This window comes from Caulobacter sp. GW821-FHT09B11, from assembly GCF_059418205.1.
The window spans coordinates 1-56,894 of record NZ_JBWKPK010000026.1; the positions used below are offsets into that span (position 1 = coordinate 1).

The following is a 56,894-nucleotide window of genomic DNA, read 5'->3' on the forward strand; positions in this document are numbered from 1 at the left end:
TCCTCCCCCTCTGGGGGAGGTGGCCCGGAGGGCCGGAGGGGGTCTTCGCGGCGCTAGCTATTGGCCCGCGCGATCAGCGCGGTGGTGCTCTGCCCCGCCTTCAGGCCCGCCAGCACCACCCGGCCGCCATTGGCCAGCACCACGTCCGAGCCGACGACAGTCTCGACCGTGTAGTCGGCGCCCTTGACCAGCACGTCGGGCTTGATGGCCTTGATCAGCTCCAGCGGGGTGTCCTCGTCGAACAGGGTGACGAGGTCGACGGCCGACAGCGAAGCCAGCACCGCGGCGCGGGCGTCCTCCTTCTGGACCGGCCGGGTCGGGCCCTTCAGGCGCTGGACCGAGGCGTCGGTGTTGAGGCCCAGCACCAGGCGGTCGCAGGCGGCCTTGGCCTGGGCCAGCAGCGAGACGTGGCCGGGGTGCAGCAGATCAAAGCAGCCGTTGGTGAAGCCCACCTTCAGGCCCCGCGCGCGCCAGCCGGCGACGATCTCCATCACCCGGGCGCGGGCGGCGATCTTCTCCTGGCCGGGATCGCCGTGGGCGCCGGCCAGCACGGCCTTCAGCTCGGCGGCGGTGACGACGTCGGTGCCGAGCTTGGCCACGACCAGGCCGGCGGCGGCGTTGGCCAGGTGGGCGGCGGCGGTCAGGTCCGCCCCGGCGGCCAGCGACAGGGCCAGGGTCGCGGCCACGGTGTCGCCGGCGCCCGAGACGTCGAACACCTCCAGGGCGCTGGCCGGCAGGTGCACGGGCGCGGCGCCGCGCGCCGACAGGGTCATGCCGGCCGCGCCGCGGGTGACGAGGGCGGCGGTCAGGTTGGGGGCGGCGGCCAGGATCGCCTCGCCGGCGGCCTCGGCGGCCTCGTCGTCGGCGCCGGTCACGCCCGTGGCCTCGGCGGCCTCGCGGCGGTTGGGCTTGATCACCGTCGCGCCGTCGTAGCGCGCAAGATCGCGGCTCTTGGGGTCGACGATCACCGGCTTGCCGGCGGCGCGGGCGGCGGCGATGGCGGCCTTCAGGACCTGCGGGGTCAGCACGCCCTTGGCGTAGTCCGACAGCACGACGACGTCGGCGCTCGCCAGGGCCGCCTCGAACGCGGCCAGCACCAGGGCCTGGTCGGCCGGGTGGCGGTCCTCGCGGTCGGCGCGCAGCATCTGGTGCGAGGCGGCGACATAGCGGGTCTTTTCAGTGGTGCGGCGGCTGGGATCGACGGCCAGGGCGCTTTCCAGGCCCGGTTCGCGCTCGACCAGGGCGGCCACCGCCTTGCCGGCGTCGTCGTCGCCGACCAGGCCGGCCAGCACGGCCTTGCCGCCCAGGGCGGCGACGTTGCGGGCGACGTTGCCGGCCCCGCCCAGCATGGTGGTTTCGCGCTCGATGGCGATCACCGCCACCGGGGCCTCGGGCGAAATGCGGTCGACCGATCCGTAGACGAACCGATCGAGCATGACGTCGCCCAGCACCAGCACGGTCTTGCCGGAAAAGGCGTCGGGCAGGCGGGCCAGGGTGTCGTCCATGGAAGCGGGGCTCGTCGGTAGGGAGAAGGCCGCTAATTGGGCGCATCAGGCGACGAGAGCAAGAGGCGGCCAAGATCCTCCCCCTCTGGGGGAGGCGGCCCGAAGGGCCGGAGGGGGGACGTTTTCAGCTTCCGGAGCGTTGGCCTGGTTCGAGCCACTCCCCCCTTCGTCGGCTGCGCCGACACCTCCCCCAGAGGGGGAGGACCTATGCCCTGGGATCCGGATGCAGCAGCACGTCGGCGCTGGGGAAGGCCGCCTTCACCCGGTCCTCGGCGGCGGTCATGATCGCATGGGCCTCCGCCAGGGTCTGGCCGGCGGCCAAGTCCATGTGGCCCTGGACGTGGATGTGCGGGCCGGCGGCGCGGGTGCGCAGCTGGTGCACGCCGCCGATGCGGGGGTCGTCGACCAGCAGGGCCAGGATCGCCTCGCGCTCCTCGACGGGCAGTTCGTGGTCCATCAGCTGATCGGCGGCCTGGCGGAACACCCCGACCGCGCCCCACAGCAGCCAGGCGGCCACCGCCAGGCCGGCGGCGGCGTCCACCCAGGTCCAGCCCAGCAGGGCGACGGCGGCGAGGCCCGCCAGGGTCACGGCGTTGGACGCCAGGTCGGCGGCGTAGTGGGCGTGGTCGCCGGCCACCGCCATCGAGCGGGTCTTGGCCATCACCGCGGCCTGGGCGCGGATCAGGGCCAGGGTCAGGCCGATCGAGACGATCATCACCAGCACGCCCCAGACGCTATGCTCGACCGGCTTGGGGTGCAGCAGGCCGCCGATCGACTCGCGCCCGATCAGAGCCGCCGAGGCGAAGACCAGGCCGCCCTGGATCAGGCTGGAGAAGGCCTCGGCCTTGCCGTGGCCGAAGCGGTGCTCGGCGTCCGGGGGCGCGGCCGCGTAGCGCACGGCGAAGAAGGTGATCAGCGAGGCCACCAGGTCCAGCCCGGAGTCGGCCAGCGAGGCCAGCAGCGCCAGCGAGCCGCTGGCCAGCCAGGCCGCGCCCTTGACCAGGATCAGGATGGCGGCGACGCCTACGGAAAGGGCGGTCACCCGGCGGGTCAGGGCTTCGGCGGAGGCGGGCGACGGGGACGGACTGCTCATGAACCTTCGCGCGGCGGGTCTATCGGGCCTCGACGCCGACCGTCCGCCTCGCGCCCTGGGCCTCGGCGGCCTCCAGCCGCTCGGCCAGCATCGACACGATCGGCTCGATGTGGCTCCACCTTAGCACGTCCGTATAGACTCCGGCTCTCACCCGTTCCTCGCCGTAGAGTTCGTACCACGGCGGCTGGCCGGGGGCGCATATCAGGCTGCGCAGCGGCGCGGGCCGATGCAGGCTCTCCAGGGCGAAGGCCTGGACGCCGACGGCCTGGCTCAGCGAGCGCACGTCCTCGACGATCTCGGGATACTGGTCGGCCAGGGCCATCTTGGCGGCGACCTCGTCGGGAGACAGCGCCAGGCGCAGGTGCTCGGGACCGGCCTCCGCATGGGCCAGCGGACCCATGACCACGGGGTAGTCGAAGACCTGGATCGGATGGCGGGCCAGCACGGCCGCCTCGGCCGCGGCGGCTCGCGCCAGGGCGTGGGTCAGGTCGTGCACCGGATTGTAGTTCTGCCAGGAGTCGGCGACCACGGTGGCCACGCCCTCGCGCACGAACATCGCGCGCAGGTCGTCGGCGATGCGGGCGAACATGCCGACGTCACTGGTCATGATGCTGCGATAGAGGTCGGCGTCATAGGCGATGCCGAACGGGTCGGCGGGGCGGGCGCCCAGTTCGGTCACCAGGGCGCGGCTGGCCTGGATGCGGGCTTCGGAGAGGCCCGAGCGCGATCCCTTGGCGATAATCGAGACGACGGGGCGCGCGCTGGCGACCCAGTTCGCCAAGCGTAGTTCGTGGCCGGGGTGCGCCACGACGAGGGCCGTTTGGGTCGGTATCAAGCGAACTCGATCTCCTTGGACATAGGAACGTGCATCTCCCCGCATCTGGGCGAACGCATGGCCTTGGGTCGGGGATCCGACTCGACGGCCGCGAGCCGCCGCCGACTCCGCATAACCCCGTTATGTGTAATTGACTTTTACGCGCTTCGTATGTCTTTCTCCGGGGCCGCCCCGATTAACTAGACGGTCGGCGAGCGACGTCAAAGAACATCCTATAGTTAAGCTTGAAGTCGCTTAATCTTTTCCCGCGAGTGCGCGCGGGCCCGTAATTTTTTGAATGAACATCGCTGTCCACGAACGTGCTGGCCCTTCGGCCGCCGGGAGGATTGATCGTGAAGACCATCATCAAATGCGGCCTGGTGGCCGCTGCTCTGCTCGTCATGCCGGCCGTCGCGTCGGCTCAGGCCACCCGCACGTGGGTGTCGGGCGTCGGTGACGACGTCAATCCGTGCAGCCGCACGGCTCCTTGCAAAACCTTCGCCGGCGCCATCAGCAAGACGGCCGCGGGCGGCGAGATCAACACGCTGGATCCGGGCGGCTTCGGCACGGTGACGATCACCAAGTCGATCACCATCGGCACCGATCCCAGCATGGGCGGCATCCTGTCGACGAGCACCAACGGCGTGGTCATCAACGCCGCGGCCACCGACGTCATCACGCTGCGCGGCCTGAACATCCAGGGCACGACCAGCGCCAACTCCGGCCTGAACGGCGTGCGGATCCTCAACGCCGGCACGGTCAACATCGTGGACTCGAACATCAGCGGCGTCCGCACCGCCGCCCCGAACGGCAACGGCGTCGTGGTGCTCAACACGGCCAACACCGTCGAGCTGAACCTCGACAACGTCAACATCAGCGAAAGCGGCCTGGTCAATGACGGCGCCGGCGTGCTCGTCATCCCCACCGGCACGGGCTCGGCCAAGGTCTCGATCAGCAACTCGGCGTTCCTCAACAACGTCCGCGGCATCCGGGGCGACAGCAGCGGCACCACCGGCACGATCGACATCGCCGTCAACAACACCCAGGTCGCCAACAGCACCCTGTCGGCCTTCTCGATCGTCTCCGGGGCGTCGTCCGCGGCCACGCTCGTGATTGACGGGTCGTCGGCGACCAGCAACAACTCTGGCATCAATTCCAACGGCGCGGTCGCCATCGTCCGGGTGTCGGGCAGCGTGATCAGCGGCAACACCAGCGGCCTGCTTCCCGTGGCCGGCGGCCAGATCATCTCGTACGGAAACAATGTCTTCGACGGCAACGGCGCATCGAACAACCCGACCTCAACGGTCACCCTGCGCTGACGACGCGGCTTCCGGCGGCTTGGAGCCGGGGTCGAAGCGAGGCTACGTGATCTGCACGGCGCCTCGCTCCGGCAGCAACTATCTGGCCCAGCTGCTGGGTTCGACGGGGGCGCTCGGGCGTCCCCTCGAATACTTCAACGGCCCGGCCCGGCGCCTGCTCGACCACCCTGACTATCCCGACGACCCGGAAGCCCAGCTGCAGGCCATCGTCCAGCTGGGCGCCACCGACAACGGCGTCTACGGCTTCAAGCTGTTCATCACCCAGTTCGAGCAGGTGGCGGCGACGCGTTGGGCGCTGCGGCTGCCGAATCTGTCGTTCGTTCACCTGGAACGACGCGACATCCTGGCCCAGGCGCTGTCCTGGGCCAAAGCCCTGCAGACCGGGCAGTACCGCTCGACCTCGGCCTGCAACGGCGCGCCCTGCTACGACGGCCCGCTGATCGCCAACTGCCTGTCGCTGATCGTCGACGAGCAGGCGCGCTGGCGGGCCTATTTTGCGGTCAACGGCCTGCGGCCGCTGACGCTCGCCTACGAGGACGTGGCGCGATCGCCGCAGGAGGGCGTCGACGCCGTCGCCCGGCTGGTGGGCCTCGAGACCGCGCCCCTCATCGATCCCGACCGCATCGACCTGCGCATCCAGCGCGACGCCGACACCGACGCCTGGGGGCGGCGCTTCGTCGAGGAGTACGGCGACCGGGTCACGCCGGTGACCACGAACCTGCGGGTGCTGACGCCGCGGGCTTGAGCATCCCTCGGTGGGCGCCGGCCGCGAAGGCGCCGTGAAACGACAAAGGGGAACGCTCGGGCCGGAGCGTTCCCCTCGTCGTGCGGCGGGCTGGGAGGCGCGCCGCCCGCCGTCGCCCCGGAAGAAGGCGACGGATCTCTTGGGCGAGCTGGTGGGAGCGGACTTTACGCCCGCTCGTGCATCGCTTCCTCGGCCGCCAGCGGCTGGGGCAGGCGGTTGATCATTTCCTTCGGGCAGACCTGCCAGAAGAGATCGCGGACGCGGTCCCAGTCGCGCAGCAGGCTCTCGGCGAAGGCCGAGTCCGTCTCGCGGGCGTGCTCGGCGATCAGCGAGCGCAGCACGCCTTCCCAATAGGGCGAGGCCAGGCGCTGGACGATGATGCTTTCGGGGTTGATGTTGGCCTGGAAGCGGTCGTGCTGGTCGAACACGAAGGCCATGCCGCCGGTCATGCCGGCCCCGAAGTTGCCGCCCGTCGGGCCCAGGATCACCACCTGGCCGCCGGTCATGTACTCGCAGCCGTTGGTCCCGCAGCCCTCGACCACCGTGGTGGCGCCCGAGTTGCGGACGGCGAAGCGCTCGCCGGCCTGGCCCGCCGCGAACAGCCGGCCCGCGGTGGCGCCGAACAGCACGGTGTTGCCCAGCAGGGTGTTGGTCTCCGGCGCCGCCAGGCCGCGCGGCGGCTTGATGACGATCGTCGCGCCCGACAGGCCCTTGCCGACATAGTCGTTGGCCTCGCCGGTCAGCTCGATGCGCAGGCCCTGCACCGCGAAGGCGCCCAGGCTCTGGCCGGCCGAGCCCTTGAGCTGGACGGTCAGGTGGCCGGCGGGCAGGCCCTTCATGCCGAACTTGCGGACGATGTGGCTCGAGGTGCGGGTGCCGATGGTGCGCGCCGTGCTGCGGACCGTGTAGGTCAGCTGCATCTTCTCGCCGCGCTCCAGCAGGGGGGCGGCGTCGCGGACGATCTGGGCGTCCAGCGTGTCCGGCACCGCGTTGCGGCCGACGACCGTGTTGTACGGCTTGTTGGCGCCCGGGTCGGCGCGAACCAGCAGCGGGTTCAGGTCGAGGTCGTCGAGGTGCTCGCCGCCGCGCGACACCTGCGCGAGGAGGTCGGTGCGGCCGACGATTTCCTGCAGGCTCTTGAAGCCCAGGCCGGCCAGGATCTCGCGCACTTCCTCGGCCACGAAGGTGAAGAGGTTGACGACCTTGTCCGGCGTGCCGGTGAACTTGGCGCGCAGCTTCTCGTCCTGGGTGCACACGCCGACGGGGCAGGTGTTGGAGTGGCACTGGCGCACCATGATGCAGCCCATCGCCACCAGCGAAGCGGTGCCGATGCCGAACTCCTCGGCGCCCATCATGGCGGCGATGACGATGTCGCGGCCCGTACGCATGCCGCCGTCGGCCCGCAGGACGACGGAGTGGCGCAGGTTGTTCAGCGTCAGCACCTGGTTGGCTTCCGACAGGCCCATCTCCCACGGACCGCCGGCGTACTTCACCGAGGTCTGGGGCGAGGCGCCCGTGCCGCCGACGCCGCCGGCGACCAGGATCACGTCGGCCTTGGCCTTGGCGACGCCGGCGGCGATGGCGCCGATGCCGGTGGCCGCGACCAGCTTCACCGTGACCCGGGCGATCGGGTTGATCTGCTTCAGGTCGTAGATGAGCTGGGCCAGGTCCTCGATCGAATAGATGTCGTGGTGCGGCGGCGGGCTGATCAGCATCACGCCCGGCGTCGAGTGACGCAGGCGGGCGATCATCTCGGTCACCTTGAAGCCGGGCAGCTGCCCGCCTTCACCGGGCTTGGCGCCCTGGGCGACCTTGATCTCCAGCTCGACGCACTGGTTCAGGTATTCGGCGGTGACGCCGAACCGGCCCGAGGCGACCTGCTTGATGGCGCTGTTGGGGTTGTCGCCGTTGGGCAGGGGCTTGTAGCGGGCAGAGTCCTCGCCGCCCTCGCCCGAGACCGACTTGGCCCCGATGCGGTTCATGGCGATGTTCAGCGCGCCGTGGGCCTCGGGGCTCAGGGCGCCCAGGCTCATGCCCGGGGTGACGAAGCGCTTGCGGATCTCGTTGACGCTCTCGACGTCGTCGGTCGAGATCGGGTTGCGGTCCGAACGCCAGTCCAGGAGGTCGCGCAGCTGGATCGGCTTCTGCGTGCGCAGGCCCGACGACCAGCGGCGATAGAGCTCGTAGTCGCCGGTGTCGCACGCCGTCTGCAGGGTGTGCATCAGGCGGGCTTCGAAGGCGTGGGCCTCGCCCGAGCGGCGCGACTTGTAGAGGCCGCCGACCGGCAGGGTGACGGCCGCCGCCTCCCAGGCCTTGCGGTGCAGCTCGACGGTCTTGCTCTCGATGCCGGCCAGGCCGATGCCCGAGATGCGCGAGGGCATGCCGGGGAAGAACTCGGCGGCCAGGGCGCGCGACAGGCCGACGGCTTCGAAGTTGTAGCCGCCGCGATACGAGGAGATGACGCTGATGCCCATCTTGGAGATGATCTTCAGCAGGCCGCCCTCGATGGACGTCTTGAAGTTGATGCAGACGTCGCGCAGCGACTTGTCGCCCACGAGGCCGCGCTCCAGGCGGTCCTGGAAGCTTTCCTGGGCCAGGTAGGCGTTGACCGCCGTGGCGCCGACGCCGACCAGCACCGCGAAATAGTGGGTGTCGAGGCACTCGGCCGAGCGGACGATCAGCGACACGTACGACCGCAGGCCCTTGCCGACCAGGTGGGCGTGGACGCCGCCGGTGGCCAGGATCATCGGCAGGCCGACGCGGGTGGCGTCGCTGGCCTCGTCGGTCAGGACGATGGCGCCGCAGCCGCGCAGGACGGCGTCCTCGGCCTCGGCGCGGATGCGGTCGAGGTTGGCGCGCAGGGCGTCGCCCGGGCGGGCCTCCTGCGCCGGCAACGGCATGGTGCAGTCGATGACCGCGACGTTCTTCTCACCCAGCAACTCGTGGATGCGGATGTACATGCCGGTGGTCAGCACCGGGCTTTCCAGCACGTAGACGTCCGCCTGCGCGGCGTCCTGGGCCAGGATGTTGCCCAGGTTCTTGAAGCGGGTCTTCAGGCTCATGACGCCGGTCTCCCGCAGGGGGTCGATCGGCGGGTTGGTCACCTGGCTGAAGTTCTGGCGGAAGTAGTGCGACAGCGGACGGTACTTCTCCGACAGCACCGCCAGCGGGGTGTCGTCGCCCATCGAGCCGACGGCTTCCTTGCCGTCCTCGACCATGGGAGCCAGGATCATCTCCAGGTCTTCCAGGCTGAAGCCGGCGGCGGCCTGGCGACGGGTCAGCTCCTCGCGGCCGAACCGGCGCGGTTCGGGACCGGGCGCGATCTCCTTTTCGAGGTCGACCATGTTGCCCAGCCACTCGGTGTAGGGGTGGCGGCCGGCCAGTTCGTCGACGATCTCGTCCTCGCCGTAGAGCTTGCCCTCGGCCAGGTCGATGGCGATCATCCGGCCCGGCGCGATGGCCAGCTTGCGGGTGATGCGGCTTTCCTCGACGCCGCACATGCCGGCTTCCGAGCCCATGATCACCAGACCATCGTCGGTGTAGGCCACGCGCAGCGGGCGCAGGCCCGAGCGGTCCTTGCCGGCCACGACCCAGCGGCCGTCGGTGGCGCACAGGGCGGCCGGACCGTCCCACGGCTCCATCACGGCGTTGCAGTAGGAATAGAGCGCCTTGTGCTCTTCGCTCTGGTTCGGGTTGCTGGCTTCCGGCACCAGCAGGGCCTTGGCCATCGGCGCGTCGCGGCCGGCGCGGACCAGCACCTCGAAGGTGTTGTCCAGGCTGGCCGAGTCCGAACCGCCCGGCTGGATCACCGGCTTCACGTCGTCCCCGAACTCACCGAAGGCGTCGGCCGCCATCTTGATCTCGTGGGACTTCATCCAGTTGATGTTGCCCTTGATCGTGTTGATCTCGCCGTTGTGGGCGAGCATCCGGAAGGGCTGGGCCAGGCGCCACTGCGGGAAGGTGTTGGTCGAGTAGCGCTGGTGGAAGATCGCCACGGCGGCGGCGAAGCGCTCGTCCTTCAGGTCCGGATAGAACTCGTCGATCGACTCGGCCAGGAACATGCCCTTGTAGATCAGCGAGCGGGCCGAGAACGAGCAGATGTAGAAGTCGGTGATGTTCTGGGCGTGCACGCGCTTTTCGATGCGCTTGCGGCACAGGAACAGGGCGCGCTCCAGGGCTTCGCCCTCGAGGCCGGCCGGCGGGGCCAGCATGATCTGCTCGATTTCCGGACGGGTGGCGTTGGCCTTCTCGCCGATCACCGAGGTGTCGACCGGCACCTGGCGCCAGCCGTAGATGTAGAAGCCGAAACGCAGGGCTTCGGCCTCGACGATCGTGCGGCAGGCTTCCTGGGCGCCGAGATCCGTGCGCGGCAGGAACACCTGGCCCACGCCGATCGGGCCGGGACGCAGGGCGTGGCCGGTGCGGCGCACCTGGTCGATGAAGAAGTCCTGCGGAACGCTGACCAGCACGCCGGCGCCGTCGCCGGTCTTGCCGTCGGCGTCCACGGCCCCGCGGTGCCACAGGGCCTTGAGGGCCTTGATCGCCAGCTCGACGACTTCGCGGCGCGGCTTGCCGTCGATGGCGCAGACCAGGCCGACGCCGCAGGCGTCGCGCTCGGTGGTCGGGTCGTAGGCGTGGCCGTCGATGAGGGCCTGGCGGTTCTTCAGATAGAGGTCGATCTGGCTCATGGTCTGATCTCTTTCCTCTTACTCAGCCGCGATCAGGGTCGCGGCCGCCTTGGCCTTCAGGTAGCGGTGCATGGCGGCGGCGGCGTCGCGGCCGTCCTTGATCGCCCACACCACCAGCGAGGCGCCGCGGACGATGTCGCCGGCGGCGAACACGCCGTCGAGATTGGTCATCTGGTGGCGCACGTCCGCCTTGACCGTGCCCCAGCGGGTGGTCTTCAGGTCGGGAGCGCCCCACAGTTCCGGCAGGTTCTCCGGCTCGAAGCCCAGGGCCTTGACCACCAGCTGGGCCGGACGGTCGAAGTCGCCGCCGGGGATCTCTTCGGGGCTGCGGCGGCCCGAGGAGTCAGGCGCGCCCAGGCGCATGCGGATGGCGCGCACGCCGGTCACCGCGTCGGCGTCGCCCGACAGGGCGCGCGGGGCGGCCAGCCACTCGAAGGTGACGCCTTCTTCTTCCGCATTGGCCACTTCGCGCAGCGAGCCGGGCATGTTGGCCTTGTCGCGGCGATAGAGGCAGGTGACCGAGGTCGCGCCCTGGCGGATGGCCGTGCGCACGCAGTCCATGGCGGTGTCGCCGCCGCCGACCACGACCACGTCCTTGCCCTCGGCGTTCAGCTCGCCGCTGTCATAGGCGGGGACGTCGTCGCCCAGGGTCTTCTTGTTGGATGCGATCAGGTAGTCGAGCGCGGGCACCACGCCCTTGTCGCCGCCGCCGGGTACGGTCAGGTCGCGCGCGGCGTAGACGCCGACGGCGATCAGCACTGCGTCGTGCTCGGCGCGCAGGTCTTCCAGGCTGGCGTCCTTGCCGACCTCGAAGCCGAGCTTGAACACCACGCCGCCGTCGGCCAGGCGCTGGGTGCGGCGCTCGACGACGTCCTTCTCCAGCTTGAAGCCGGGGATGCCGTAGATCAGCAGGCCGCCGGGGCGGTCATGACGGTCATAGACGGTGACGGCGTAGCCTTCCTCGCGCAGCTTCTCGGCGGCCGCCAGGCCCGCAGGGCCGGCGCCGACGATGCCGACCGACTGGCCGCGGTCGGCCTTGGCCGCGAGCGGCTTCACCCAGCCGTTCTCCCAGGCCTTGTCGGTCAGGTAGCGTTCGACCGAGCCGATCGTCACGGTGCCGTGACCCGACTGCTCTATGACGCAGTTGCCTTCGCAGAGGCGGTCCTGCGGGCAGATCCGACCGCAGACCTCGGGCATGGAATTGGTGGCCTGCGACAGGGCGTAGGCTTCCTCCAGCCGGCCCTCGGCGGTCATCCGCAGCCAGTCGGGGATGTTGTTGTGCAGGGGGCAGTGGGTTTGGCAGTAGGGCACGCCGCATTGCGAGCAACGCGAGGCCTGCTCGGTCGCTTTGGCGTCGATGAAGTCGGCGTAGATCTCGTGAAAGTCGCCGTTACGCTCTTCCGCCGCCCGCTTTTCAGGCGTGCGACGCGAGACGGTCGTGAATTTCAACATGCGCTCGGCCATGCGCTTCCCTCGCCCCCGATGCCGGGGAAAAATTTGCTTGCGAGGGCCTCATACGGACTCTCCCGGGCAATAAGAATGCGGTGGTCAAATCTTGGGACAAATATATCCGTGATGACGATGGGGTCATTGCGATCGACTCGCATCTATGCCCTCAAATGGTCCACTTTATGGATAAACCCTTTTTTTACCGTGTCGGGCGCACGCCCGTTTCCGCTCGCAAGAGCTTGTTTCACAAGGGAATGACATGCCGGATTGGCTGATTGCGATCGTGCTGGGCCTGATCGAGGGCCTGACGGAGTTCATTCCCGTCTCTTCGACCGGGCACTTGCTGCTGGCGGCCAAGGCCATGATGCTGCCGGCGACCCCGTGGGACACCTTCGTAGTGCTGATCCAGCTGGGCGCCGTGCTGGCGGTGGTCGCCCTCTACTTCCAGCGCCTGTGGGCGGTCGTCGTCGGCCTGCCGACCAGGCCGGAAGCGCGGCGGTTCGCGCTCAGCGTCATCGTCGGCTGCATCCCGGCCTTCGCCGCGGGCCTGGCCCTGCACGGCGTCATCAAGCACTTCTTCGAGAACCCGTTTCTGCCCCAGGTGATCTGCATCTCGCTGATCATCGGCGGGATCCTGCTGCTGATCGTCGACAAGAAGGCCCCGCCGGCCCGCGAGCACGACGGCATGAAGCTCTCTCTGAAGACGGCGTTCTTCATCGGCCTGTTCCAGTGCCTGTCGCTGCTGCCGGGCGTGTCGCGCTCGGGCTCGACCATCGTCGGCTCGATGCTGCTGGGGGTCGAGCGCAAGGCGGCCGCCGAGTTCTCGTTCTTCATGGCCATCCCGATCATGGTCGGTGCCTTCGGCCTGGACCTGATCAAGAGCTACAAGGACATCGACGTCAGCCAGGCGGGGATCATCGCCATCGGCTTCGTGGTCTCGTTCCTGTCGGGCCTGGTGGTGGTGAAGTACATGATCGACTTCATCGGCAAGCGCGGCTTCGCGCCCTTCGCCTGGTGGCGCATCGCCGCCGGGATCGCCGGCCTGGCGTTCATCTACTTCCCGCGGTGACCAAGTTCCCTCTCCCCTTGCGGGAGAGGGTGGCCTCCGAAGGAGGTCGGGTGAGGGGTTGCACGTACAGAAACGCCGCGACAGCTGATCAGCCGTCGCGGCGTTTTGCGTTTGAGAGACCCCTCATCCGTCGGCTGGCGCCGACACCTTCTCCCGCAAGGGGAGAAGGCTTTGAATTTAGAACGCGCCGGCCGGGGTCGGGGCGTACTGGCCGCCCTTGCGGTAGCGGTAGAGGTAGGACGGAACCACGGCCTCGACGGCGGTCGGGACGACGCCCAGGTCCGACAGGCCCTTGGCGCCCGGCGTGACGACGTTGTCGCCGGCCTTCAGCAGGGCAACCTGGTCGGTGGTGATCGGCGGGGCCAGCGGCAGCAGCGAGGCCTGGATGTCGCCCAGCTTGCCCACCACGCCGGCCAGCGGCCAGGGCAGGGGCGCCAGCACGCGGGCGCGGCCGGTCTCGGTCAGCACGAACGCCAGCAGCTCCTTGAAGCTGTAGACGGTGGGGCCGCCCAGCTCGAAGGTCTGGCCCGCCGCGGCCGGCGTGGCGATGATCTTGGCGATCGCCGCGGCGACGTCGCCGACGAACACCGGCTGGAACCTGGTATGGCCGCCGCCGATCAGCGGCAGGGCGGGCGCCAGCGCGGCCAGCTGGCCGAACTTGTTGAAGAACTTGTCCTCGGGGCCGAACACGACCGACGGGCGCACGATGGTGGCGGTCGGGAAGGCGGCGCGGACGGCGGCTTCGCCCTCGGCCTTGGTGCGGGCGTACTTGCTGCCCGATTCGGCGTTCGCGCCGATGGCCGAGACCTGCACCAGGCGCTTGACGCCCGCTGCGGCGGCCTGCTCGGCCACGATCTTGGCGCCCATGGCGTGCAGCGACTGGAACTGCTGGCGGCCGCTTTCCCAAAGCACGCCCACCAGGTTCACGGCCGCCTCGGCGCCGTCCAGCGCGCGGGCCACCGAGGCCTCGTTGCGCACATTGGCCTGGAAGACCTCGATCTGGCCGACATCGCCCAGCATGCGCATGCGATAGGCCAGATTGGGCTGACGCACGGCCACGCGTACGCGATAGCCCGCCTTGGCGAGGGCGCGCACCACTTGGCTTCCTACGAAGCCCGAGCCGCCGAACACCGTGACCAGACCCTGCATCTTCATTCCTCGTCGCTGCGATGAAGGGGGGATTAGACGAGCCTGGGGATGTTCGCAAGAAAAGTGAGAAATGCGATTGACGCCGTCAGAACCTTTGCATAAACGTCCGGCCCTCGCAGCGGCCCAACGGGTTGCGCCGCGGGCCCAGGTGGCGGAATTGGTAGACGCGCTGGCTTCAGGTGCCAGTGACCGAAAGGTCGTGGAGGTTCGAGTCCTCTCCTGGGCACCACCCCTTACCAACCCTCGCAGAGGCGAGGAGCGGGGTGGTTCCAAGCTTTCCATGCAATAGATATTCGGTTCATCTGGCGTGCATCGCCGGCGTCCCACTATAAGGCGTCGGAGCGGCGCCGGTCGCGACGACGCCGACGCGTGGAGACGAAAGACACTTGGCCAGCTTTGTTCATGAAGGCGACCTGCCCGACGGCGTGTTCGCCGGGGCGACGGCGATCGCCATCGATTCGGAAACCATGGGCCTGCGCCTCGGGCGCGATCCGCTGTGCGTGGTGCAGCTGTCGTCCGGCGACGGCGACGCCCACGTGGTGCGCCTGGACCGCTCGACCTATCACGCCCCGAACCTGAAGGCGCTGCTGACCGATCCGGCCGTGCTGAAGCTCTTCCACTTCGGCCGCTTCGACATCGCCATGTTCCTGCTGCATCTGGGCGTCATGACGGCGCCCGTGTACTGCACCAAGATCGCCTCCAAGCTCGCCCGCACCTATACCGACCGCCACGGCCTCAAGGACGTGACGCGCGAGCTGATGGGCGTGGAGCTGTCCAAGGCCCAGCAGAGCTCGGACTGGGGCGCGGCGTCGCTGACCCCCGAGCAGGTGGCCTACGCCGCCTCGGACGTCCTGCACCTGCATGGCCTGCGCGAGCGTTTGAACATCATGCTGGTGCGCGAGGGCCGCATGGCCCTGGCCCAGGCCGCCTTCGACTATCTGCCCCACCGCGCCGCGCTCGACCTGGCCGGTTGGGAAGACGTCGACATCTTCGCGCACGCTTAAGGGAGGCCCGGACGGTGTCGGACGTGGCGATGAGGAGCGGCTTCAAGCGCGATCTGCGGCGCTGGCGCCGGCGCTCGCGTCTGGTCCGCGCCGCGCGCGGCGCCCTGCCCGTCGTCATCCTGGCCCTGATCGGCTCTGCCGCGGGCCAGGTGATCTGGCTGACCGTGACCGCCGCCGAGCGCGCGCCGGAAAAGCCGCAGGCCCAGATCCGCATGCTCAACCCGCGCTTCTACGGCCAGTCGAGCGACGGGCGCGCCTTCCTGATCACCGCCCGCTCGGCGGTTCGCGACGACGCCGACCTCAAGCGCGTGCTGCTGGACGACCCGACCCTGACCCTGGGCATCGACGAGCCCAAGCCCAGCCGGGTGACGTCCAAGAGCGGCGTCTATCGCGAGGACAACCTCAAGCTCGTGCTGCGCGGCGACGTGCGCATGGACGACGGGGGCGGCTATCGCTTCGCGTCGGACGAGGCTTTCGTGGACACCAAGACCGGCGTGATCACCGGTGAATCCGTCCTGCAGGGCGAAGGTCCCACAGGACAGGTGAAATCCAACGCTTATTCCGTATATGACAAGGGCGACCGCATCGTTTTCCGCGGTGGTGTCCGCACGCGCCTCGATCGCGTCGACGGCGGGAAGTAGAGGACGGTGCGACAGATGAGGGCGAGGTCGATGAAACGAGCAATGGCGGTCGCTGGCGTCGCCGCGAGCCTCCTGGGCGGCCTGATGGCCGGCCCGGCCATGGCGCAGAACAATTCCAGCGCGCCGGTCGACATCTCGGCCGACGAGCAGGAGACGATCTCCAGCCAGTGCAAGACCATCTTCCGCGGCGCCGTCGAGGTGCTGCAGGAGACCTCGCGCCTGCGCGCCGCCAAGATGACCCTCTACAATCAGAAGAAGCCCGGCGGCGGCGGCAACGGCTGCGGCAACGTCGACCGCGTCGAGGCCGAGGGCGAGGTCTTCTACGTCACCCCCAAGCAGGTGGTGCGCGGCGATCGGGCGACCTACGACTATTCCTCCGACACCATCGTGGTGACCGGCAACGTGGTGGCCGTCCAGGGCCAGGACGTGGCGCGCGGCGACCGCATGGTGGTCAACACCAAGACCAACGACGTGCGCATGGAGTCCAGCGTCAAGGGCGCCGGCAAGAAGAACCGCGTGCGCGCCGTGGTCTATCCGAGCACGTCGTCGAGCACCTCGGGCGACTCCAAGAAGCCCGCCGCCAAGCCCTGAGGCCGTAAATGCAGTTTCAATCCCTGGGGGGCGGCCCGACCGAGGAAGGTCTCTATGTCGACGGCGTCGGCAAGACCTTCGGCGACCGGCCGGTGGTCAAGAACGTCTCCCTGCGCCTCAAGCGCGGCGAGGTCGTCGGCCTGCTCGGCCCCAACGGCGCGGGCAAGACCACCACCTTCTACATGGTCACCGGCCTGATCGCCGCCGACTATGGCTCGATCTATCTCGACGGCGAGGACATCACGGCCCAGCCGATGTTCCAGCGCGCCCGCCTCGGCGTAGGCTACCTGCCGCAGGAAGCCTCGATCTTCCGCGGCATGACGGTCGAGCAGAACGTCATGGCCGTGGTCGAGATGCGCGAGAAGAACGCGCGCAAGGCCCGCGAGACGGTGACCGGCATCCTGGAAGAGCTGCGGATCACCCATATCCGCAAGTCGCCGGCCGTCGCCCTGTCGGGCGGTGAGCGCCGTCGCGTGGAAATCGCCCGGGCCCTGGCCAGCGAACCGTCGTTCATGCTGCTCGACGAGCCCTTCGCCGGCATCGACCCCCTGGCCATCTCCGACATCCGCGAGGTCGTGAACTACCTCAAGAACCGCGGTATCGGCATCCTGATCACCGACCACAACGTCCGCGAGACGCTGGACATGGTGGACCGGGCCTCGATCATCGCCGCCGGCGAGGTGCTCTTCGAGGGCTCGCCGAAGGAGATCGTCGACAATCCGGAAGTGCGCCGGGTTTACCTGGGCGACAGCTTCGCCGAGCGCGCTTAAGGCCTCGGACACGATTGAGGCGGCGTCGTCTCGCCGCATGGATCTCGAGAAAGGCCTTGTTCTACAAGGCCTTTTTCTTTTTCCGAGGACGGATGGTCGCAGTGGCCCGATATTTGCTGGCGTTCGCGCCCCGTTAACCAGACTGCCCTTTCAATGGCGATCGTAAGTTTCGTTCGATTTGCCAGGAGGGCGCGTTGGCGCTCAGCCCAAGACTCGACATCCGGCAGGGCCAAGGCCTTGTCATCACGCCGCAGCTGCAGCAGGCCATCAAGCTTCTGCAACTGTCGAACATCGAGCTCGACGCCTTCGTAGAGGCCGAGCTCGAGCGTAATCCGCTGCTGCAACGCGACGACAGCGAGCGCGAGGTCGAGCGCGACGGCGAGCCCGAACGGGCCGTCGAGAACCTGGGCATGGAAAACGTGTCGGACGCCGCGGCCAACCGCGAGCTGGACACGCCCGGCGACGACGTCTCCCCCGGCGAGCGCGCCACGGGCGACGGCGAGAGCGCCGAAGCCGAGCACGCCGGCGGCCAGATCGACTGGTCGCGCGCCGGCGGCGGCGGCAGCTTCGAGGGCGACGACAATTTCGAAGGCGCCCTGAACCGTCCCGAGACCCTTTCCGAGCACCTCAACGGCCAGCTGGTCCTGGCCGGCCTGTCGCCGGGCGACGAGGCCATCGCCGCCATCCTGATCGACGCCGTCGACGCGGCCGGCTACCTGCGCGCCGATCTCTGGGAGATCGCCGAGCGCCTGGGCTGCGCGCTGGACCGCGTGGAGCGCGTGCTGAAGGTCGTCCAGGGCTTCGAGCCCTGCGGCGTGGCCGCCCGCGACGTGCGCGAGTGCCTGGAACTGCAGCTGCGCGACGCCAACCGCTACGACCCGGCCATCGCCGCCCTGCTCGACAATCTCGACCTGCTGGCCCGTCGCGACCTTGTTTCGCTGCGCAAGATCTGCGGCGTCGACGACGAGGACCTGCGCGAGATGATCGCCGAGGTCCGCGGCCTGACGCCCCGCCCGGGCGCGGCCTTCCACAGCGATCCGCCCCAGACCCTGGTGCCCGACGTCCACGTCCGCGAGGGCCTGGGCGGCATGTGGCACGTGGAGCTGAACACCGACACCCTGCCGCGTGTGCTGGTCGATCAGCGCTACCACGCCCGCGTCTCCAAGGGCGCGCGCAGCGACCAGGAAAAGACCTTCGTCTCCGACAGCTTCGCCAGCGCCAACTGGCTGGTCAAAAGCCTCGACCAGCGGGCCAAGACCATCCTCAAGGTGGCCAGCGAGATCGTGCGCCAGCAGGACGGCTTCCTGGCCTACGGCGTCGAGCACCTGCGGCCGCTGAACCTGAAGACCGTCGCCGACGCCATCGGCATGCACGAGAGCACGGTCAGCCGCGTCACCTCCAACAAGTACGTCGCCACCCCGCGCGGGGTGTTCGAGCTGAAGTTCTTCTTCACCTCGGCCATCCAGTCGTCGGAAGGCGGCGAGGCCCACTCGGCCGCCAGTGTCCGCCACAAGATCAAGGGCCTAGTCGAGGCCGAACGGCGCGAGGCCGACGTCCATTCCGACGACCGCATCGTCGAGATCCTGAAGGCCGCCGGCGTCGACATCGCCCGCCGCACCGTGGCTAAGTACCGCGAGGCCATGCGCATCCCCTCGTCGGTCGAGCGCCGCCGGCTGATCAAGGAAGCCTGCTGAGTCCTGCGACGCCCCTGCGACGCGACGTCGCACCCTGTTTCTCTCGTCCCGTGACGCTTTCGGGCAAGCGGTCCGGCCGCTTCCCGCGTTATAGGGAAGGGTGAAACAGGACCGCGCATGAGCCAGGAGAAACTGTCCGACGTGATCGAGGGGTTCGGCGACGACCCCCGACCCGTATTGACCGTCGGCCAGATGCTGGACGCCTTCGACAGCCGGGCCTTCGGGGCGACGCTCCTGGTGTTCGGCCTGCTCAACTGCCTGCCCCTGCCGCCGGGATCGTCCACCCTGCTGTCGCTGCCGATCCTGCTGCTGGCGCCGCAGATCGCCCTGGGCGCCAATGCGCCGTGGCTGCCCGAGGGGCTGTCCGAGAGGCCGCTGAAGCGCGACGACCTCAGGGGCCTGTTCCGCAAGATCACGCCCGTCCTGCGCCGGCTGGAAGTGGTGACGCGGCCAAGGCTGGGCTTCCTGTTCGCGGCCGGCGGCGAGCGGCTGATCGGCGTGGTCTGCACCCTGCTGGCCCTGGTGCTGATCCTGCCCATCCCGCTGGGCAACCTGGCGCCGGGCGCGACCGTGGCCGTTCTTGCGCTGGCCCTGCTGCAGCGCGACGGCCTGCTGGCCCTGCTCGGCTATCTGATGGCGCTGGGCAGCACGGCCCTGCTTTTCGTCAGTGCAGGGGTCGTGACGGCCGCCGTCAAGAAGCTGATCGGGGTCTTTTCGGGACTCTTCTGAGGCCGTTTTGCTCCCGCTTGACACCGCCCCCGGACGGGCGCGTTGATAGGGCATGCAAGTCCAAATCTCCGGCAAGCATGTCGACGTTGGTGAGGCTCTGCGAGCGCGAGTCGCCGACGAAATCACCCTGAGCATCGGTAAGTATTTCGACCGCGGCGGTGACGCCGACGTCGTGATCAGCAAGGAGGGTTACGCCTTCCGCGTCGATTGCTCGGTCAAGCTGGCTTCGGGCCAGCAGCTTCTGAGCCACGGCTCCGGCGGCGACGCCCACATGGCGTTCGATCAGGCCCTGGCCAAGATCGAGACGCGGATAAGGCGGTACAAGCAGCGGCTAAAGAGCCACTCGATCGCCGCCACCGCCAAGCAGGCCGAGAACGCGGCCTTCTACGTACTGCGCGCTCCCGATGGCGAGGAGAGCGGCGACCAGGACGATTGGGCCACGGAGGAAGCCCACCCCGCCGGCGCGCCGTCGGCCATGGTCATCGCCGAAACCCAGGCCGCCCTCAAGACGATGACCGTTTCGATGGCTGTCATGGAACTGGACTTGACCGAGTCCCAGGCAATCGTGTTTAGGAACGCCGCCCATGGCGGATTGTCGGTGGTCTACCGCCGGCCGGACGGAAATATCGGCTGGATCGACCCCGAGCGCACCAAGCCGCTGAACGGAAACGGCTCGACCCTGAGCTAGCTGGAGCCTAAGCGGTCCCGGCGCGTTTCCGGGACCGCGGCGGCCGTGTTTTCGGCGGCCGGCATAGAGCGAGCTAGTTGAAGTCCATGATGATCGGCGATCTTCTTGACCCGGGGGCCGTGACCCTTCGCGTCAGCGCCAAGGACAAGCGCCAGGTGCTCGGCGTCATCGCCGATGTCGCCGGCCGCGTGCTGGGCGTCGATTCCGACCTTGCGCTGGATGGTCTGATCGAGCGCGAGGCCGCCGGCTCCACCGGCGTCGGCCAGGGCGTGGCCCTGCCGCACGCCCGCGTGCCTGGCCTGGACCGCGTCCGCGCCGTGTTCGTCCGCCTGGAAACCCCCGTCGCCTTCGACGCGCTGGACGACAAGCCGGTCGACCTGTTCCTGGCCCTGTTCGCCCCGCCCGAGGCCAACACCCAGCACCTGCGCGCCCTGGCCCGCGTCTCGCGCATGCTGCGCCAGCCCGACCTGCGCGAACAGCTTCGCCAGGCCCGCTCGGCCGACGCCGTGCACGTGTTGCTGGCCCGCGAGACAGCGACCCCGACGGCGGCTTAGCTTCCTTCTCCCCCTGCGGGAGAAGGTGTCGGCGTTAGCCGACGGATGAGGGGTCTCTCAAAAATCCGATACCGCACCTAGCCTGCCCGGCGTCGCGGCTTGGAGGGCTTTCGACCCCTCACCCGACCCTGCTCCGCAGGGCCACCCTCTCCCGCAAGGGGAGAGGGGATCACCTGGCGAAGATGCTCCGCGTCAGGCACGAGAACACCAGCCGGCCGGCCTCGTCGAGCAGGTCCTGCTGGGCGATGATGATGCCCTTGCCCTCGCCGACCGGGTCCTTGCCCATCACCGTCATGCGGCCGCGCAACAGCTCGCCCGCCGGCGGATTGCGCAGCCAGCGCAGGGCGTCGACGCCCACCCGCTTGGTCTGCGGCCAATCGGCGGTGGCCTCGCTGTCGAGCCGGCTCCAGATGGCGAAGACCATGGCGTCGGGCGCGCCCAGCGACAGGTCCCAGCCCGGCTGGAACGCGGCGATGAAGGTCGCCAGGGCCCGCTCGTCCACCACCGTGGTTCCCAGGGTCACGACCTGGCCGATCTCGATGTCGTCGAAGGAAGCGGGCATGAATTCCCCTGGTTCGAAGCGTTCCCCGACCTGACCACGGCGGCTTGACGGTTGTCGAGAGCGCGCGCACGGGCCATGTGTCTTCGCGAGTTTTCTTTGCAAGGTCGCCGATGCTGTTGCGCCGTCTGTTCGCCGCCGTCCTGGCCCCCCTGGCCCTCTTCGCCGCCGTCGCGGGTCCCGCCCGCGCCGAGGTGGTCAAGACCGGCCACCTGGAAGTCGAACTGGTCTCCCAGGAAGCCGCGGCCGTGCCGGGCTCGACGGTGTTCGTGGCCCTGCGCCAGAAGATCCAGACCCACTGGCACACCTACTGGCGCAATCCGGGCGACGCCGGCGACGCCACCAAGATCGTCTGGACCCTGCCGGCCGGCTGGACCGCCGGCGACATCGTCTGGCCGACCCCGGAACGGGTGCGGGTCGGGCCGCTGCAGGACTACGCCTACAACGGCGAGGTGCTGCTGCCGGTGCCGATCACCGTGCCGGCCTCGGCCAAGCCGGGCCAGACGGTCACCCTGAAGGCCGCCGCGGCCTTCCTGGTCTGCGAAGAGATCTGCGTTCCCGAGGACGCGGTGGTCACCCTGACGCTGCCGGTGGTCGCCGGCCCGGCCAAGCCGGACCCGAAGTGGGGCGAGGTTGTCGCGACCGTGCTGGCCAAGGCCCCGAAGCCCGCCGGTCTCAAGGCCGTGTGGACTCGCGACGGCCAGGCCGTGAAGCTGTCGGTCACTGGCGCGGCCCTGAAGGGCGGCGACTTCGCTGACGCCTATTTCTTTCCCTATTCCGGCCAGGTCATCGACCACGCCGCGCCCCAGGCCATCGAGCGCGGGCCCGAGGGGCTGACCCTGACCCTGACGCCGGGCTTCGCCTTCGGCCCCGAGGCGACCGAGCCGGTGAAGGAACTGGTCGGCGTCGTGGCCACCAAGGGCGGCTCGTACGAGGTCACCGCCGTCGAGGGAGCGCTCCTTCCGGGCTCTGTAGGGCTAGGCTCCCTGCCCGCGGCCGGCGCCGGTTCGACCGGCGGGTCTTCGCAGTCGGGCGGCGATGCCGCCGTTTCCGGCCTCGCGGGCGGCCTGCCGGTCGCCCTGCTGTTCGCCTTTCTCGGCGGCCTGATCCTCAACCTGATGCCCTGCGTCTTCCCGGTGCTGTCGATGAAGGCCGCCAGCCTGGCCGCCCACGCCCACGACGCCGGCAAGACCCGCGTCCAGGGCCTGGCCTTCCTGGCCGGCGTGGTGGCGACCTTCCTGGCGCTGGCCGGCCTGCTGATCGCCGTCCGCGCCGGCGGCGAGGCGGTGGGCTGGGGCTTCCAGCTGCAATCGCCGGCCGTGGTGGCGGTGCTGGCTCTCTTGATGCTGCTGGTGGCCCTGAACCTGTCGGGCGTGTTTGAGGTCGGCGCCGCCGCGCAAGGGGCGGCCGGCCGTGTCTCGGGCGGTTCGGGCCTGGCCGGAGCCTTCCTGACCGGGGCCCTGGCGGTGATCGTCGCCGCCCCCTGCACCGCGCCGTTCATGGCGGGCGCGCTCGGTTTCGCCCTGACCCAGCCGCCGGCCTTCGCCCTGCTGGTGTTCCTGGCCTTGTCGCTGGGCTTCGCCGCGCCCTTCGTGATCCTGGCCTTCGCCCCTGGCCTGCTGCGCAGGCTGCCCCGGCCCGGTCCGTGGATGGACGTGCTCAAGCACGCCCTGGCCTTCCCGATGTACGGCGCGGCCGCCTGGCTGGTCTGGGTGTTCAGCCAGCAGGCCGGCGGGATCGCCCTGGCCCTGCTGCTGGCCGCCGCCGTGCTGGTCGCCTTCGCCGCCTGGGCCTATGGCCTGGGCGAGACCCGCCGCTTCGCCGGCAAGACCCCGCTGGTGGCCTTCGGCTTCGCCCTGGCGGGCCTGGCCGGCGGGATCGCCCTGACGGTCGCCGCCGCGCGCGTCCCGGCTCCGGCCGCCGCCTCGGGTTCGCAGGTCGCCGAACAGGCCGGCCCGGGCCTCTCGTCCGAGCCCTGGAGCCCCGAGCGCGTCGCCGCCCTGCAAGCCGAGGGCAAGGTGGTGATGGTCGACTTCACCGCCGACTGGTGCGTGACCTGCAAGGTCAACGAGAGGACCGCCCTGTCGGGTGCGCGGCTGGCCGAGGCCTTCAAGGCCCAGAACGCCGTCCTGCTGAAGGCCGACTGGACCAAGCGCGACGCCACGATCGCCAAGGCCCTGGCCGAGCAGGGCCGCGCCGGCGTGCCGCTCTATCTGGTCTATCCCAAGGGCGGCGGCGCGCCCGCCATCCTGCCCCAGCTGCTGACCGAGGGCATGGTCATCGAGGCGGTGGAAAAGGCGGCCAAGGGCTGAATTCTTGTTCTCCCGTCCGTTGTGGCGGGAATGGGAAGAGGGGGAGGCCCCAGAGACCTGGCGGGCTCTAGCGACCGTGCAAGGCCTCGCGGATCACGCGCGGCGCGCGGACCAGCGAAACCAGCAAGTTCACCGCATAGACCCCGGTGAGCAGGTAGGCGCCGTTGTAGGTGATGTCGTCGTCGACCGATCCGGCCTTGACGGCGATCAGGGTGAAGACCGCTGCCAACAGCAGGCAGGTCAGGAACAGGTGCAGGCAGCTCAGCCGATAGCGCAGCACCCGACCGTCCAGCCCGTGCTCGGTCCAGAAGCGGCCCTCGTTATAGGGCGCCAGGGCCTTCCAGCTTCTCCGGTTGCGCCAGAACGGCGTGCTGAAGGTCACCACGCCGGCGTCGATCCGCCGGGCCGGCTTTTCCTGCCGTTCGAGCATGGCGCTCACCCGGTCGAGCGCGCCCCCGTAGGAGGCCGCTGGGTCCAGCGGGATCGAACCGCGCAGGGTCCACAGGAAGTCGAGCATGGCCTAGCCGTACGACCGAAGGTCAAGCTGGGCAATGGCCCGCGAGGTCGATCCGGCCTCTACTTCTTCTTGTCGCCGCCCCAGGGCAGCCGCGCCCTCACGTCGTCGATCGGCGTGCGGGTGGTCGTCACCGGCGGCGGCGCGGCGATCACCGGCCGGGGCAGGGGATAGGCCCGCCAGCCGGTCTGGATCAGCGCCTCGAAACCCTGGCAGCGCGGCATGATCCGCACCGCGCCGGTCTTGGGCCGTGCGAAGGGCGGCGGCTGGCGCACGTCCTGGCGGCGCGGGTCGATGAACATCCAGTCGCCGGGCAGGGCGTAGCCCCGCTCGCCGCCGGTCTTGACGGCCTGGTAGGCGAGGTTGGCCTGGAAGGGCTTCACCCCGTACTTCAGCATGGCGCGCAGGAAGATGGCGTCGGCCTCGGCCCGCTTGCCCGGCTCGCCCACCGCATAGAGCCAGTCGTGGACGATGGCGGCGCGCGCCGTCGGCCCCTGCGGGTCGATGAAGCCCTGGCCGTACCAGGGCACGCTGGCGAAGTCGGTGACGTACCAGCGCGGCACGACGATCACCTTGCCGGTCTCGACGTCGCAATAGGGGAACTCGGCCTCCAGGGTGAAGAGCTTGCGCCCCTCCTTGGCCTGGTTGAACAGCATGATCGGCTGCGGCGTCAGCGAGCTGGGCGGGGTCGGCGCCACCACCGGCACGAAGACGGTCGTCTCCTTGGTCGTCGTGCAGGCGGCCAGGGCGAGGCCTGCAGCGAGGGCGGCGACGATGGAAAGCTTGGAGCGGAGCGTCATGATCGTGGCGTTCGGGGAGAAACGGGGCGAGCGATGCCGTCTTCTGGCGGCCGAAATGCGGCGGATCAAGCGGTCATGGCCAAGCTTGACCGCTCGCGACAAAAGATTGCGCGTCCGGTGCGCTGTTCCACCACAGGGCGATCCGTGAGAATGTCTCGCAAAGCCGACTGTCGCCCCTCGGAGATTTCCCCATGATCACCCGTCGCCTGATCGTCGCCAGCGCCCCGCTGGTCGTGCTCGTCCCCGGCCTAGCTCTGGCAGCGCCGGCCCCGAGCTTCACCGCCAAGGACATCGACGGCAAGACCCGCTCACTGTCGGAATTCAAGGGCAAGACCGTCGTGCTCGAATGGGTCAACGAGGGCTGCCCCTACGTGAAGAAGCACTATTCCGGGAACATGCAGGGCCTGCAGCAGGCCGCCACGGCCGACGGCGTGGTCTGGCTCAGCGTCGCCTCCTCGGCTCCCGGCAAGCAGGGCTATTTCGCCGACGGCGCCCAGGCCCGGACCTGGATCAAGGCCAAGGGCGCCAAGCCGACGACCCTGCTGCTCGACTCCGAGGGCGCGGTCGCCACCGCCTACAAGGCCAAGACCACCCCGCACATGTTCGTCATCGATCCGGCCGGCCAGGTCGTCTACCAGGGCGCCATCGACGACAAGCCCAGCAACAAGGTCGAGGACATCGCCGGCGCCAAGAACTACGTCGCCGCCGCCCTCGCCGACCTCAAGGCCGGCCGCAAGGTCGCCGTGCCGTCCAGCCAGCCCTATGGCTGCGCGGTGAAGTACAAGGACGCCTGAACGGGAAACCTCTCCCTCTGGGAGAGGTGGAATTAAGCCGCCGGCTGCGGCGGCGCGGTGATGACCTCGACGTTGTCGTTCAGCAGATAGACCATGTCGCGCAGGGCCAGGTCCTGCTCCTTGACGGTCTTGGCCGCCGACATGGCCGAGAGCTTCTCGGGCAGGTCCTGGCTGATGCCGCGCAGGATGCATTTGAGGTCGTCGACCGCGCCGCGCTCCTTCAGGGTCACGTGGCCTTTCATGTCCAGCGCTGACAGCGCCTCGATCTCGGCCTTGAAGGCGGTGAAGCCGGAGAGCGGGACGGCGCTCGCCGCCGCGTCCTTCGGCAGGCCCTGGCGATAGGCCTCGGTCTGGCCCTTCAGCGCGCCGGCCCTTTTGACGATGTCGGCGAACAGCGGCTCGCCCGCCACCGATGCGGGGGGCTGGCCCTGTTGGACGACCGCTGGAGCCTGGTCGACGGGCGCCGCCGAACCGGTCGAAGCCAGCCACAACATGGCGGAAAAGGCGATCGCGTCGCAGGACATCATGCGCTCCAGGCGAAAAACGTCATTGGTCTTCATGACGCCGAGACTGACCTTTGGTAAGCCCGCTCCCGTAAACACCGTTTTACCACATATGGAGTTGCCCGTGGCCGACCTCGACGCTGCCTGGACCCGCCTGGAAACCGCCGCCAAGGTCGCCGGGGAGAAGCGCATCGTCGAGTTCTTCGACGCCGAGCCGCAGCGCCTCGATACCCTGACCCTCGACGTCGCCGGCCTGCATCTGGACCTCTCCAAGCAGGCCTGGGACGAAGCCGGCCTGGAAGCCGCGCTCGACCTGGCCCACGCCGCCGACGTCGAAGGCGCCCGCGCCCGCATGCTGGGCGGCGAGGCGATCAACAGCTCCGAAGGCCGCGCCGTGCTGCACGTGGCCCTGCGGGCCAAGGCCGACGCCGACATCAAGGCCCAGGGCGTGCCGGTGATGGCCGATGTCGAGGCCGTCCGGACCCGGATGAAGGCCTTCGCCGACGCCGTGCGCTCGGGCGCGATCAAGGGCGCCACCGGCAAGCCGTTCAAGGCGATCCTGCACATCGGCATCGGCGGCAGCGACCTTGGTCCCCGCTTGCTGTGGGACGCCCTGCGCCCGGTGAAGCCGGAGATCGACCTGCGCTTCGTGGCCAATGTGGACGGCGCCGAGTTCCTGCTGACCACGGCCGATCTCGATCCGGAAGAGACCCTGGTGGTGGTGGTCTCCAAGACCTTCACCACCCAGGAGACCATGTCCAACGCCGCCGCGGCCCGCGCCTGGCTGGTCGAGGCCGTGGGCGAGCAGGGCGCCAACGCCCACCTGGCCGCCGTCTCGACCGCGCTCGACAAGACCTCGGCCTTCGGCGTGGCGGACGAGCGGGTGTTCGGCTTCTGGGACTGGGTCGGCGGCCGCTATTCGCTGTGGTCGGCGGTCAGCCTGTCGGTGGCCGTCGCCGCCGGCTGGGACGTGTTCCAGGGCTTCCTCGACGGCGCCGCCGAGATGGACGCCCACTTCGCCAGCGCGCCGCTTGAGAAGAACGCCCCGGTGCTGGTGGCCCTGGCCCAGATCTTCAACCGCAACGGCCTGGACCGCCGCGCCCGCTCGGTCGTGCCGTACTCGCACCGCCTGCGCCGCCTCGCCTCGTTCCTCCAGCAGCTGGAGATGGAGAGCAACGGCAAGTCGGTCGGCCCCAACGGCCAGCCCGCCGCGCGCGGCACGGCCACCGTGGTGTTCGGCGACGAGGGCACCAACGTCCAGCACGCCTATTTCCAGTGCATGCACCAGGGCACCGACATCACCCCGATGGAACTGATCGGCCTGGCCAAGTCAGATGAAGGTCCGGCCGGCATGCACGAGAAGCTGCTGTCGAACCTGCTGGCCCAGGCCGAGGCGTTCATGGTCGGCCGCACCACCGAGGACGTGGTCGCCGAGCTGCAGGCCAAGGGCGTCTCGGAAGCCGAGATCGCGACCCTCGCTCCCCAGCGCACCTTCGCGGGCAATCGCCCCTCGACCCTGGTGCTGCTGGACCGCCTGACGCCCCAGACCTTCGGCGCCCTGATCGCCCTCTATGAGCACAAGACCTTCGTCGAGGGCGTGATCTGGGGAATCAACAGCTTCGACCAGTGGGGCGTCGAGCTGGGCAAGGTGATGGCCGGCCGCATCCTGCCGGAACTGGAAGCCGGCGCCGTGGGCGACCACGACGCCTCGACCAGCGCCCTGATCCAGCGGCTGAAGAAGTAGGGTCCTGATCCTTCTCCCCCTGCGGGAGAAGGTGTCGGCGAAAGCCGACGGATGAGGGGTATCTCAGACGCCAAACGCCGCGACAGCTGACCAGCCGTCGCGGCGTTTCTGTTCGTACGACCCCTCACCCGACCTCCTTCGGAGGCCACCCTCTCCCACAAGGGGAGAGGGGCCTCAGAACGTCTTGCGCACCCGCAGCTGCACGAAGGTGCGTGGATCGATGTCGCGGACCTCGACATAGTCCACCGTGCGCGGGCTGCGGCTGGCGTAGACCGTGCGGGTGACGACGAAGTCGTCCCAGAGGTTCAGCTGGGCGCGGATGGCCAGGGTCGGGGTCGGCTTGTACTCGGCGAAGGCCTCGTAATAGTTCGTGCCGCGCCACTTGCTGGTCTGGTCGGGACCGTAGGTGCCCTGGCCCAGCAGCGGCAGCCAGTTGACGCCCCACTGGGTCTTCCAGCTGACGATGTCCTGCTCGAAGCCGATATTGGCCTGGGTCGGGCGCACCTGCGAGATCGGCCGTTCCTTGCCCGTGGTCGGGTCGGTGACCTTGGTCTGGTTCCAGTCGTTCTTGAAGGTGAAGCGGCCGCCCTTGATCCCCAGCTTGTCGGTCGGGACCACGATGTTGAGCGCCAGCTTGTCCAGCGTGCCGTCGCCGATGTTGCCGGTCGCCGACAGGCCGCCGGGCAGGGGCAGGCGGTCGATGACGCCGACGATCTCGTCGTGGCGCAGGGTCAGGGCGACAACGCCCTGGCCCCAGAACCGACGCTCGTAGGTCAGTTCCGAGATCCAGCGCTGCTCGGGCACGAGGTTGACGTTGCCGGCATAGACGTTGCCGTCGCCGAACTCGGCCGAGGCGGCGAAATCGCCGAAGTCCAACTGGCCCAGCTCGCGCTCGAAGCGGAAGCGGACCTGGTGGCCGGCCTTAGGCGTCCAGGTCGCCTGGAAGCGGGGCTTGGCGTAGAAGAAGCTCTCTTCCTGGTCGGCGTCGCCCGACTGGCTGATGGTCGAGGTCTCCAGCCGCAGGCCGCCCTCCAGGGTCAGCTTGGGGCTGACTCGCCAGGTGCCCTTGGTGAACAGCTCGCCGCGCAGTTCCTCGACCTTGACCGAGGCCGAGGGCAGGAAGATCGGCGCCCCGCCCACCGAATAGGCCTGGTCGACGTCGAGCATGTTGTAGGCGACCTCGCCGCCGGCCTCGATCGTCAGGCCGGCCGAGCGCTCGTGGCGGACCAGGGCGCGCAGGATCGATTCCTGGGTCTTGCCCTCGGCCGTGAAGCGCTCCTGGTCGCCGGCCACGCCGCCGACGGTCTGGCCGTAGGTCGCCACCTCGTCATAGCTGCTGAACTCGTGGATCGCCCGGGTCTCCAGCGACCAGCGCGGGGCCAGGGGGCGGGTGTAGGTCAGGCCCAGCTCGCCCGACTTGTTGTCTTCCTCGTAGGCGCTGCGGCGGAAGGCGGTGGCCGAGGCGGTCTCCTGCCATTCGTCCCAGTTGCTGATGCCGTACTTGGCCGTCGCCTCCAGCTTGCCGCCGGCGACCGGGCCCGAGAAGTTGCCGCGGATGCCGGTGCTGCCGCCGTAGCCGTCGTTGAGGTAGCTCTCGTCGCGCAGCAGGGCGCCCGAGGCGCTTTTGCGGGTCAGGCGGCCGGCGCCGTTGGAGTCGCTGGAGCTGATGCCGTCCGACAGGGTCACGCCCCAGCTCTTCTCGCCGTCGCGGGCGGTGAACTGGTAGGAGCCGCCGTAGAGGTCCTTGCCGCCGTCGAATATGGCGGCGTTGTAGGTCAGCACCGACTGGCGGCTGACGCCCTTCTTCAGGATCACGTTGGCGACGACGCCGTAGCCCTGCATGTCGATGCCGGGCGCGCCGCCGCGGATCAGCTCGATGCGCTCGACCTGGTTGGCCGGGGTGCGCGACAGCACGTTCGAGCCGGTGTCGTTCTTCGAGGCCGGGCGGTTGTTGTTGATCAGGATGTTGCCGACCGAGCCCTCGAAGCCGCGCGTGCCGGCCCCGTCGTTGACCACGAAGCCGGGCAGGCGGTCGACCATGTCCAGGGCGGTGTTGGGCTGCAGAGTGGCGAAGAAGTCCGGGGTGAACACCAGCACGCCCTTCTGGGCTGCGTCGTCCATCGGCGCCTGGCTGGTCGGGCCGGTCGGAACCGGGGCCTGGGCGGCCTGCGCGCTATCTGCGGCCTGGGCGGCGCCGGCGGCCCCGGCGGCAATGCACAGCGCCAGGGCGGCCCCGGCGAACAACACGGACTTGGACATCTGACTTCCCCTCAATCCCGGGGAAGGTCTTGCCGCGCGAGAGCGCCGATCTCAAATTAAACGGCTGAAATGTGGATTAAATATAGGAAATCATTACGGGAAGTTCAGGATGGGGATTGTTCTTCAACTCCCGTCATTCCCGCCCTTGTGGCGGGAACCCCTGGTTCCGTTCGCACGTGAAGTGCAAGCGACGTGCTCGGCACGTCGCCCCATTCGCCCTTGCGGCTGACAGAGGGGTTCCCGCCACAAGGGCGGGAATGACGGGATGTAGAGTTGGCCCAACACCCTACCGCGTCTTGTAGAGCTCCGCCTCGATGATCCCCAGCGCGCCGCCGGCCTTGACCTTCTCGGCGCCGGTGTCGAAGCCGGCCTTGGCGCCGGTGATCTCGACGATCTTGCCGAAGCCGTCGCGGTCGGCCGTGGCGCCGGTCAGGGCGATGCGCAGGCGCGAACCCTTCACCGGCTTCAGGGGCAGGGTGACGTAGCCCAGGCTCTTGGGCGCTTCGCCCTCATAGACCACCTGGCCGTCCATGGTGATTCGCAGCGGATAGGAGCGCAGGCGCCAGCCGATCAGCTTCAGCACCACCTCGTCGGCGACCTGGGGCTTGCCGAGGTCGTACTCGATCCAGGCGTTCTCCAGCTTGCCGTCGCTGGCCCAGTGGGTGGTCTCGTCGTCGTCGGTGGTCGCCCCGGCGGTCTCCGCGTTCGAGCCGGCCAGGATCTTCACCGGCTTGAGGGTGTCGCGGCGAATCTTGAACGCCGGCGTGGCCGGGGTCGGGCCGCGCGCCAGGCTGACGGGCGGCAGCGCTGCTTCGGCAGGCCCGGCGACGGCGTCCAGCGTGATGGTCGCCGGCTTAAGCCCCTCGGCGGTGGCGGTCACCGTCACCTTGCCGGCCGACAGGGTCGAGCGCAGGGCCACGCGGTTGACGCCGCCCTCGACCGGCAGGGTTTTGGCCAGGATGTAGTTGTCGTCCTTGCGGTTGGCGCCGGCATATTGGGTGACGGCGTCCACGCCCGCCGGGCCCTTGGTCACCGGCTCGCCCGAGGCCGAGACCGGGGTGTCGGTCGGCTTGGCCGTGGTCCTGGAGTCGCCCTGGGCGATGCCGCCGCGCCATTCGGCCGGGCCGGCCACGTCAAAGGCGACCATGTCGAGCGCCGTCGGCACGCGGCGGCCTTCGCTGTCCACCGCCTCGACATCGACCAGCGCCACGTCGGCCGCGTCGGCCTTCCAGCCGCCGGGGCCGGTGCGCGGCGTCAGGCGCAGGGCGACCGCAGGCCCTGTGGTGACCCGCTCGTCGCGGACGACCTCCTTGCCCTTGGCGTCGCGGGCGATGGCCGTCAGCGTTCCGGGCGCATAGGCCACGCCCTTGAAGGTGAAGAGGAAGCCGTCCGACTTCGCGCCCTTGCCCAGCGACTTGCCGTTCAGCACCAGCTCGACGCTGTCGGCGCTGGACACCACGGTGACGTCCTTCACGACGCCCGGCGCGTAGTTCCAGTGGCCGACCAGGTGGGCGCGGGGCTTTTCGACATCGACCCAGCCGTCCCACATCACCTGGTGGGTGAAGAAGCCCTCCTTGGGGATGCGCATGGCGTCCACCTCGCCGCTGCGGCGATAGTTGTTGTCGCCGCGGAAGTGGGTGTTGCTGTCGGAGAAGATGATGTTGACCCCGCCCGAGCTGACCCGCTCGCCGCCGCCGGGCCGCTCGCGCCAGTAGTCGAACCAGCGGCGCACGGTCTCGGCGACCATGCTGTCCTGGTTGCGGTTGTAGTCGGGGCTGTCGGCGTGGAACGGCGGGGTGAAGGCGTCCTGGAACTTCCGGGCGGACTCGTCGCGGGAATATTCCATCGCCCACATCGGCTTGCCGGCGCTCTTGTTGATGTAGAGCATCTCGCCGCCGTACTCGGCGACCTTGCTGTCCAGCATCTCGCGCGAGCCGATGGCCCGGCCGCCGTGCGGGTCGAACTGGTCGCGCACCGCCTTCAGCTGCGCCATGTGGTCTTCGCTGATGTTCTCGTTGCCGCCCTCATAGAAGACGATCGAGGGGTTGTTGCGGAAGGCGATGATCGCATCGCGCATGGCCTCGACGCGCTGGTCCCAGCGGCGGCCGGTGACGTCGCTCTCGGCGTCGCCGGCCGGCATGGCCTGCAGCAGGCCGACGCGGTCCGACGACTCCACGTCCTGGCGGGCCGGGGCGATGTGCATCCAGCGCACCAGGTTGCCGCCGCTCTCGACCATCAGGCCGTTGGAGAGGTCGCTGATCCACGGTGGGATGTCGGCGCCCAGCGCCGGCCACTCGTTGCTGGTGCGCTGGGCGTAGCCGTGCACCTGGATGGCGCGGTCGTTGAGGAAGACGGTTCCGTTCCTGAAGTCCGTCTTGCGGAAGCCTGTGCGGGTGAGGGCGCTGTCGACCACCTTACCGTCCTCCACCAGCTCGGTGGTCACCGCGTAGAGATAGCCGTAGCCCCAGCTCCAGAAGTGCAGGTCGGAGAGGCGCTTGCTGGCCGAGACGGTCTTGGTTTCGCCTGGCGCGATGGTCACGGCCGGGGCGGTGAAGGCGCCGGCCGGCTTGCCGTCGACGTCCTTCAGGGTGACGCGATAGGCGAAGGTGCGCGGCCTGGCGCCGTCATTGCGCACCTGGCTTTCGGCATGGACGGTGGCGGCGCGGCCCTTGATGTCGAAGCCGTCGGCCCAGACATAGACGCCGGTCGTGCCCAGGCTGGAATAGAGCGGCAGGGTCTGGTGCAGGTCGCCGGTCAGGTGCAGCCGCACCGCGCGGTGGATCCCGCCGTAGTTCACATTGAAATTGTTGTTGTTCCACTGGAAGCCGCTGCCGGTGGCGCGTTCCTTGTACTTCCAGTCGTTGTCGACCCTCACGGCGATGACGTTCATGAACGGCGCGGGCTTCAGCAGCTTGGTCGCATCCACGCCGAAGGCCGTGACCCCGTTTTCGTGGCCGCCGGCCAGCACGCCGTTGACGTAGACGTCGCCGGCCTGGCGCACGCCCTCGAAGTCGAGGATCGCCCGGCCGCCCACCGCCGGTCCCTTGTCGGCCGGCAGCACGAAGCGCTTGCGGTACCAGGTGATCCCGGTCGAGTGGTCGTGGATGTCGCGGGCGAAGGCCTCGTCCTCGTTGAAGGCGCGGGGCAGGGTGACGGGCTTCCAGGCGGCGTCGTCGAATTCGACCGCCGAGGCGCCCTGGAGGTCGCCGGTCGCCATCCGCCAGCCGTCGTTGAATGGCGCGTCCAGGCGCTGGGCGAGGGCCTCGGCTGCCGTCATGCTCAGCAGGCCGGCCAGGCCCAGATGGGCCAGCGAACGGGTCATCGAACGGTCCAGGGGGCGCCGCATCAACCTCTCCCAAGCTACTGGTTATTGGTCAGGCCAATTTATCGTTGGGCGCAGATGTGGCTTGACCGCCATCCTTGTGTCAAGTCGATCTCACAATTGTGGACTACGTCCCGTATTATGAGATCTATCGGCCAAGTCGATGCGCGCTGGTCACCGCCGCAAGCCTGCGCTATACGCCGCCGCGATGACCCGCACGCCGCACCACCATGGCTGCCACCACCATCCGACCTCGCCTCGCGGGATCGGCCGGGTCCGCTCGCTCTAACCAGCGCACCCAGCCAGAGCCCCGCCTAGCGGATGGGGCTTGCTAAGCGCCATCCGTCGAAGCCTAGAGATTTCTAAGGACCGACGATGACCGACGCCGCTGACGACGCCAAGATCCAAGACTTCCGCCCCGAGGCCCGGGCTCCCCGCGGCTTCGCCGACAAGCGCGCCCGCGACCTGCGCGCCGAGAAGGCGATCCTCGAGGCCGTCTCGGCCGTCTACGAACGCTACGGCTTCGAGGCGCTCGACACCGGGGCCTTCGAATACGCCGACGCGCTTGGCAAGTTCCTGCCCGACAGCGACCGCCCCAATGAAGGCGTCTTCGCCCTGCAGGACGACGACGACCAGTGGATGGCGCTGCGCTATGACCTGACCGCGCCGCTGGCCCGGTTCGCCGCCCAGAACTGGGAAACCCTGCCCAAGCCGTTCCGCCGCTACGCCTTCGGTCCGGTGTGGCGCAACGAGAAGCCCGGCCCGGGCCGCTTCCGCCAGTTCATCCAGTGCGACGCCGACACCGTCGGCTCGGCCCGCCCGGAGGCCGACGCCGAGATCATCGCCATGGCCGTCGAGGGCCTGGAGGCCGCCGGCCTGCCGCGCGGCGCGGCGGTGCTGAAGATCAACAACCGCAAGCTCCTCAACGGCCTGCTGACCGGCGCCGGCGCGACCAGCGAAGGCCAGAAGCTGGCCGTGCTGCGCGCGGTCGACAAGCTGGACCGCCTGGGCGTCGAGGGCGTGCGCCTGCTGCTCGGCGAAGGCCGCCTGGACGACAGCGGCGACTTCACCAAGGGCGCGGGCCTGGCCGGCAAGGCCATCGATTCCGTGCTCGACTTCGTCCAGGCCGGTGTCGGCGGTCGTTCGGCGACGCTCAATAACATCGCCAAGGTCGTCGCCGGCTCGGCCGAGGGCGACGAGGGCCTGGAAGAGCTGGCCAAGATCGACGCGGCCCTGACCAGCCTCGGCGTCGCCGACGACCAGGCGATCATCGACCCGTCGATCGTGCGCGGCCTGGAGTACTACACCGGCGCGGTGTTCGAGGCCGAGCTGCTGCTCAGCACCACCGACGAGAAGGGTAACAAGATCTCGTTCGGCTCGATCGGCGGCGGCGGCCGCTACGACGACCTGGTGGCCCGCTTCACCGGCCAGTCGGTGCCGGCCACGGGCTTCTCGTTCGGCGTCTCGCGCCTGGCGGCGGCCCTGCGGGCGGCCGGTCGCGAGCCGGCTTCGGCGGCGCGCGGCCCCGTCGTGATCATCAATTTCGACCAGGCGCACATGGGCGAGTATTTCGCCGTCGCCGGCCAGCTGCGCGCGGCGGGCATCCCGGCCGAGGTCTATCTGGGGACCTCGGGCATGCGGCCGCAGATGAAATACGCCGACCGCCGCCTGTCGCCGGCCGCCATCATGCTGGGCGGCGACGAGATCGCCGCCGGCACGGTGACGATCAAGGACCTGGACCTGGGCCGCGAACTGGCCTCGGGCGTCGCCGACAACGCCGCCTGGAAGGCCGAGCGGCCGGGCCAGCAGACCATTCCGCGTGGCGACCTGATCGCCGCCGTCCGTAAGATCATCGGGGGCTGATCCGTTGAGGCTAGAGCGTTCCATCCCGGCGGAGGCGCTCGACGCCATCCGCGCTCCGTTCCTGTCGGCCGGGGCCGTCCCGACCGACGCCCCGGTGTTGCAGCCCCTGGGCCTGTTGCTGGACCTGGCCGGCGAGGCCATGCGCTCGCGGCTGTTCGTCGTCTCCGGCGACGGCGGCGACGAGGCCTGCCTGCGGCCTGACTTCACGGTCGCCGTCGCCCGCCAGCATCTGGCGTCCGGCGTCGAGGCCGGCCGCTACCTCTATGAAGGCAAGGCCTTCCGGGTCGCCCCGCGCGGTAGCGACCGGGCCGAGGAATTCCTGCAGATCGGCGTCGAGGCCTTCGAGGCCGCCGATCCGGTGGCCGCCGACGCCGAGATCGCCGCCCTGGCCTGGGCCGGCGCCGCGGCCGGCGGTCGCGACGACCTGACCCTGCTGTTGGGCGACGTCGGCCTCTTCGCCGCCTTCGTCGACAGCCTCGACCTGACCCCGCCGCTGGGCGCGCGGCTCAAGCGCACCTTCTCGCGTCCGCGCCAGCTGAAGGCCGAGCTCGAGGGCGAGGCCGCTCCCGGCGCCGCCGCCGGGGGGAGCAGCGAACGCAGCCGCATCGCCGCCCTGCTGGCCGGCCTGCCCGAAGCCGAGGCCGCCGCGGTTCTGCAGGAGCTGTGGTCCCTGGCCGGCATCGAGCCGGTCGGCGGCCGCCGTCCCGCCGAGATCGCCCATCGCCTGGTCGAGAAGGCCGAGGTGGTGAAGGCCGGCCGCCTGTCGCCGGCGGAAGCCGACAAGGTCCGCGCCTTCCTGGCCGTCAGCGACGCACCGGACGCCGCGCTGGACGCCATCGCGGCCCTGGCCGGTCCCAATCGCGCGCCGCTCGACGCCGCCATCGAAGGCTGGCGCAGGCGCCTGGCCGGCATGGTCGCCCGCGACGTTCCCGCCGAGCGCCTGGTGCTGAACGCCGCCTTCGGACGGGCCTTCGGCTATTACGACGGCTACCTGTTCGAGGTGCGCAGCGCCGCTCTCGGCGAGGAACGCCCGGTCGCCGCCGGCGGCCGCTACGACGGACTGCCCGCCCGCTTGGGTAGCGAGACCAAGACCGGGGCCGTGGGCTGCATGGTGCGCCCGGCCCGCGCCTATGCCGGAGGCGGCGAATGACCACCGACACCCCGATGATCTTCGCGATCCCCTCCAAGGGCCGCCTGAAGGAACAGGTCGAGGCCTGGCTGGCCGAGTGCGGCTTCCGCGTCGAGATGACCGGCGGCGCGCGCGGCTATTCAGCCGAGCTGTCGGGCCTGCCCGGCGTCTCGGTGCGCCTGCTTTCGGCGGGCGACATCGCCGCCGGCCTCGACAGCGGCGACCTGCACCTGGGCGTCACCGGCGAGGACCTGCTGCGCGAGCGCGGCGACGACATGGACAGCCGGGTGATGCTGCTGCGCGCCCTGGGCTTTGGCCGCGCCGACCTGGTGGTGACCGCGCCCAAGAGCTGGCTCGACGTCGATACCATGGCCGACATCGACGAGGTCGGGCACCTGCACCTGGCCAAGACCGGCCGTCGCCTGCGCGTGGCCACCAAGTATGTCACCCAGACCCGGGCCTTCTTCGCCCGTCACGGCGTCGCCGACTACCGCATCGTCGAGAGCAGCGGCGCAACCGAGGGGGCGCCCGCCGCCGGCGCGGCCGAACTGGTGGTCGACATCACCACCACCGGCGCCACCCTGGCGGCCAACGGCCTGAAGGTGCTGTCCGACGGCGTCATCCTCAAAAGCCAGGCCCAGCTGACCGCCTCGCTGGTCACGCCGTGGACGGACGGCCAGCTCGACTGTCTGGCCCGCCTGCTGTCGGTGGTCGAGGCCAAGGGCCGGGCGCGCACCCTCGCCACCCTGGTCTGGCCCGCCGAACAGGACGTCGCCGGACAGGCGGCCGTCGCGCCGTTCGTCGAGGCCGGCGGTTCGCGCCGCGCCAACGGCGCCCTGCTGGCCACCGGCGATCTCTTCGCCGCCGCCGCGGCGCTCGCCCAGGCCGGTGTCGAACCGGTAACCGTGTCGCGTCCCGACTACGTGTTCGAATCCCGATCGGCGGTGCTGGAGGCGCTCAAGGGCCGGTTGAATGGCTAATATTTGACGAGTATGTCAAAAATTACCGAACCAAACGGTGATTAGTTTGACTTGAACGTCCAAACTACGGGTCTGATGTCAAAAAAACGTCGAACCCCTTGTGGAATCTAGATCGTTGCCGTTGACACGATCTCGGTTTTGCCGTTTTCTGACTGGGCAAGAGAGAAACGGGTCCACAGAGAACCCCCTCTCTTCGGCGTTTCGGGGAGGAAACGCCCGCCTAGATCGAATGATCGAGAAATAGCCAGGCCCGCCGCGATTATCCCCCGCGGCGGGCCTTGGTGTATCTGGGCCTCGGTTCTGATTTTCGACAAAAGAGTCAAAAATAACAAACAAGCGTTTTAGCTTGGCCGTTAACAATTCTCGCGCCTGAAACACAGCCGCTCATCGATGGTCATCCCGGCCGAAGGCGCGCAGCGCCGCAGAGCCGGGACCCAGGGGCGGCCGCAGGGCGGCGCCGCTGCAAGGCGGGTTGTCCACCCTCGGCGCCTAGTCTCCTGGGTCCCGGCTCTACGCTGCGCTTCAGCCGGGATGACGGGCGTGGAGGATCTTGGTCGGCTGGCGGATCAAACCCGCGCCAGCCGTCCGTCCTTCAGGCCCAGGATCGCCGTCTCGCCGGCCCGCAGCGACAGCTCCACGCTCTCCCCGCCCAGCTTGATCACGTGCCGGCCGGCCTTGGCCGCCGTAAACCGCGCGCTCTCCAGCCGCCCCCCACGCCAGCGCACGTCGACGCCGACCGCCCCTCGCGCCTTCAGGCCCGTCATGTGTCCCGTCGGCCAGGCCGAGGGCAGGGCGGGCAGCAGGTGGATCGCGCCGTTGCGGCTTTGCAGGACCATCTCGGTCATGCCCGAGGTCCCGCCGAAATTGCCGTCGATCTGGAACGGCGGGTGGGCGTCGAACATGTTGGGATAGGTGCGCTCGGGGCCGAGCAGCAGCTTCAGGATCCCGTGGGCGTGGTCGCCCTGGCCCAGCCGCGCCCACAGGTTCAGCCGCCAGGCGATGGCCCAGCCGGTCGACAGGTCGCCGCGCGTCTCCAGGGTCTTGCGGCAGGCGGCGGCCAGGTCCGGCGTGGTGTCGAGGCTGATCTGGTCCGACGGGAACAGGCCGTAGAGGTGCGAGACGTGGCGGTGGTGGATGTCCTTGGCGTCGGCGTCCCAGTCCTCCTGCCACTCCTGCAGCTGGCCGTCCTTGCCGATCTTGTATGGGGCCAGCCGATCGCGGGCGGCGGCGAACTCGGCGGCCTGGGCCGCATCGACGCCCAGGATCCTGGCCGCGTCGATGCAGGCGTTGAACAGGTCGCGGACGATCGCCTGGTCCATGGTCGGTCCGGCGACGATCGACGAGCCGTGGCCGTGGTCGTTCTCCGGCGAAATCGACGGGCTGGTCACCAGCTTGCCGGTCTTGGGATCGACCACCAGGGCGTCGACGAAGAACAGCGCCGCGCCCTTCATCGTCGGATAGATCGTGGCCAGATAGGCGGCGTCGCGGCCGTAGTCGTAGTGGTCCCACAGGTGCTTGCACAGCCAGGCGCCGCCGGTGGGCCAGACGCCGAACTTGGCGCCGTCGATCGGGGCCGTCGCCCTCCACAGGTCGGTGTTGTGGTGGGCCACCCAGCCGCGCGCGCCGTACATGCCCTTGGCCGTGCGGGCGCCGGTGATCGCCATCTCCTGCACCATGGCCACCAGGGGCGCGACGCATTCCGAGAGCGCCGTGGGCTCGGCCGGCCAGTAGTTCATCTCGGTGTTGATGTTGATCGTGTACTTGCCGCCCCAGGGCGGGCTCATCTTGTCGTTCCAGATGCCCTGCAGGTTGGCCGGCTGGCCGCCCGGACGGGAGCAGGCGATCAAGAGGTAGCGGCCGTACTGGTAATATAGCGCCGCCAGGGCCGGATCGTCCGTGGTCGGCGAGAGGCGGATGCGCTCGTCGGTCGGGCGGGCTGCCGCGGCCGTGGTTCCGAAATCGACCGAGACGGCGCGGAACAGCCGGCGGTGGTCGGCGCGGTGGTCGGCCAGCAGCGCCGCCCACGGCTTGCGGGCGGCCTTGGCCAGCACCGCCTTGTTGGTCGCCACGGGATCGCCGGTGACGTCGTCGAAGCGGCGATAGCTGGTGGCCGCGGCGACCAGCAGCAGCACCTCGTCGGCGCCGCGCACCGACACGGCCTTGTCGCCCGCCGAGACCTTGCCGCCCTTGGCGATAACCTTGACCCGACAGTCGACCTTCAGCGCGCCCTGGATGCCGGAGTGCGTGCCGTTGCGGCCCGACAGCACTAGGGTGTCGCCGCCTTCGACGGTGACCGTCGGCTTCAGCGGGCTGTCGAAGGCCAGGTCCAGCGCGATCGCGCCGCGCCTGTCGGCGGTCAGGCGGATGGCGATCACCCGGTCGGGCGCGCTGGCGATGACCTCGCGGCCATAGGCGACGCCGCCGTGGGCGAAGCGGGTGCGGGCGGTGGCGGCGTCCAGATCGAGGTCGCGCAGATAGGCGTCGGCGGTCTCGGGCAGGCCGGGGAAGGTCAGCACCAGCTCGCCCAGGGTGTTGAACGGCATCTGCCGCAGCGGCGTGGCCATGAACTTGGCGTTGGCCAGGTCGGTGGCCTTGGCGTAGTCGCCGGCCTCGATCAGGCGGCGGATCTGCGGCAGGGCGCCGGCGGCCTCTGGATTGACCGGGTCATAGGGGCCGCCGCCCCACAGGGTGTTCTCGTTGAGCTGGATGCGTTCACGGGCGACGCCGCCGAACACCATGCCGCCCAGGCGGCCCGAGCCCACGGGCAAGGCCTCGACCCATTCCTTGGCCGGCTGGCGGTACCAGAGTTTCAGATCGCCGGCGGGGGCGGGCGGCAGGGGTACGGCAAGGGCGGGGCCGGCAAGGATAGCGGTGGCGGAGCCGCCCAGCAGGGCGTGGCGTCGGTCGAGCTGCATCAGGACGTGGTCCCTTCCCAAAGGCGCGCGCCTGTATCCGGCGCTTCGCGGGCATCAACTCATGGGAGCGCTAACATTGCAAGATGACACCGGGGGACATCCTTGGTGATCGCGCTGTCAGAAGATCGCTCCCGCAGGAAGCTTCGCGAACCGATCGGCGGCAGGCACACGGAACCTCCCCCTGTGGGGGAGGCGATCGCGTAGCGATCGGTGGGGGGGAGATCGGCCGACATCCCGGAAGCTGAAAACGGCCCCCCTCCGGCCCTCTGGGCCACCTCCCCCAGAGGGGGAGGATCTCGTCGGCGCGAAGCCGACTGAGGGGGCCTTACAGCCCCAGCGCCTCCACCGTCTTCGCCTTCAGCCGCTCCGCCGCCGCCGCCGAGATCGCCACGGCCTTGCGGGCGTCGAGGTCGAAGGTGATGGCGCTGACGGTCGAGGTGGCCCAGGCCGCGCCGGTGGCGGGGTCGAGCAGCCAGTGGGCGCAGCGCAGGACGCGGCCGTCGGCGCCCATCAGGCCCGAGCGCACCTCCAGCCGGTCGCCCAGGCGGGGCCACGCGCGGTAGACGATGCGATATTCCAGCACGGCCCCGCCCACCCGGCCGGGCGCTTCCTCCGCCGCCTCGGCGACGATGTCGCGCAGGGGGGCGATGAAGGCGCCGATGCCGTCGGAGACCCGGCCGATGAACTGCTCGGCCCGCATCCGTCCGAAGGCGTCGACCTCGCCGGTCGCCAGGGCGCCGAGGCTGATGCGGGTCAGGCCAAGGTCGTTGGCGCGGGCCAGGCCGGCTTGCGACACGGCCGGCGACAGGTCGACGCTGCGGGCCCGGGCGCGCTCGGGAACCTCGACGGCCAGGGTCTTGGCCCGTTCACGGACGATCGAGGGCCAGGGGAAGGCCTCGCCCTCGCGAGGGGTGACGTGGGCCACCGTGGTCTGGAAGGTGGCGGCCAGTTCGCCGGTGGCCGAATGGACCAGCAGCTGCAGCAGCCTGGCCTCGGTCTCGCCGATCTCGATCACCCCGCCCAGCATGTGCAGCGGCGCGCCGGCGTGGGCCTCTTTGAGAAAGCGGATATGGTGTTCGCGGACCACCAGGGTGGCGTTGGCGTGCGGGGCGAAGGCGTGCGGCAGGCCCATCTCGGCCGCGAGCCCCGCCAGCCCCTCCATCGCCCGGACGACGTAGAAGCGCACGTTCATGTGCCCCATCTCGTCGCAGTCCCAGGTGTTGACGCCGCCGCGCCAGATCTCGACGCCGGGCAGATCCTCAGCCGTGGCCATGGCGCGGCTTCTCCAAAACAAGAGGGGCGCGCCAGATCTCGACGCCGGGGAGGGTCTCAGCGGTGGTCATGCGGGCGTCCGTGATTTGGGCTTTGGGGGATCAAACCTGATCCGGGGTGCGCGCGCTAGCCGCCATCACCCTCTTGGGACGGCCGCCCTATTCCCGGCAGTCCTTGCACTTGCCGTGCGCCTCGATCGTCACGCCGGTCAGGGCGTAGCCGGCCGCCGAGCCCGCCGCGATGATGTCGGCCGTGGCCGCCGGCTCGAACTCGCGGGTCGCGCCGCAGCAGTCGCAGATCAGGAAGGCCGCCGCATGTCCGTCGGCCTCGCGCCGGCAGGCGACGTAGGAGTTGAGGCTCTCGATGCGGTGGGCGAAGCCCTGCTTTTCCAGGAACTCCAAGGCGCGATAGACGGTCGGCGGCTTGGCCGGCGGGCCGTCGACGGCGAAGCTGGAGATCAGGTCGTAGGCCTTCACCGGCTGGCCGGCTTCCAGCAGCAGTTCCAGAACCCGGCGGCGGGGCGCGGTCAGGCGCTGCTCGGACGCCTGGCAGCGCGCCTCGGCGGCCGCCAGTTCGGACGCGAGCGCGTCGCCGGCGACGCCGTGGTGGTGATGGTCGTGGTCGCACGCGTTATGGGCCATGCCCTATCAGGTAAAGCCGGGCCGGGTCGGGTGCAAGGGAGAGGGCGGCGTCGGGTGTTCGGACCCGTCCTCGCCGCCCACCCCGATCGCCTTCCTCGCCCTTGTGGCGAGGATCCATCGTTCAGCCTGCTCAAACCTTTTGCGTCGAGCCGAGGTTTGAGCGGTCGCCGGCATGGGTCCTCGCCACAAGGGCGAGGGAGGCGGAGAAAAGAGGAGCGCCCGCAGGCTGCCCGCACGCCCTCGCCGCACGAAAAAGGCCCCCGGAGCGGTCGCTCCGAGGGCCTCGTTCATCACGTCAAACCAAACGGCTTACTTGCCGAACAGCTTGTTCCAGCGCGGCTTCTCGCGGCCCTTCCAGGCTTCGCGGTGGTAGGCGTCGCTGGCGATCAGCGGCACCACGGTGGTGGCTTCGGCGAAGACCATCTGTTCGTAGGTGGTCGAGACCTTGCCCCACGAGGCGGCTTCCTTGAGGGTCGAGGACGAGCAGGCGCCGTCGCGCACGTCGGCCACCGTGATCTGGATGGCGTACTTGTGCATGTCGGCCTCGACGCCGAGGATCTCGGCGCAGACGACGGTGTCCTGGGCGAAGTTCTTGGGCACGCCGCCGCCGACCATGAACAGGCCCGTGGTGCCGGCCGCGATCTTGACGTCGGTCAGTTCACGGAAATCGGCCACGGCGTCGATCATCAGGTAGGGCGCCTTTTCGGCGATCTTTTCCTTCTGGTGCTTGACCAGGCCGAAGCCGGCCGAGCTGTCGACGAAGGCCGGGCAGAAGATCGGCACGCCTTCTTCGTAGGCGGTCTGGATCAGGCTGCCTTCCTTCTTGGCGTTGCCTTCCGACAGCCACTTGCCCATCTCCCAGATGAACTCGCGCGAGGAATAGCCGCGCGGCTCCAGGCGGTTGCAGATCTCGAGGATCGTGTGGTCGCAGGCCTGCAGTTCTTCTTCGTCGATATAGGTGTCGTAGATGCGGTCGATGTAGTTGTCGCGCAGCACGTTGTCGTCGACCGGGCCGGCGGCCTGATAGTGCTTGAAGCCGAGGGCTTCGAAGAAGTCCATGTCGACGATGCTGGCGCCGGTGGCGACCACGGCGTCGATCATGCCGTTCTTCACCATGTCGCGGTAGACGTGCATGCAGCCGCCGGCCGAGGTCGAACCGGCCAGGATCAGCCAGGTCGAGCAGCCCTTGTCGGCCAGGGCCATGTTGAAGATGTCGGCCGCGCGGGCGGTGTCGCGCGAGCTGAACGACATCTTGCGCATGGCGTCGATGATCGGGCGGGCGTCGTACGACGTGATGTCGACGTGCTCGACCACGTTCTGGAGGAGCTCGGCCTTCTGGTTGTTCGGAACGGGAGCGTTCATCGCTTCGGTTTCCCTGACTTTGGACGCCCGTCGTTGATAGGAACCCTTCGCCGGGACGGAGCGACCGGCGGGGGAAACAGGTTTTGCGCCGCGCTGACCCCCTCCGGCCCTCCGGGCCACCTCCCCCAGAGGGGGAGGATCTATCGCTTCGGATGCTCCCCCTCTGGGGGAGCTGTCGCGAAGCGACTGAGGGGGTCAGCACGGCGTTTGAGAGAACTAAACGCCTAAGACGTCAAATCAGCGACGGCGCTTGCGCTTGCCGGCCGCGCCTTTCGGACGCGAGAAGCGAACGACCTTGCGTTCCTCGGTCTCGGTGCGGACCATCGGGATCGAGCGCTTGGCCAGGCCGTACATCGAAGCCATCGGGGCGTCCTGCACCTCGACGGTGTCGGTCTCGCCGAAGCCGTTGAAGCGGGTCGACATCGCGACGCCGTAGGCGCCCAGCATGCCGATCTCGATGTAGTCGCCTTCGTCCACGCTGTCCGGCAGCCAGAACGGGCCGGGCATGTGGTCGACGCTGTCGCAGGTCGGGCCGTAGAAGCGGAAGGGCTTGAGGCCCTCTTCCACAACTTCGCCGCCGGCCGGGCCGTTCTTGCGGTACAGCTTCACCGGGAAGGGCCACTTCATGTGCGCCGCGTCGAACAGCGAGCCGTACGACCCGTCGTTCAGATAGAGCGCGTCGCCCTTCTTCAGCTCGACCTTGACCAGCAGCGACGAGGCCTCGGCGCACAGGGCGCGGCCCGGCTCGCACCACAGCTGCGTGGTCTCATGGACCATCATCTCGGCGAAGCCGCGGTCGATGGCGGCCAGGTATTCCGACAGATCCGGCGGGACCATGCCCGGATAGATCGACGGGAAACCGCCGCCCACGTCCACGACGTCGGCCAGCACGCCGGCGCGGACGAGCGCCCGCGAGGCCTGGGCCATCGCCGCCTGGTAGGCGGTGGGCCGCATGCACTGGCTGCCGACGTGGAAGGAAACGCCCATCAGGTCCTGGGTGGACCGGCGGGCGGCCAGCAGCAGGGGCGGGGCGTTGTGCAGGTCGACGCCGAACTTGCCCGACAGCGAATAGGCCGCGCCTTCGGCCTGCACGCCCATGCGGACGATCAGGTTCAGGTCCTTGGCCTGGCCGGTCGAGTCGATGATCTTGGCCAGCTCCTCGTGCGTGTCGAACGAGAAGGTGCGCACCCCGTGGTCGAAATAGGCGGCCGAGATGGCGCGCCGGCTCTTGACCGGGTGCATGAAGGCCATGCGCGAGCCGGGGGCGTGCTCCGCCACCAGTTCGATCTCGGCCACGGAAGCGACGTCGAACGATCGCACGCCGGCCGTAGCCAGCTCGCGGATCACCCACGGGGAAGGGTTCGCCTTCACCGCGTAGAAAACATCGCCTTTGAATTCAGACTGGAACCAGCGCGCCGCTACCGACACCGCGTCCGGTCGCACGAGTGCGACAGGACGTTCCGGTGACCGCTCGCGGACCAGGTCCAGGGGCGTGTGGTACGTGGACAATGCACGTAACCCCCTGTTGGAAGTTAAACCCAGGCCGGCGTTAGCAGCGCTTTAGAGGACTTCGGGTCCGCCGGAGCCGAGCGAGATAGGGGCAATGGACAGGGATGTAAAGTCCCTTTTGAGCTGACCGTTCCCCGACCGCCCCCCGCCGCCCTGGGAGCCGAATTGATCCACCGCATGTCACAAATCCGTTGCGCGGCGCACGCAAAGCAGGGAACGGATTTGCCCGCGTCGGAAACCACGTTAAGGATTCGTCCCGACCATGACGTCGGACCCAGTTCTCTCGATCCGTTCCGTCTCCAAGACCTTCGGGTCGCGGAAGGCTCTGAACGCCGTTTCGCTCGACGTCGCGCGGGGCGAGATGATCGCGCTCATCGGTCCGTCCGGCTCCGGAAAATCCACCCTGCTGCGCTCGATCGACGGTCTTCAGACCATCGATGACGGGAACGGGGCGATCACCGCTTTCGGCGGTCCCGTGCAGGCCAAGGGCCGCGTCGAGGACCAGGTGCGCAAGGCGCGCATCCGCATCGGCTTCATCGCCCAGCAGTTCAATCTCGTCGGCCGGCTGTCGCTGTTCAGCAACGTCGCGCTCGGCTCGCTGGGCCGTATTCCGCTGGTGCGGGGCCTGCTGGGCTGGTGGCCCAGGGAGACGCGCGAGGCGGCCATGGCGGCCCTGCACCGCGTCGGCATCTCCGACTACGCCGGCCAGCGCGCCAACACCCTTTCGGGCGGCCAGCAGCAGCGCGGCGCCATCGCCCGGGCCCTGGTCCAGAAGGCCAAGATCATCCTCGCCGACGAACCGGTCGCCTCGCTCGATCCGGTCTCGGCCCGCAAGGTCATGGAGATCCTCCGTGACCTGAACGCCAGCGACGGCCTGACCGTCATCGTCACCCTGCACCAGGTGGACTACGCCCTGCGCTACTGCGACCGGGTCGTGGCCCTGAAGGCCGGGAACAAGGTCTACGACGGTCCGGCCGACGCGCTGGACCGCGACAAGCTCATCGACATCTACGGCCCGGAATTCGAGGACGTGTTCTGGGAAGGAGCCCCGCAATGATCCGCCGCAGCCTGATCGCCGGCCTGATGCTTTCCGGTCTGGCGCTCGCCGCCTGCTCGGGCCCGTCCGAGGCGCCCAAGGCGACCGACACGGTGACCTTCTCGATCCTGTCGACCGAGTCCGCCCAGAACATGGAAGGCTACTGGGGTCCGATCCTGGCCGACATGGAAAAGCAGACCGGCCTCAAGGTGAAGCCGTTCTTCTCGTCCAACTATTCGTCGCTCATCGTGGCCATGGGCGCCAAGCAGACCGACCTGGGCTGGTTCTCCAACCAGTCGGGCCTGGAAGCCGTGCGCCGCTCGAACGGCGAGGTCTTCGCCCGCACCTTCGATCCGTCGGGCGTCGACGGCTACAAGTCGGTGATCATCGTGCCCAAGGACAGCAAGCTGACCCTCGAGTCGCTGCTCAAGTGCGACAAGTCGCTGAACTTCGGCATCGGCGACAAGAAGTCGACCTCGGGCACCCTGGCGCCGATGACCTACGTGTTCATCCCGGCCGGCAAGAAGCCCGAGACCTGCTTCAAGACCGTGCTGACCGGCAACCACCAGGCCAACCTGTTCGCCGTGGCCAACGGCAAGCTCGACGCGGCCACCAACAACACCACCAGCCTGCGCCTCAACGCCGACCGCAAGGACGGCCAGGCCGAGAAGGTCAAGGTGATCTGGGAGTCGCCGACCCTTCCCGAGGATCCGATCGTCTGGCGCAAGGATCTCGACCCGGTCGTGAAGGAAAAGCTGCGCCAGTTCTTCCTGACCTATGCTCAGGGCGACACCCCCGAGGCCCAGAAGCAACGCGACAACCTCAAGCGCCTGTCGATCGGCGGCTTCAAGCCGGCCGACGACACCCACCTGCTGACCGTCCGCGAGATGGAGGCCCTGGAGGGCCTGGGCCTGGCCAAGGAAGGCGGCGACAAGGCCAAGGTGGCGGCCGCCGAAAAGGCCCTGGCCGACATCCGCGCCCAACGCCTGGCCGCCGAGGCCAAGGCCGGTCTCCCGGCCGCGAACTGACCTGGCGATGACCGACGCCTCGATCCCGGCCCCGCCGAAGCGCTCGACCTCGGCGCTGGCGTTCGACGCCCTGCTGTGGGGCGGCGTCGCGCTGCTGCTGATCGTCAGCTTCAAGCCGGCCGAGATCGACAAGTTCCCCGAGCTGTTCAGCGGCTCCAGCCGCATGAGCGAGTTCGCCCGCGGCTTCTTCTCGGCCTTCACGGACCCCCAGCTCTTCATGTCGATGAGCTGGGGCCTGTTCGTCGCCAAGATGTGGGAAACCATCCAGATGGCGCTGTGGGGCACGGTCCTGGCGGTGCTGGTGGCCATCCCGCTGGGCATCCTCGGCGCGCGCAACATCACGCCGTGGTGGATCCAGCAGCCGGTGCGCCGCCTGCTCGACCTGATCCGCTCGATCCCCGACCTGGTGGTGGCCCTGATCTTCATCACCGCCGTGGGCCTTGGCCCGTTCGCCGGCGTCATGGCGATCATGTTCAACACCGGCGGCGTGCTGGCGAAACTGTTCGCCGAGGCCGTGGAGTCGATCGACAAGGGGCCGGTCGAGGGCGTGCGCGCCACCGGCGCGGTGAAGCTGCAGGAGATCGTCTGGGGCGTGATCCCGCAGGTGGCCCCGCTGTGGACCAGCTACGCCCTCTACCGCTTCGAAAGCAGCGCCCGCGCCGCCACGGTGCTGGGCCTGATCGGCGCCGGCGGCATCGGCGCCATCCTCATCGACTCGATCAACGCCTTCCAGTTCGACCAGACCGGCTGCATCGTGCTGGTCATCGTCGTGGCGGTGTCGATGATCGACCTGCTGTCCCAGGCCATCCGCTCGCGCCTGCTGTAGGGGTAAGGGCGGCCTCGCCCTTCTTTCTTTTCTCCCGTCATTCCCGCCCTTGTGGCGGGAAGCCCTGCGTCCGCTTGCACTGGCGGAGCAAGCGGATCGCTGGCGATCCGCCCCGGATGCACTTGCGGCTGACAGAGGGGTTCCCGCCACAAGGGCGGGAATGACGGGAGCCAGGAACGGGGGCATCCCCGCCGTACGCGGACAATTTCCGAGCGCCCCCTGTGGCCCCCGCGACACAGATTAACCCCTTGAAAACGCGTGTCATCGGGCTGTCACAGATCGGTGTCGGAACCGTCATGCCCCGTCCGTAAAGGCCCTCTCATCCTGATCCCGCACCTAAGAGGGGGGCGAGGCGCAGGGAAAGCCTCAAGGGGAATTCTCAGATGCGGAACAAGACCTCGCTGGTCGCCGGTTCGGCCCTCGGCGCGATGCTCGCGCTCGGCCTCGGCGTTGCGGCCCAAGCCCAGGACCTGGGCGTCAAGTGGAGCGGCTCGCCGCAATTCTCGAACGACGACGTGGCCTTCAAGGTCCGCGGCCGCATCCTGATCGACGCCGTGTTCCAGGACGTCGAGCGCGACGGTCCCGGCGGCGACTTCGACACCCGCAACGTCCGCGGCCGCCAGGTCTTCCTCGGCGTCGAAGGCAAGCTGAACAACTACTTCGCCTACAAGGCCGAAGGCGGCGCGGTGAACGGCGGCGCCTGGAGCTGGGATGACGTCGTCATCGAGTACAAGCCGGTCGAGCAAGTCTCGCTGCTGTTCGGTAACGTCAAGGCGACCGGTCTCGAGAACCTGACCTCGACCCGCTTCACCACCTTCATGGACCGCGGTCCGTACGGCGACTTCGGCGTCGACTCCTACCTGCTGGGCGTCGTGGCCAAATACCAGGGCCTGAACTACAGCTTCACCGGCGCGGTGCAGGGCAACAGCATCAACACCGCCGACGTCGCCAACGCCGGCGCCGACTCCAAGGAACGCATCGCCGTCACCGGCCGCTTCCACTACGCGCCGATCAACACCGACATCGACAAGCTGCACCTGGCCGTGTCGTACCGTTACCGCAACCGCGGCGACGAGACCGCCTTCGCCTACACCGGCCGCACCAACACCGCCTACACCAACGGCACCACCTTCTACACCACGGGCGCCATCGGCAACCGCGACAACACGGTGGCCGTCGAAGGCGCCTACGTGCACGGCCCGTTCTCGGTGCAGGGCGAATATTCGTCGATCGACGTGACCCGCGTCGGCGGCTCGGCCGTCGGCGGCGACCCGAAGGTCAAGGTCGGCTACGCCTACGTCACCTTCTGGCCGACGGGCGAGATCCGCAACTACGACGCGGCCGCCGGTGAGTTCAAGCGTCCCAAGATCCTCAACCCGGTCACGGCCGGCGGCTGGGGCGGCGTCGAACTGGCCCTGCGCTACGACCTCGCCGACACCACCGACGCCTACGACACCCTGAAGACCAAGCCGGCGACCTCGCAGGCCGGCAAGTACACGGGCGTCACCCTGGGCGTGAACTACTACCCGACCTCGTATGTCCGGTTCCAAGCCAACTACACCGACGGCGACGTCGACAACTTCGGCGCCAACCAGGACTACGCCGTGAAGCAGTTCCAGCTGCGCGCTCAGCTGGACTTCTAAGGCCAATCCCGCCGGACGGGTCGCGCCCGTCCGGACTTTCCCTTTCCTCTCAGGATTTTCCGATGAAAAAGCTCCTGTCCTGCGCGGCCGCCGCCGTCGCCCTGTCGGGCCTGGCCGCCGTTCCCGCCCACGCCGCCCGCGACTACGTCTGGGCCGCCGGTTCGTCGACCGTGTTCCCGTTCGCCACCCGCACCGCCGAGAACTTCGCCAAGAAGACCGGCAAGAAGGCCCCGAAGGTCGAGAGCCTGGGCACCGGCGGCGGCATCAAGCTGTTCTGCGGCGGCCTCGGTGAAGGCTTCCCGGACATCGCCAACGCCTCGCGCCCGATGAAGAAGGCCGAGTTCGACCAGTGCGCCGCCAAGGGCGTCAAGGACATCATCGCCATCAAGATCGGCTTCGACGGCATCGTGGTCGCCACCGACAAGGACGGCGCCGACTACAACTTCAAGACCGAGCACCTCTATCTGGGCCTGGCCAAGCAAGTGCTGAAGGGCGGCCAGTTCGTCGCCAACCCGTACAACAGCTGGGACGACGTCGGCGCCGGCCTGCCGGGCAACCGCATCCAGGTCTACGGCCCGCCGCCCACCTCGGGCACCCGCGACGCCTTCGTGGAACTGGCCATCGAAGCCGGCGCCCGCAAGTTCCCGACCGCCGACGCCATCCGCTCGGACAACGAAAAGAAGTTCAAGCAACTGGTCGACCCGCTGCGTAACGACGGCTGGATCGACGCCGGCGAGAACGACAACGCCATCGTCGGCACCCTGACCAAGACCCCCGGTTCGCTGGGCGTCTTCGGCTGGTCGTACCTCGAAGAGAACATGGACAAGATCAAGGGCGCCACGATCAACGGCGTGAAGCCCTCGGCCCAGACGATCGCCGACGGCTCCTACCCGCTGTCGCGCTCGCTGTTCATCTACGTCAAGAAGGCCAACATCGGCGTCACGCCGGGCCTGGAAGACTTCCTGAAGGAGTTCACCTCCGACGCCGCCACGGGTCGTGGCGGCTACCTGCAGGGCCGCGGCCTGATCCCGCTGCCCCCCGGCCAGCACCAGGCCCAGAAGGACGCCGTGGCCAAGAAGGCCCCGATGCCGCGTCCGGCCGCCTAAGAGACCCGATCCGCGGCGATATCTCGCCGCGCGACCGAAGATTGCGCCGCGGTCCTATGGGCCGCGGCGTTTTCTTTTGTATAGTGGTCTCTGGTCAGCCCGCGCCACGTTCACGAAAGCCTGGGCCATGGCCGCCGTCCGGCGCCGTGTCACCGACCCCCAAGGGCCATGATCCTCCTCGCGCTCGCCGTCGTCCTGTTCCTCGTTCTTTTGAACGGGGTCTTTTCCATGTCCGAACTGGCTGTGGTCTCCGCCCGGCGGGCCCGCCTCCAGGCCCTGGCCGAGCGCGGCGACAAGGGGGCCAAGCTGGCCCTGGCGATGGCCGAGCACCCGACCCGCTTCCTGTCGGCCGTGCAGGTGGGCATCACCCTGATCGGCATCCTGGCCGGCGCCTACGGCCAGGCCACCATCGCCGGCGCCCTCGACAAGCGGCTCGAGCCGCTGCCGGTCATCGGTCCCCACTCCGAGGCCATCGCCACCACCATCGTCGTCATCGGCCTGACCTATGTGTCGGTGATCCTGGGCGAGCTGGTGCCCAAGCGCCTGGCCCTGATGTTCCCGGACGTCATCGCCCGCCGCATGGCCCCGTTCCTGGCCCTGGTGGCCACGGTGCTGCGCCCGTTCGTCACCCTGCTGACCGTCTCGACGGCCGCGATCCTCAAGCTGATGGGCGTGCGCGACGAGCGCAACAGCGGCATCACCTCCGAAGAGGTCGAAACCGTGCTGGCCGAGGGCGCCGACGCGGGCCTGATCGAGCCGGAAGAGCGCACCATGATCCAGGAGGTGCTGCGTCTGGGCGACCGCCCGGTGCGCGTGGCCATGACCCCGCGCCGCGACCTCTACTGGATCTCGCTGTCGGACGAGCCCGAGGCCGTGCAGGCCGAGGTCCGCGAGTGCCCCTATTCGCGCATCGTCGTGGCCTTGGAAGGCGACCTCGACGGCGAGATCGGCGTGGTGCTGAAGAAGGACCTGCTGGACTCCTGCCTCGGCGGCGAGCCGCTGGACCTGCGCGCCCACATCCAGCAGCCGATCGCCATCCCCGAGACCATGTCGCTGCTGCGCGCCATGGCCGTCTTCAAGCAGACCTCGCTGCACATGGCCCTGGTGGTCGACGAGTTCGGCTCGGTGCAGGGCGTGATCACGCCGCTGGACCTGCTGGAGATGATCGCCGGCGACTTCCCCGAGGATCACGACGAGGGCGAGCGCCGCATCCTGCGCCGCGAGGACGGCAGCTGGCTGGTCGACGCCCGCCTCGACATCCAGGAGCTCAACGACGCCCTGGGCGAGAACTTCGAGGCCGAGGGCGGCTACCACACCGTGGCCGGCCTGATCCTCGACCGCCTGGGCCGCATCCCGGCCGAGGGCGAGATCCTTCACCTGGGGGCCTTCGACGTCGAGATCGTCGACATGGACGGCTCGCGCATCGACAAGGTCATCCTCAAGGCCGGCAAGCGCCGCGAGGACGACGAGGGCTGAGCGCCAGGCGCCGGGGGATAGCCAGATGAGCCAGCCGGGACCCTGGGGCGTCGAACCGCCGCCGGAAGCCGAGGGCGCGCCCGCCAAGGCCGCCAGGTCCGCCAAGCGGGAAGGGGCCTCGCGGCCGTCCTGGCGGCGCTGGCTGGCCTGGGCGCTGCTGGCCGGCGGCATCGTGGCGGTGCTCGTCCTGGCCGGCCGTTTCGCCCCCTGGGGGCCGCGCGACGGCTATGACCGCACCTATGTGCTGATGTGGGGCGCGGCGGCCGTGCTGTTCTCGGGCGCGCTGCTGCGGGCGACGCGGCGCGAGGCCCTGCGGGGCGTCGGCTTCGTGGCCCTGTGGCTGGTGATCGCCGCCGTCCTGGGCATGGGCTATCTCTATCGGGCCGAACTGGCCGAGGCGCCGCAGCGGCTTTTGATGGCCCTCAATGTCGGCGCGCCGGTGAAGACGGGCGAGCGCGAGCTGCGCGTCGCCAAGAACGCCGGCGGCGCCTTCGTCATCATCGGCGAGGTCAATGGCCGGCGGGTGCCGTTCATGGTCGACACGGGCGCTTCCCACACCGTGCTCAGCCCCGCCGACGCCCAGCGGATCGGCGTGCCGATCGAGACCCTGAACTACGACCAGACCGCTGAGACCGCCAACGGCCTGGGCTACGGCGCGGTCTGGACCGCCGATCGCCTGGCCATCGGCCCGATCGTCCGCGAGGACTTCGCCATGGACGTCAACAAGGCCCCGATGAGCGGCTCCCTGTTGGGCATGAGCTTCCTCGACACCCTGGAGTCCTACGAGGTCCGCGACGGGGTGCTGATCCTGAGGTGGCGGGAGTAGACGTGTGTTCCCTCTCCCCTTGCGGGAGAGGGTGGCCCTGCGGAGCAGGGGCGGGTGAGGGGTTTCTCAAACCTCAAAGCTGCGTATTGCGGTCAGGCCGGGCGGGGCGTCTCAAGTCTGAGAGACCCCTCATCCGTCGGCTTCGCCGCCACCTTCTCCCGCAAGGGGAGAAGTATATCAGGCCGCCGTCTTGCGTCGGATCCGCGCCAGCCGGCGCAGCCGCCGCCAGAAGCGGGTCTTTTCCGGTTCGGGGTAGGGCTGCAGGTTCTTGAAGAACTCCTCGGCGCAGGCGCGCCAGGAGAAGCCCTCGGCGAACTTGCGCACGACGCCGTGGTCGATGTCCAGGCAGGCCAGGCACGCCTCGCGCAGACCGTCGGTCTGGCCAGGCGCCAGCACGCCGGCGCCGGAGCCCGGGATGATGTCGATGGGGCCGGGCGCCGAGAAGGCCGCCACCGGCACGCCGGCGGCCATGGCCTCGAGGATCACCAGGCCGAAGGTGTCGGTCAGGGACGGGAAGCAGAAGACATCGGCGCAGGCGAAGTAGCGGGCCAGCTCCTCGCCGAACTTGGCGCCCAGGAACTTCACCTCGGGATACTTCTCGGCCAGTTCTTCGCGCTGGGGACCATCGCCGATGACGACCTTGGTGCCCGGCAGGTCGAGGCTGGCGAAGGCCTCGATGTTCTTTTCGACGGCCACGCGGCCGACATTGAGGAAGATCGGGCGGGCCAGGCCCTCGAACAGGTCCGGCTCGTCCGGCAGGCGCGGCTTGAAGACGTCGGTGTCGACGCCGCGCGACCAGGGCGAGATGTTGCGGAAGCCGTGGCGCACCAGCTCGTCGCGCATGGTGGGCGTGGCCACCATCAGGCGGCCCGACGGCTTGTGGAACCAGCGCATGTAGGTGTAGCCGGCCGCCAGCGGCAGCGGCAGGCGGGCCGAGACGTACTCGGGAAAGCGCGTGTGGTAGCTCGTCGTGAACGGCAGCTTCCACTCCAGGCAGATGCGGCGCGCGGCCAGGCCGATCGGACCCTCGGTGGCGATGTGGATCGCCTCGGGCTCGAACGACTTGAAGCGCTCCTGCACCGGCTCGTAGGCGCCGATGGCGAGCTTGATCTCGGGATAGGTGGGCAGCGGGAAGGTGGGGAACTGGTCAGGGCTGACCACGTCCACCTCATGGCCCATGGCGCGAAGCTCGGCCATCACCTTGGTGAGGGTCCGAACCACGCCGTTGACCTGCGGCTCCCATGCGTCGGTGGCGAGTAGTATCCGCATCAGGCGGCGGCGGGCTCCGGCAACGGGGGCTCTACGGCGAGCGCCCGGGCCCGGTCGATCACCGACCAGGACCTCATCTTCGACCATTCGAGGATTTCGAGCTGGCCGTCCATATGCTCCACCAGAGCGGTGCAGCTTTCAACCCAGTCGCCGTCGTTGACGTAAAGAATACCGTCGATCTCCCGCATCTCGGCCTTGTGGATATGGCCGCAGATCACGCCATCGACGCCGCGACGGCGAGCCTCGTCGGCGACGGCGGCCTCGAAGTTCTCGATGAACTGCAATGCGTTCTTCACCTTGACCTTCAGATAGGCCGAGAGACTCCAGTAGCCGAACCCCATCCTCCGCCGCGCGCGGTTGAGCAAGGTGTTCAGCATGAGGATGGTTCTATAGGACCAATCCCCGAGGAAGGCGAGCCACTTGGCGTGCTGCACGACGCCGTCGAACTCGTCGCCGTGGACCACCAGGTAGCGCTTGCCGTCGGCGGCCTCGTGGATCACGTCGCGGGCCACGACCACGCCGCCGAAGTGGGTGCCGCAGAAGTCGCGCACCCGGTCGTCGTGGTTGCCGGGCACATAGATCACCTCGACGCCCTTTCGGGCCAGGCGCAGGATCTTCTGCACCACGTCGTTGTGGCTCTGGGGCCAGTACCAGCCGCTGCGCAGCTTCCAGCCGTCGATGATGTCGCCGACCAGATAGAGGCGGTCGCATTCGACGTGGCGGATGAAGTCGAGCAGCAGCTCGGCCTGACAGCCGCGCGTGCCCAGATGAATGTCGCTGATGAAGATGCTGCGATAGCGGCGGACTTCGATCTCGGCGGCCATGACCGGCTCCCCAGCGCTGTGCGGCGCCGCCCCCGCGACACCACTTCCCCAAGCGAGAACTGAGGGTGGCGGATAAGCTGATTGCATGTCGCTTTGATGAAACCGTCCGGGTTCGGCGCCCTTAGAGGGCGCGGCGAATCGCCCGGTGGTGGCCGAACGAGGGTAGGCGCCGTAGGGTCAGCCTCCCTTTCGACCAGTTCCTGCGCGTGCGGCAGGCGCGTCCGCGACGGCGCGACACCGGCCTCATCCCTTGTGTTCTTTGGGAAAACGGCTGTTGCAGCGCAGCATGCTCCGCACTAGATCACGCCCATGGACGCCGCCCGCCTCGCCAAGGACACGCCGAAATCGCTGAAGACGCGCGCGCGGATTCTCGATTGCGCCATGCGTCTGTTCGCCGAGACCGGCTATCACGCGGCCACCAACCCTGTGATCGCCGACGCCGCGGGCCTGACGCGCGGGGCGATGCTCTATCATTTCCCGACCCGCGAAGCCCTGGTCGAGGCCGCCGTGGCCCACGTCCAGGCCGCTCGCTCGGCCCTGTTCCGCGCCGCCGCCGACAGCATTCCGGCCGGGGCCGACGTCACCGAACACGCCATCGACAGCTATTGGGACCTGCTGCAGAGCGAGCCCTTCCTGGCCTTCGCCGAGCTGGAGGCCGCCGGCCGCACCGACCAGGCCATCCAGGCCCTGCTGGCCCCGGCCCAGGCCGAGTTCGACCGCGCCCAGGCCGGCGACCACTTCCTGAAGATCCTGCACGCCGGCGCCGGCCCGCGCTTCCAGGCCAGCCGCGACCTCGCCCGCTTCATGCTGGAAGGCCTGGCCCGCACGACCCTGACCTACGACACCGACGGCCGCCGCGAGCGCCTGCTGATGCTGATCAAGCGGGCGACGCACATGCTGAACCGCAAGGGCGACGTGCAGGATCTTTGGCCGGACTGAAGGCGAGGAACCTCCCCCTATGGGGGAGGCGGCCGAAGGCCGGTGGGGGGAAGTTTTCAGCTTTCAGAGCGCCGGCCGATTTCTCAGTTACGCCCCCCACCGATCGCTGGCGCGATCGCCTCCCCCACAGGGGGAGGTTCCTTGAGCAGCGGCCGCTTTCCTTAAGTCCCCGGTATCGGCAGCGCCGTCGTGAACTTGATCTGCTCCATGGCGAAGCTTGACGACACGTCCGTCAGCGGCGCCGTGGCGATCAGGCGTTTGTAGAAGCGGTCGTAGGCGGCGATGTCCTTGACCACCACCTTCAGCAGATAGTCGACCTCGCCGCTCATCCGGTAGAACTCGACCACCTCGGGCAGGGCGGCCGCGCCCTTGGCGAAGGTCTCCAGCCAGCCCTCGTCGTGGCGGCCGGTCTTGACCGCCACGAACACCGTCAGCGGCAGGTCCAGGGCCTCGCGGTCGAGCAGGGCCACGCGGGCGGTGATGACGCCGTCGTCCTGCAGCCGTTTCAGCCGCTTCCAGCACGGGGTCTGGGACAGGCCCACGCGCTCGGCCAGTTCGGCGATCGAGACGGTGGCGTCCTCCTGCAGGATGGCGAGCAGGCGGCGATCGATGGAATCGAGATTGATCATCTCTTCCGTACGGCATTTGGAGATTGGAATTCTCCAAGACTGCCGCCTGGCTCGAAGAACGACAATGTCTTTCTCGCCGATCGGGCTCAATCTCCAGCCTCAGCGATCGAGGAAGGGGACCCGTGATGCTCGCGCTTTTCACCCGCCACCCGCGCCAGGTCGGCGAGACCTATGGCGAGCATTTCGCCATGGCCTGGAGCTTCGGCCTGCCGATGGTGGCCGCGGGCCTGGCCTGCCTGGTGCATGGCCTGCTGCCTTTCCTGTTCGAGCGCACCGGCAGCGACTGTGTGAAGACCCTGCACGCGCGCATGC

General features: G+C 69.0%; 46 protein-coding genes and 1 tRNA gene (1 of these 47 running past the window's edge). 27 read left to right on the forward strand and 20 right to left on the reverse strand.

The features are described from left to right. Positions 1-53: 53 nt before the first annotated feature. From rfaE1 to AC07N1_RS18420, 3 genes are all read right to left on the reverse strand, one after another. Positions 54-1,505 carry a D-glycero-beta-D-manno-heptose-7-phosphate kinase gene (rfaE1, locus tag AC07N1_RS18410; protein ID WP_494673101.1) on the reverse strand — a complete coding sequence of 484 codons (1,452 nt, stop codon included), beginning with the start codon at positions 1,503-1,505 and terminating at the stop codon, positions 54-56. Positions 1,506-1,710: 205 nt separating this feature from the next. Then, the gene (locus AC07N1_RS18415) at positions 1,711-2,598 is read right to left on the reverse strand and encodes a cation diffusion facilitator family transporter (protein WP_494673102.1); all 888 of its coding nucleotides are present in this window, start codon (positions 2,596-2,598) and stop codon (positions 1,711-1,713) included. Positions 2,599-2,617: 19 nt separating this feature from the next. Next, a complete protein-coding gene (locus tag AC07N1_RS18420; protein WP_494673103.1) occupies positions 2,618-3,433 on the reverse strand; it encodes a hypothetical protein in 816 nt (271 codons plus the stop codon). A 332-nt stretch (positions 3,434-3,765) separates the two neighbouring features. On the opposite strand from AC07N1_RS18420, the gene AC07N1_RS18425 reads away from it, so the two are divergent. Continuing rightward, positions 3,766-4,731 (forward strand): hypothetical protein, encoded by a 966-nt coding sequence (locus AC07N1_RS18425; RefSeq protein ID WP_494673104.1) that lies wholly within the window; start codon positions 3,766-3,768, stop codon positions 4,729-4,731. A 46-nt stretch (positions 4,732-4,777) separates the two neighbouring features. Next, positions 4,778-5,476, forward strand: a complete 699-nt coding sequence (locus AC07N1_RS18430; RefSeq protein ID WP_494673105.1) for a Stf0 family sulfotransferase — start codon at positions 4,778-4,780, stop codon at positions 5,474-5,476. A gap of 164 nt (positions 5,477-5,640) precedes the next feature. Here the strand turns inward: AC07N1_RS18430 and gltB are convergent, their stop codons facing one another. Beyond that, a complete protein-coding gene (gene gltB / locus AC07N1_RS18435) occupies positions 5,641-10,164 on the reverse strand; it encodes a glutamate synthase large subunit (protein WP_494673106.1) in 4,524 nt (1,507 codons plus the stop codon). Between the two features lie 18 nt (positions 10,165-10,182). Continuing rightward, on the reverse strand, positions 10,183-11,628 hold the full coding sequence (locus AC07N1_RS18440; RefSeq protein WP_494673107.1) for an NAD(P)-dependent oxidoreductase: 1,446 nt from the start codon (positions 11,626-11,628) through the stop codon (positions 10,183-10,185). Between the two features lie 244 nt (positions 11,629-11,872). Between AC07N1_RS18440 and AC07N1_RS18445 the strand changes: the two genes are divergently transcribed. After that, positions 11,873-12,682 (forward strand): undecaprenyl-diphosphate phosphatase, encoded by an 810-nt coding sequence (locus tag AC07N1_RS18445; protein WP_494673108.1) that lies wholly within the window; start codon positions 11,873-11,875, stop codon positions 12,680-12,682. A gap of 177 nt (positions 12,683-12,859) precedes the next feature. On the opposite strand, the gene AC07N1_RS18450 is transcribed toward AC07N1_RS18445, so the two are convergent. Then, on the reverse strand, positions 12,860-13,831 hold the full coding sequence (locus AC07N1_RS18450) for a complex I NDUFA9 subunit family protein (protein ID WP_494673109.1): 972 nt from the start codon (positions 13,829-13,831) through the stop codon (positions 12,860-12,862). A 142-nt stretch (positions 13,832-13,973) separates the two neighbouring features. On the opposite strand from AC07N1_RS18450, the gene AC07N1_RS18455 reads away from it, so the two are divergent. The 9 genes from AC07N1_RS18455 to ptsN all read left to right on the forward strand — a co-directional run bounded on the left by AC07N1_RS18455 (position 13,974) and on the right by ptsN (position 20,502). Further along, positions 13,974-14,060, forward strand: a tRNA-Leu gene (locus AC07N1_RS18455). 157 nt (positions 14,061-14,217) lie between these two features. Continuing rightward, positions 14,218-14,835, forward strand: a complete 618-nt coding sequence (locus AC07N1_RS18460; protein WP_494673110.1) for a ribonuclease D — start codon at positions 14,218-14,220, stop codon at positions 14,833-14,835. A gap of 14 nt (positions 14,836-14,849) precedes the next feature. Beyond that, complete coding sequence (gene lptC, locus AC07N1_RS18465) at positions 14,850-15,476, forward strand: LPS export ABC transporter periplasmic protein LptC (protein WP_494673111.1); 627 nt, start codon at positions 14,850-14,852, stop codon at positions 15,474-15,476. Between the two features lie 42 nt (positions 15,477-15,518). Next, positions 15,519-16,067, forward strand: coding sequence for an LptA/OstA family protein (locus tag AC07N1_RS18470; RefSeq protein WP_494673112.1), 549 nt, complete (start codon positions 15,519-15,521; stop codon positions 16,065-16,067). 8 nt (positions 16,068-16,075) lie between these two features. Continuing rightward, positions 16,076-16,837, forward strand: a complete 762-nt coding sequence (gene lptB, locus AC07N1_RS18475; protein ID WP_494673113.1) for an LPS export ABC transporter ATP-binding protein — start codon at positions 16,076-16,078, stop codon at positions 16,835-16,837. Between the two features lie 194 nt (positions 16,838-17,031). Beyond that, a complete protein-coding gene (gene rpoN / locus AC07N1_RS18480; RefSeq protein WP_494673114.1) occupies positions 17,032-18,531 on the forward strand; it encodes an RNA polymerase factor sigma-54 in 1,500 nt (499 codons plus the stop codon). Positions 18,532-18,648: 117 nt separating this feature from the next. Next, on the forward strand, positions 18,649-19,260 hold the full coding sequence (locus AC07N1_RS18485) for an exopolysaccharide biosynthesis protein (RefSeq protein WP_494673115.1): 612 nt from the start codon (positions 18,649-18,651) through the stop codon (positions 19,258-19,260). Between the two features lie 52 nt (positions 19,261-19,312). Further along, positions 19,313-19,948 carry a ribosome hibernation-promoting factor, HPF/YfiA family gene (gene hpf / locus AC07N1_RS18490; RefSeq protein ID WP_494673116.1) on the forward strand — a complete coding sequence of 212 codons (636 nt, stop codon included), beginning with the start codon at positions 19,313-19,315 and terminating at the stop codon, positions 19,946-19,948. Between the two features lie 86 nt (positions 19,949-20,034). After that, the gene (gene ptsN, locus AC07N1_RS18495; RefSeq protein WP_494673157.1) at positions 20,035-20,502 is read left to right on the forward strand and encodes a PTS IIA-like nitrogen regulatory protein PtsN; all 468 of its coding nucleotides are present in this window, start codon (positions 20,035-20,037) and stop codon (positions 20,500-20,502) included. Positions 20,503-20,671: 169 nt separating this feature from the next. Here the strand turns inward: ptsN and AC07N1_RS18500 are convergent, their stop codons facing one another. Beyond that, the gene (locus AC07N1_RS18500) at positions 20,672-21,064 is read right to left on the reverse strand and encodes an acyl dehydratase (RefSeq protein WP_494673117.1); all 393 of its coding nucleotides are present in this window, start codon (positions 21,062-21,064) and stop codon (positions 20,672-20,674) included. Positions 21,065-21,174: 110 nt separating this feature from the next. On the opposite strand from AC07N1_RS18500, the gene AC07N1_RS18505 reads away from it, so the two are divergent. After that, entirely contained in the window at positions 21,175-23,373 is a 2,199-nt protein-coding gene (locus AC07N1_RS18505; RefSeq protein ID WP_494673118.1) for a protein-disulfide reductase DsbD family protein, read from the forward strand. Between the two features lie 67 nt (positions 23,374-23,440). Here AC07N1_RS18505 and AC07N1_RS18510 read toward each other — a convergent pair whose 3' ends face one another. Both AC07N1_RS18510 and AC07N1_RS18515 read right to left on the reverse strand, forming a co-directional pair. Further along, the gene (locus tag AC07N1_RS18510; protein WP_494673119.1) at positions 23,441-23,890 is read right to left on the reverse strand and encodes a hypothetical protein; all 450 of its coding nucleotides are present in this window, start codon (positions 23,888-23,890) and stop codon (positions 23,441-23,443) included. Between the two features lie 59 nt (positions 23,891-23,949). Further along, the gene (locus tag AC07N1_RS18515) at positions 23,950-24,687 is read right to left on the reverse strand and encodes a DUF1353 domain-containing protein (RefSeq protein WP_494673120.1); all 738 of its coding nucleotides are present in this window, start codon (positions 24,685-24,687) and stop codon (positions 23,950-23,952) included. Between the two features lie 191 nt (positions 24,688-24,878). Here AC07N1_RS18515 and AC07N1_RS18520 point away from each other — a divergent pair, with 191 nt between their 5' ends. Beyond that, a complete protein-coding gene (locus tag AC07N1_RS18520; RefSeq protein ID WP_494673121.1) occupies positions 24,879-25,481 on the forward strand; it encodes a thioredoxin family protein in 603 nt (200 codons plus the stop codon). A 32-nt stretch (positions 25,482-25,513) separates the two neighbouring features. On the opposite strand, the gene AC07N1_RS18525 is transcribed toward AC07N1_RS18520, so the two are convergent. Continuing rightward, positions 25,514-26,005: a hypothetical protein gene (locus AC07N1_RS18525; protein WP_494673122.1), complete on the reverse strand. Its 492-nt coding sequence runs from the start codon at positions 26,003-26,005 to the stop codon at positions 25,514-25,516. Between the two features lie 103 nt (positions 26,006-26,108). Here AC07N1_RS18525 and pgi point away from each other — a divergent pair, with 103 nt between their 5' ends. Beyond that, the gene (gene pgi / locus AC07N1_RS18530; protein WP_494673123.1) at positions 26,109-27,728 is read left to right on the forward strand and encodes a glucose-6-phosphate isomerase; all 1,620 of its coding nucleotides are present in this window, start codon (positions 26,109-26,111) and stop codon (positions 27,726-27,728) included. 174 nt (positions 27,729-27,902) lie between these two features. Here pgi and AC07N1_RS18535 read toward each other — a convergent pair whose 3' ends face one another. Then, positions 27,903-29,987, reverse strand: a complete 2,085-nt coding sequence (locus tag AC07N1_RS18535; protein ID WP_494673124.1) for a TonB-dependent receptor plug domain-containing protein — start codon at positions 29,985-29,987, stop codon at positions 27,903-27,905. Between the two features lie 286 nt (positions 29,988-30,273). Further along, positions 30,274-33,333, reverse strand: coding sequence for a DUF4982 domain-containing protein (locus AC07N1_RS18540; protein ID WP_494673125.1), 3,060 nt, complete (start codon positions 33,331-33,333; stop codon positions 30,274-30,276). Between the two features lie 351 nt (positions 33,334-33,684). Here AC07N1_RS18540 and hisS point away from each other — a divergent pair, with 351 nt between their 5' ends. The 3 genes from hisS to hisG are packed head-to-tail and all read left to right on the forward strand — an operon-like array spanning position 33,685 to position 37,281. Beyond that, positions 33,685-35,172, forward strand: a complete 1,488-nt coding sequence (hisS, locus tag AC07N1_RS18545; RefSeq protein WP_494673126.1) for a histidine--tRNA ligase — start codon at positions 33,685-33,687, stop codon at positions 35,170-35,172. A gap of 4 nt (positions 35,173-35,176) precedes the next feature. Further along, positions 35,177-36,322 carry an ATP phosphoribosyltransferase regulatory subunit gene (locus AC07N1_RS18550; RefSeq protein ID WP_494673127.1) on the forward strand — a complete coding sequence of 382 codons (1,146 nt, stop codon included), beginning with the start codon at positions 35,177-35,179 and terminating at the stop codon, positions 36,320-36,322. Beyond that, positions 36,319-37,281, forward strand: coding sequence for an ATP phosphoribosyltransferase (hisG, locus tag AC07N1_RS18555; protein WP_494673128.1), 963 nt, complete (start codon positions 36,319-36,321; stop codon positions 37,279-37,281). Before AC07N1_RS18550 ends, hisG begins: the two co-directional genes overlap by 4 nt. Before the next feature lie 566 nt (positions 37,282-37,847). Here hisG and AC07N1_RS18560 read toward each other — a convergent pair. The 5 genes from AC07N1_RS18560 to AC07N1_RS18580 form a co-directional block, all read right to left on the reverse strand. After that, entirely contained in the window at positions 37,848-40,196 is a 2,349-nt protein-coding gene (locus tag AC07N1_RS18560; protein WP_494673129.1) for a glycoside hydrolase family 95 protein, read from the reverse strand. 325 nt (positions 40,197-40,521) lie between these two features. After that, on the reverse strand, positions 40,522-41,469 hold the full coding sequence (locus tag AC07N1_RS18565; protein ID WP_494673130.1) for a thioesterase family protein: 948 nt from the start codon (positions 41,467-41,469) through the stop codon (positions 40,522-40,524). A 157-nt stretch (positions 41,470-41,626) separates the two neighbouring features. After that, a complete protein-coding gene (locus AC07N1_RS18570) occupies positions 41,627-42,109 on the reverse strand; it encodes a transcriptional repressor (RefSeq protein ID WP_494673131.1) in 483 nt (160 codons plus the stop codon). A gap of 309 nt (positions 42,110-42,418) precedes the next feature. Continuing rightward, the gene (locus AC07N1_RS18575) at positions 42,419-43,471 is read right to left on the reverse strand and encodes a 1,9-bis(guanidino)-5-aza-nonane synthase (RefSeq protein ID WP_110118635.1); all 1,053 of its coding nucleotides are present in this window, start codon (positions 43,469-43,471) and stop codon (positions 42,419-42,421) included. Positions 43,472-43,708: 237 nt separating this feature from the next. Then, the gene (locus AC07N1_RS18580; protein ID WP_494673132.1) at positions 43,709-44,980 is read right to left on the reverse strand and encodes a type III PLP-dependent enzyme; all 1,272 of its coding nucleotides are present in this window, start codon (positions 44,978-44,980) and stop codon (positions 43,709-43,711) included. 262 nt (positions 44,981-45,242) lie between these two features. Here AC07N1_RS18580 and phnC point away from each other — a divergent pair, with 262 nt between their 5' ends. The 7 genes from phnC to AC07N1_RS18615 all read left to right on the forward strand — a co-directional run bounded on the left by phnC (position 45,243) and on the right by AC07N1_RS18615 (position 52,921). Further along, positions 45,243-46,037: a phosphonate ABC transporter ATP-binding protein gene (phnC, locus tag AC07N1_RS18585; RefSeq protein WP_494673133.1), complete on the forward strand. Its 795-nt coding sequence runs from the start codon at positions 45,243-45,245 to the stop codon at positions 46,035-46,037. Next, positions 46,034-47,044: a phosphate/phosphite/phosphonate ABC transporter substrate-binding protein gene (gene phnD, locus AC07N1_RS18590; RefSeq protein ID WP_494673134.1), complete on the forward strand. Its 1,011-nt coding sequence runs from the start codon at positions 46,034-46,036 to the stop codon at positions 47,042-47,044. Before phnC ends, phnD begins: the two co-directional genes overlap by 4 nt. A 7-nt stretch (positions 47,045-47,051) precedes the next feature. Then, positions 47,052-47,870 (forward strand): phosphonate ABC transporter, permease protein PhnE, encoded by an 819-nt coding sequence (phnE, locus tag AC07N1_RS18595; protein ID WP_494673135.1) that lies wholly within the window; start codon positions 47,052-47,054, stop codon positions 47,868-47,870. 383 nt (positions 47,871-48,253) lie between these two features. Beyond that, the gene (locus AC07N1_RS18600) at positions 48,254-49,513 is read left to right on the forward strand and encodes an OprO/OprP family phosphate-selective porin (RefSeq protein ID WP_494673136.1); all 1,260 of its coding nucleotides are present in this window, start codon (positions 48,254-48,256) and stop codon (positions 49,511-49,513) included. Positions 49,514-49,575: 62 nt separating this feature from the next. Next, positions 49,576-50,619: a substrate-binding domain-containing protein gene (locus AC07N1_RS18605; protein ID WP_494673137.1), complete on the forward strand. Its 1,044-nt coding sequence runs from the start codon at positions 49,576-49,578 to the stop codon at positions 50,617-50,619. A 168-nt stretch (positions 50,620-50,787) separates the two neighbouring features. Further along, a complete protein-coding gene (locus tag AC07N1_RS18610; protein WP_494673138.1) occupies positions 50,788-52,095 on the forward strand; it encodes a hemolysin family protein in 1,308 nt (435 codons plus the stop codon). Between the two features lie 25 nt (positions 52,096-52,120). After that, a complete protein-coding gene (locus tag AC07N1_RS18615; protein WP_494673139.1) occupies positions 52,121-52,921 on the forward strand; it encodes a TIGR02281 family clan AA aspartic protease in 801 nt (266 codons plus the stop codon). A 177-nt stretch (positions 52,922-53,098) separates the two neighbouring features. Here AC07N1_RS18615 and AC07N1_RS18620 read toward each other — a convergent pair whose 3' ends face one another. After that, positions 53,099-54,190 (reverse strand): glycosyltransferase family 4 protein, encoded by a 1,092-nt coding sequence (locus tag AC07N1_RS18620; RefSeq protein ID WP_494673140.1) that lies wholly within the window; start codon positions 54,188-54,190, stop codon positions 53,099-53,101. Continuing rightward, the gene (locus tag AC07N1_RS18625) at positions 54,190-55,014 is read right to left on the reverse strand and encodes a UDP-2,3-diacylglucosamine diphosphatase (RefSeq protein WP_110118626.1); all 825 of its coding nucleotides are present in this window, start codon (positions 55,012-55,014) and stop codon (positions 54,190-54,192) included. Before AC07N1_RS18625 ends, AC07N1_RS18620 begins: the two co-directional genes overlap by 1 nt. Before the next feature lie 309 nt (positions 55,015-55,323). Here AC07N1_RS18625 and AC07N1_RS18630 point away from each other — a divergent pair, with 309 nt between their 5' ends. Beyond that, entirely contained in the window at positions 55,324-55,953 is a 630-nt protein-coding gene (locus AC07N1_RS18630; RefSeq protein ID WP_494673141.1) for a TetR/AcrR family transcriptional regulator, read from the forward strand. Between the two features lie 161 nt (positions 55,954-56,114). Here AC07N1_RS18630 and AC07N1_RS18635 read toward each other — a convergent pair whose 3' ends face one another. Then, positions 56,115-56,582 (reverse strand): Lrp/AsnC family transcriptional regulator, encoded by a 468-nt coding sequence (locus AC07N1_RS18635; protein ID WP_494673142.1) that lies wholly within the window; start codon positions 56,580-56,582, stop codon positions 56,115-56,117. 125 nt (positions 56,583-56,707) lie between these two features. Here AC07N1_RS18635 and AC07N1_RS18640 point away from each other — a divergent pair, with 125 nt between their 5' ends. Beyond that, positions 56,708-56,894, forward strand: the 5' portion of a protein-coding gene (locus AC07N1_RS18640; protein ID WP_494673143.1) for a DUF6356 family protein. 71 nt of this gene lie beyond the right edge of the window; 187 of the gene's 258 nt are visible here — the first part of the coding sequence; it begins with the start codon at positions 56,708-56,710; the stop codon falls past the right edge of the window.

Excerpts from the sequence above, each read along its gene's own strand:
- rfaE1 (WP_494673101.1), bottom strand. The coding sequence starts at position 1,505 with ATGGACGACACCCTGGCCCGCCTGCCCGACGCCTTTTCCGGCAAGACC.
- AC07N1_RS18415 (WP_494673102.1), bottom strand. The coding sequence starts at position 2,598 with ATGAGCAGTCCGTCCCCGTCGCCCGCCTCCGCCGAAGCCCTGACCCGC.
- gltB (WP_494673106.1), bottom strand. The coding sequence starts at position 10,164 with ATGAGCCAGATCGACCTCTATCTGAAGAACCGCCAGGCCCTCATCGAC.
- AC07N1_RS18440 (WP_494673107.1), bottom strand. The coding sequence starts at position 11,628 with ATGGCCGAGCGCATGTTGAAATTCACGACCGTCTCGCGTCGCACGCCT.
- AC07N1_RS18445 (WP_494673108.1), top strand. The coding sequence starts at position 11,873 with ATGCCGGATTGGCTGATTGCGATCGTGCTGGGCCTGATCGAGGGCCTG.
- AC07N1_RS18450 (WP_494673109.1), bottom strand. The coding sequence starts at position 13,831 with ATGCAGGGTCTGGTCACGGTGTTCGGCGGCTCGGGCTTCGTAGGAAGC.
- AC07N1_RS18470 (WP_494673112.1), top strand. The coding sequence starts at position 15,519 with ATGGCGGTCGCTGGCGTCGCCGCGAGCCTCCTGGGCGGCCTGATGGCC.
- lptB (WP_494673113.1), top strand. The coding sequence starts at position 16,076 with ATGCAGTTTCAATCCCTGGGGGGCGGCCCGACCGAGGAAGGTCTCTAT.
- AC07N1_RS18485 (WP_494673115.1), top strand. The coding sequence starts at position 18,649 with ATGAGCCAGGAGAAACTGTCCGACGTGATCGAGGGGTTCGGCGACGAC.
- hpf (WP_494673116.1), top strand. The coding sequence starts at position 19,313 with ATGCAAGTCCAAATCTCCGGCAAGCATGTCGACGTTGGTGAGGCTCTG.
- ptsN (WP_494673157.1), top strand. The coding sequence starts at position 20,035 with ATGATGATCGGCGATCTTCTTGACCCGGGGGCCGTGACCCTTCGCGTC.
- AC07N1_RS18500 (WP_494673117.1), bottom strand. The coding sequence starts at position 21,064 with ATGCCCGCTTCCTTCGACGACATCGAGATCGGCCAGGTCGTGACCCTG.
- AC07N1_RS18505 (WP_494673118.1), top strand. The coding sequence starts at position 21,175 with ATGCTGTTGCGCCGTCTGTTCGCCGCCGTCCTGGCCCCCCTGGCCCTC.
- AC07N1_RS18510 (WP_494673119.1), bottom strand. The coding sequence starts at position 23,890 with ATGCTCGACTTCCTGTGGACCCTGCGCGGTTCGATCCCGCTGGACCCA.
- AC07N1_RS18515 (WP_494673120.1), bottom strand. The coding sequence starts at position 24,687 with ATGACGCTCCGCTCCAAGCTTTCCATCGTCGCCGCCCTCGCTGCAGGC.
- AC07N1_RS18520 (WP_494673121.1), top strand. The coding sequence starts at position 24,879 with ATGATCACCCGTCGCCTGATCGTCGCCAGCGCCCCGCTGGTCGTGCTC.
- AC07N1_RS18525 (WP_494673122.1), bottom strand. The coding sequence starts at position 26,005 with ATGTCCTGCGACGCGATCGCCTTTTCCGCCATGTTGTGGCTGGCTTCG.
- AC07N1_RS18535 (WP_494673124.1), bottom strand. The coding sequence starts at position 29,987 with ATGTCCAAGTCCGTGTTGTTCGCCGGGGCCGCCCTGGCGCTGTGCATT.
- AC07N1_RS18540 (WP_494673125.1), bottom strand. The coding sequence starts at position 33,333 with ATGCGGCGCCCCCTGGACCGTTCGATGACCCGTTCGCTGGCCCATCTG.
- hisS (WP_494673126.1), top strand. The coding sequence starts at position 33,685 with ATGACCGACGCCGCTGACGACGCCAAGATCCAAGACTTCCGCCCCGAG.
- hisG (WP_494673128.1), top strand. The coding sequence starts at position 36,319 with ATGACCACCGACACCCCGATGATCTTCGCGATCCCCTCCAAGGGCCGC.
- AC07N1_RS18560 (WP_494673129.1), bottom strand. The coding sequence starts at position 40,196 with ATGCAGCTCGACCGACGCCACGCCCTGCTGGGCGGCTCCGCCACCGCT.
- AC07N1_RS18565 (WP_494673130.1), bottom strand. The coding sequence starts at position 41,469 with ATGGCCACGGCTGAGGATCTGCCCGGCGTCGAGATCTGGCGCGGCGGC.
- AC07N1_RS18570 (WP_494673131.1), bottom strand. The coding sequence starts at position 42,109 with ATGGCCCATAACGCGTGCGACCACGACCATCACCACCACGGCGTCGCC.
- AC07N1_RS18575 (WP_110118635.1), bottom strand. The coding sequence starts at position 43,471 with ATGAACGCTCCCGTTCCGAACAACCAGAAGGCCGAGCTCCTCCAGAAC.
- phnC (WP_494673133.1), top strand. The coding sequence starts at position 45,243 with ATGACGTCGGACCCAGTTCTCTCGATCCGTTCCGTCTCCAAGACCTTC.
- phnD (WP_494673134.1), top strand. The coding sequence starts at position 46,034 with ATGATCCGCCGCAGCCTGATCGCCGGCCTGATGCTTTCCGGTCTGGCG.
- phnE (WP_494673135.1), top strand. The coding sequence starts at position 47,052 with ATGACCGACGCCTCGATCCCGGCCCCGCCGAAGCGCTCGACCTCGGCG.
- AC07N1_RS18600 (WP_494673136.1), top strand. The coding sequence starts at position 48,254 with ATGCGGAACAAGACCTCGCTGGTCGCCGGTTCGGCCCTCGGCGCGATG.
- AC07N1_RS18605 (WP_494673137.1), top strand. The coding sequence starts at position 49,576 with ATGAAAAAGCTCCTGTCCTGCGCGGCCGCCGCCGTCGCCCTGTCGGGC.
- AC07N1_RS18610 (WP_494673138.1), top strand. The coding sequence starts at position 50,788 with ATGATCCTCCTCGCGCTCGCCGTCGTCCTGTTCCTCGTTCTTTTGAAC.
- AC07N1_RS18615 (WP_494673139.1), top strand. The coding sequence starts at position 52,121 with ATGAGCCAGCCGGGACCCTGGGGCGTCGAACCGCCGCCGGAAGCCGAG.
- AC07N1_RS18620 (WP_494673140.1), bottom strand. The coding sequence starts at position 54,190 with ATGCGGATACTACTCGCCACCGACGCATGGGAGCCGCAGGTCAACGGC.
- AC07N1_RS18625 (WP_110118626.1), bottom strand. The coding sequence starts at position 55,014 with ATGGCCGCCGAGATCGAAGTCCGCCGCTATCGCAGCATCTTCATCAGC.
- AC07N1_RS18630 (WP_494673141.1), top strand. The coding sequence starts at position 55,324 with ATGGACGCCGCCCGCCTCGCCAAGGACACGCCGAAATCGCTGAAGACG.
- AC07N1_RS18635 (WP_494673142.1), bottom strand. The coding sequence starts at position 56,582 with ATGATCAATCTCGATTCCATCGATCGCCGCCTGCTCGCCATCCTGCAG.